The following is a 47978-nucleotide window of genomic DNA, read 5'->3' on the forward strand; positions in this document are numbered from 1 at the left end:
ACTCGACGGCCTTGGAGCAGTCGGGGGCGGTGCCCACGCCGACCACGAGTACCTGGTGATCGCAGCCATGGCCGAGCGGGCCAACCTTGTTGCCGGACTGGTGAACGCGATTCGGAACGGACAGACAGAAGAACGAGAGCACGCGCGACCTGTGAGCGATCACGCGAGGTCGCGATCTGCGATCACCGAGATGCGCGTTCGGTGATCGGGCCGGGTGCCGGCGGTGCGGTCGGCGGCGGCAGCACCGAGCGCAGGGCCCGTGTCATCGAGGCGTGCATCGCGCTCGCCAACGCGTCGTCGACCGCCGGCTACCGGCCCGGGCTGCGACCAGCCACCGCAGGGACACCCGACCCGGCCGATGCCCCCGACCCGCCCGCGTGATCTCTCAGTACCGCGGCAGGTGCCGGGCGAAGAACGAGCGTACGTGGCGGCGCACCGTGGGCACCGATACTGCGGGGTCGAGCGTGCCGACCAACGCACGCCGCGCGTCGGCCGTCATCAGCCCGGCCGCCCGCAACTGGGGCACCATGGCGGCGTAGTCGGTGAACACCCAATGTGCGGCGCGGTCGATCTGCCGTCGGCGGGTCCACCCGTGCGGATGGGCGAGCATGGCCGACCAGGAAGACTCCAGCTCCTTCTTCGCCCCCTCGTTGCCGATGAACCCGTCGGTTCCCAGCAGGAGCAGCGGCCGGTCCACCCCGTAGCGGGCGACCGGGTACAGCTCCCCCTCCTGACCGGGCCGGCGGGGCGGATGGCCCAGATAGCCCTCCAGGTTGACCGCCGCAGCGATCCGGCGGTCCTCGTACATCGCCTGGGCCACGGCGGTGCCCCCGGCGGAGTGGCCGTAGCAGCCCACCCGCCGCAGATCCAGGGCACGCCCGAGGTGCTCCGGCAGTGCGCGCCCCGCCGCATCCGGATTGCGGCCGGCAGCCAGGGCCGCCAGTTGGTCGAGGACGAAGCCCAGGTCCGCGATCCTGGTGTCGATCATGGTGCGGGCCAGCTGCGGATCCTTGCGGGGGTCGTCCCGGAACACCGTGGTGCGATAGGGACGGTTCCGGTACGCCGTGGTGTTGGGGAACTCGACCTCGCCGGCGTCGCCGGGGTGATCGACGGTCACCACCACATGTCCGTGGCTCGCCAGTTCCTCGGCGAGCCCGGTGCCCAGGGTGCGCGGGTCGCCGCCGCCCGGGCTGTAGAGGAGCACCGGTCGCCGTACGGCCTGCGCGGGCGCGCCCATGTGCGCATGGGACGCGGTAGCCGCCCAGTTCACACCGGACCGGGGCAGGCCGTGGATGCGGACGTCGATGTCGTTGAACATCGCCGCGGTGGTCTCGGTCATCTGCGGTGCGACCGGGTAGTTGCGGACGGTACGGGCCGGATAGAACACCGTGACCACGACCTCCCGTACGGGGATCGCGGGATCCCACGGGTCGCACCGGAAGCGGTCGACCAGACAGAGGGTGGCGACGCCGATGCGGTGCGGGCCGGTCGGCGCGGGCAGCCGTACGGTGACACCGTCCGCGGGCCGAGCCTGGGCCCGTGTCTGGCCCCGTGCGACACCCTCGCCGCCCATGAGGAGCAACCCGGCTGCCAGCGCGGCCGACTTGACGACGGTCCGGCGGTCCGTACCGGCCGCACCAGGGGTGAAGGAAGAAGAGAACATGGTGGGCATGCTGTCGTTCGGCGGGGAACGCGGGCGATGGTTGAGGTCCAGACCGAAACGATGGCGGACTGCCGCCGGGGAGAGTAGTGATACGGATCCATTTCACGGCCACCGACTTCGTCCGGGTCCGGTTCGGGCCCCGGCCGGCCCCTTTACAGGAGCTGAACGTGGCCCTCATGAGGATGTGCCGCCCCGACGGCGAACTGCTCTTCGGTCGCTGGCGACAGCGGCTGCTCCGGACCCTGCCGGCCGCAGCCGACCCGCTGGCGGACCTGGTTCCCGGCACGGAGGCCCCCAAGTTCATCGACGTGTTCAGCGACGACCTGACAGAAGGACTGGACACCGTACGAGCCTCCCAACCGGCCCTGGTCCGCTCCGAGATCGAGCGGGTCTACGCCCGGCACCCCGGCCCTTCCCCGCAGTGGATCCGTGGTCTGCACCGGGGCGATGACGATGCCTGGCAACTCCTGCGCCGCGCACAACAGGCGGCCTTCGAGACCGTGCTGCGCCCCGTATGGCCCCTGGTACAGGACCTGCACCAGGCAGAGTTCACCCGCTACGCGCTGACCGTGGCCGAGCACGGCACCGCCGCCGCCCTCACCGCTCTCGTCCCCGGAAGCCGCCTGCACGAGGACGTCTGGGAGTTGGAGGCGCCCTGGGAATCGGACCTCACGCCGGGCGGCCGCGGCCTGGTGCTCCAACCCACCTTCCACTGGACCGGCCACCCTCTCATCGCCGATCTGCCCGACGGTCCCGTGTTCCTGACCTACCCAGCCGGTCCGGGTCTGCCACTCGCACCGGACGCGTCGGGCGGGGCGGACGACGCGCTGGCCCGAATGCTCGGCCGGACCCGCCTCGACGCTCTGTTGCTGCTCGTCGAGGAGCACACCACCAGCGGCCTCGCCCGCCGACTGGCCGTCAGCAATGCCACCGCCTCCGCCCATGCCGCCGCGCTGCGCGGCGCGGGACTGATCACCACGGTCCGCGCCGGCCGGGCGGTGCTGCACCAGCGCACCGCCCTGGGGAGCCTGCTGGTCCGTCGGCACAGCGGGACGGACACCCGGTGACCGTCCGCTTCTCCGCCGAGCGCCCCGCCGAACAGGCGCCAGGGTGCGTCCCGGGGAGCTGGGCCCTGCGTGAGCCGACGCCGTTACGGACACGGGTGCTCCTCGCCCTTCGGCCCCCACCTCTTGCGTTCATCGCCGCGTGCCACCGTGCCGCACAGCAGCTCGGTCGCCGGCTCGTCGCTGCTGCCCCGCAGCACCGCAAGCAGCTTGTCCTCCGTCAGCCGTCCCCCGCCCGCCGCGCCGTGCGCGTCGATACGGCCGGTGGCGCCGTCGAAGCCCCCGCCGCCCAGGCCCTGGTAGAGCACGCCTTGCAGCAGCCCGCGGTCGAGGCGGTCGTCATGCCCGCCGGTGGTGCGCCAGGCCTGGTCGATGCCTTCGGCGAGGTAGCGCAACGCGTCCCAGGCGAGCGCGACATGACCGTCCTCGCGTATCGCCTTCGTCCTGGCGCTGTGGTCGCCGCCGTACGCACGGTCGTATGCGGCGAGGAAGGCCGCGGCCTCCGGGCTCCGTGCCGCCAGCGTGGGGGCGTAGCCGTGCGAGACGTAGAAGAGGGTGAGGCCCTTGAAGTCGTCCCAGGGGCGCTGCTCGTCCGTCAGCGTGTTGGTGACGTCGTCCCCGCCGAGCACGGTGATCCTCGGGCAGTCGCCGGAGATACGGGCGATCTCGGCCAGGAACAGCTGGAACTGGCTGGCCCGCGCCGACCACACCACAGCCGTCCGCGGCTCCTCACGCACGGCACGGCAGACCTCGCGGGCCAGGTCCTCCACGGTCGGCACGGGCCGCCCACCGAGCGCACCCGGCACCGGTCCCGGTTCCGGTGCGTCGGCGGGGGTGTAGAGGAGCACGTCGGTGCGCCCCGGCCCGTACGAGGCACGGAAGGACGCGGCAAGGCTGTTGCTGTAGGCGTCGGTGGCGTCGGCGACGAGACTCACCCGGCGCGCCTTCTGCCCGCCCGTGGTCATCCCGGCGCTCGAAGCGAACGCTGCCATCAGCTCGGCGGCCCGCGCATCGGTGGCGGCCGTCTGGTAGTAGTGCTCGCCCTGGCGAAGGAGTTCATCGGCGGTGCCCGAGGTGCCGACCATCGGGATGCCGGCCTTGTCGAGGGTGCGTATCGCGTCGTACGTATTGCGGCGGCTCTGCCCGAAACCGACGACGCCCGCGATGGACGGATCGCTCGCGGCGAGCTGTGCGATCCGGTCGGCGACGGCGGGTGCGTCCTTGAAGCGGTCACCCGCGTTGGCGGCGAGCACCCGCAGCGGGACGCGCTCTCCGGAACGCAGCGCCTGGGCGTTGATGTGCTGCTGTGCCAGCGCGATGCCGCGCAGCTCCGCCAACGTGCCACCGCGCACCGGGTCTTCGGCGTTCTTGCCGCCGGTGAGCGGGCCGAAGTAGACGACGGTGCGACGACCGGGCCGCGGGTCGTCGTCGGGCCGGCCCGCGAGCTCCTTGTCGACCTCCTCGTTCTGCCGCTCGATCTGCTGGAGCACGGCCCGTACGGCCTGCTCACTGGGCTCCTTGCCGAAGCCGGCCGCGCCTTCGGCGACGCCGACGCACTGCCCGTCGGTGCCGAGGAAGGTGGAGCCCTGGCAGGGGTCGTCCTTTTCGCGGTTCGCGATGTCCGGTACGAGGACGAGGCCGGCGGCGAGTGCGAGTGCGAGCGTTCCGACGCCGAGCACTCCGGCCACCTCGGCGCCGGGACCCCAGCGCGGCGACGGCGTCACCAGCGTGGGCCAGCGGCCCAGCCAGTACACCGCCGCCTGGTCGTCCTCGGGACCCTCGGCCACCGGCACGACGATGCCGGTCGGCTGACCCGGCGTCATCCCGCGCCGCTCGATGTTGATCAGCTCGGCGCCGGCGTGGGCGAGGCCCGATGCGTCGATGTCGGGGATGCGTGAGGCCAGCGAGCGCACGCCGCCCGCCACCGCGAACACCGACGTACAGCGCAAGTCCTCCATGGCGGAGCGGAGTTCACGCAAGAAGCGCTGGACGCGCGAGTCGGCCGGCCCCGCCTCGTCGAAGAGAAGCACGAAGCGGGAGGTGCGTCGTCTCCGCCAGGGATTGAAGAGACGGGCCCGGCACGCCTGGTCGAGGTCGGCGAGCAGGGCGTGCATGAGCACCCGGTCCATGCGCTCCGGCTCACTGGCCGGCTCGCCGTGTACGAGGTCGAGCGCGGAGCGGAAGAAGTCGGTGGGCGGGCTGCCGTGCTGACGGCGCACCCACTCGGCGTACCAGCTGCGGCTGCGGGCCCGCCCGAGCATGCGGCGGTTGGCGCGCCAACCGTAGATGGCGCGCGGCAGCCGCTGGAAGAGTGGGCCTGCGATGAAGTTCCACAGCAGCTCGAGCAGCGTGCCGCCGCTGGCCTGATCGCGGCCGCCGAGCCACCACAGGGTCTGGGCGGTACGGGACCAGTTGCGGTGCTCCGTGTAGCAGTGGTTGCGCAGCTCGGCGTGGCGGCGCTCCATGAGTCCCTCGATGGCGGGCGCGGTGACGACGGAGCGCAGCAACCGGTAGCTGTGCAGCCGCAGTTCACCGGTGCCGGGTGGCATGGTCTCGGCAAGCTGAAGAGTCAGATGCTCGAAGAGCTCGAGCGGCGGCGGCTCGGTCCCGTCCGGGATCTGCGGGATGTACGCGTGCGGGGCGAGGACCTCGCTGCGGCCGCGCATCCGTGAGCGGAGCCCCGTGACGATCCGGCGTCCCGCATTGCCGCCGCCCGGCTCACTGAGCAGGACGACCGGCACTCTGCTGCGGCTGCGCCGCGGCTGTACCACCAGTTTGTCGAACGCGTCGATGAAGCGCTCGACACCCGGATAGGCCGGAATGCGGCTTTGTGGATCCCCTGCAGTCATGAGTAGGCCCCCCCTTGTTCCCCCTGAGAAGCAAGGTTTATTCCCATGGACTGCCATATGCAAGCGTGGAGTTGGATCACATGGCAGGCACAATCCTGCCGGGGACGTCCCCGCCCTCGGACCGGCGTCCGGACCCCCGGCCCGTGGGGCCGTTCCCGGCACGGGCTCCCGGGGTGCGGCTTTCCGGGGCGGGGTCGTAGGTCACCACGACGCCGCGCTCTAAGGGGTGCGAGCACCGGGTCGCGACGGGCTGCCGGGGCGCGGATAGACCTTGGACTGCTTGACGCTTCCGAACGCGAAGCTGGATTCGATCGACGTGATGCCGGGAATGGCGTGGATCTGCGTGCGCACCAGCGTCTCGTACGCCTCCAGGCTTTCGATGACGACTCTGAGCAGGTAGTCGCTGCTGCCCGCCATCAGGTAGCAGTCCTGGATGTGCTCGATGAGGCCGACGTGCTGCTCGAACACATTGACGGCTTCGGCGGTGTGGCGTTCCAGGCGGACCCGTACGAACACGGTGATCGGGAGGCCGAAGGCGACTTGGTCCACCATGGCCGTGTAGCCGCTGATCAGGCCCGACTCCTCCAGGCGGCGTACCCGGCGCAGACAGGGCGACGGGGAGAGCCGGACACGGTCGGCCAGGTCCTGGTTGGACAGGCGCCCGTCCGCCTGCAACTCGTGGATGATCTGGAGATCCACAGCGTCCATCGTCACTCCTTGGCAGATTCTGCCTCCAGGCTAGGTCGAGAGGGCAGAACTAGCAATCGGCTGCCCCACTGATCGCTCTAACCTTGCTCACAAGAACCAGGGTGGGTAGTCGGTGCCGCCCGAGCAGGTCATGGGCGGGAGGAATCTTCGGTGGTCACGGTGAAAGCGTCGGGGGCAGCGCCGCCCGCCGGGGTGGAGAGCACCTCCCGGAGCGCCTCCCAGAGCACCTCCCCGGCGTTCCGTGCCGCCGGACACGGACGGCTCTCTCCGCAGACGGCGGGGATGCTGGCACTGCTGCTGACCGTGACGATCTGGGCCGCGTTCGCCCTGAGCGCCCGAGCTCTCAGCGACTCCACCCTGCTGCCCGCCGACGCGGCCCTGCTGCGGTTCGGCGTGCCCCTCGTCGTCCTGGCGCCCGCCCTGTGGCGGCGCCGGCGCCGGCTGGCCGCCGTGCGGCCGGGTCCCGCAGCCAAGATCGTCTGCGGTGCCGGGGTGCCGTTCTTTCTCGCGGCGATGTACGGCGGGTCGCTGACGTCGGCCGCATTCGTCGGTGCGATCGTCCCCGGGATGGTCCCGCTGTTCGTCTCAGCCCTCATGGTTGCGGGCGGCCGCGGTGCTCCGCGCGGAACGCAGAGGGCCGGGCTGGTGCTGATCGTGGCCGGCGTCGTCGCGCTGGTCTGGCGCTACACCGCCGCGCTGGACCAGGACGTTCTGCTCGGTTCGGGCACGCTGCTCGTCGCCAGCGGGCTGTGGGCCCTGTACACCGTGGGGCTGCGGGAAGTGGACCTCGACCCCGTCGGGTCCATCGGGCTGCTGTGCCTGCCGTCGTTCGCCGTGATCGCGATCCTGGCCCTGACCGATGTCCTGCCCACCGGTCTCGCCCGGGCGGCCGGCGGCGACATCGCGCTGTTCCTCGTCGTGCAGGGCCTGGGTGTCGGCCTGTGTGCCGGTCTGCTGTACGCGTTCGCGATCCGCCGGCTGGGACCGGAGCGCAGCTCGGTCTTCGGCAGCCTCAGCCCGGTCGCCGTCGTCCTGCTCGCCATCCCCCTCCTGCACGAGTCGCCGACCCTGTCCGTCCTCGTCGGCGTCCCCCTCATCACCTCCGGCGTGGTCCTCGCCAACCGACGCCCCCGACACAAGGTTCCCGCTGATGCTTGAGCTCCTGCCCTCCCCGCCCGTCGACCCGCTGTGGGACCTTGCCGCCGAGTACGCCGCCGACACGCGTCCCGAGCGCCTCGACCTCGTCCTCGGCGTCTACCGCGACCACACCGGGACCACCCCCGTCATGGCGGCGGTCCGGAAGGCCGAGCTGCACCTGGCGGAACGTTCCGCCTCCAAGGAGTACCGCGGACTCTCGGGCAACACCGCCTTCAACCGCGCCATGCTGTCCATGGTCCTGGGCACCGAAGCCCTGACCGCACGCGCCACGGCCGTCCAGACCGTGGCGGGCACCGGAGCACTGCGACTGCTGGCCGACCTGGTGCGCCAGACCCACCCGGGCGCGACGGTGTGGATCAGTGACCCCGCCTACGTCAACCACCGGCCCATCCTGGAAGCCGCCGGCCTGAAGGTCCGGACATACGGCCGACTCGACTCCGAAGGGCTCCCCGACACCACGGGCATGCTCGACGACCTGCGTGCCGCCGGAAGCAAAGACGTCGTCCTGCTCCAGGGCTGCTGCCACAACCCCACGGGAGTCGACCCCTCCTTCGAGACATGGGAGGCGCTGGCCGAGCTCGCCGCGACCAACGGCTGGGTTCCCTTCGTCGACCTGGCGTACCACGGGCTCGGTGACGGCCTCGAGGCCGACCTGAGGGCCACCCGGATGCTGGCCGACCGGCTCCCGGAGATGCTCATCGCCGTCAGCTGTTCCAAGAACTTCGGCCTCTACAGCGACCGCACCGGCTGTGCGGTCGTCCTCGGATCGTCGCGGCAGGCGCTGCGGCACGTGGAAACGGCACTGCAGAACGCCGCACGGACGCTGTACTCGATGCCACCGGAGCACGGCGCCGCCGTCGTCACCACCATCCTCGAGGACGTGCAACTGCGGGCCGCTTGGCGGGCCGAACTCGACGTCATGCGCAACCGGATAACGGCCAACCGGTCGGATCTGGTCGCACACCTCGGTGCGCTGGGCTGCGGCACCCAGGCGGAGGCGCTCGCGCGACAGAAGGGCATGTTCTCGATGCTGCCGCTCACGCCGGACCACATGCGCCGGCTGCGCCGGCAGTTCGCCATCTACGGCACGGCCTCGGGGCGCATCAACATCGCCGGCATCTCGGCGCACCGGATCCCGTTCCTGGCACAGGGCATCGCCGCGGTCCTCGGCACCGTCGACACGGCTCGCGCCGTCCCGTTCGTCTGACGGTGCGCAGCGCCCCGAGCCCGAGCCCGAGCCCGAGCCCGAGCCCGAGCCCGAGCCCGAGCCCGAGCCCGAGCCCGAGCCCGAGCCCGAGCCCGAGCCCGCGCCCGAGCACACGCAGGTGAAGCGGCCTCGGAGCGGTGAGGACGGGCGAAAGGGAATCCCCAGCCGGGTAGGCGCCCCAGTGCGCGCCCCTCGACGACCGGCCGACCGAACACAGGGGACCGTGGCAGGATCCGCGGGCATGATGATCGAACGAATCGAACAAGCGGATCGGCCCGTCGCCCTGGTCAGCGGGTCCACGTCGGGGATCGGGGAGGCCGTCGCGCGAAGGCTGGCGGCGGACGGGATGCGGGTCGTCGTGCACTCGCGGCGCAGTGTGGAGGCCGGGGAGGCGCTGGCGGCGGAGCTCGGCGGCGCATACGTGCGGGCGGATCTGGCGGTGGAGGAGGAAGCCCGGGGGCTGGTCGAGGCCGCGCTCGGCCGGTACGGGCGGCTGGACGTGCTGGTGAACAACGCGGGCATCAGTTGGCCGATCCCGCACGACGACCTGGCCGCGGCGACACCGGCGGACTGGCGGCAACTGCTGGAGGTCAACCTGATCGCGCCATGGGTGCTGTGCACGGCGGCACTTCCGGCGCTGCGCCGATCCCCCGTGGGAGGCAGCATCGTGAACGTCACCAGCCACGCCGGGGTGCGCCCCAAGGGCTCATCGGTGCCGTACGCGGCGAGCAAGGCCGCGCTCAATCACGTGACCCGGCTGCTCGCGGCCGCGCTCGGGCCCGAGGTGCGGGTCAACGCGGTGGCGCCGGGGCTGGTGGACACGCCGATGACGAAGGACTGGGCGCAGGCGCACGAGCTGTGGCGGGACCGCGCGCCCATGCACCGCCCGGCCCAGCCCGCCGACGTGGCGGACCTGGTGGCGTCAGTGATCGCCAGCACCTATCTCACCGGTGAGGTCATCGTGCTGGACGGCGGGCTGAATCTGACCTGAGAAGCCATCCGCTGACAACTGAAGTCCCGGGGCGCGACCCCGCGTCACGGCAACGAGCGTGTGAGCCATACGACTTCGCCGCTGTCGTCCGTGGAAATGTGATCCCGCTCGAACCCGAGCTTCTCAAGAACACGGAACGACGGTGTGTTCCATGTGCCGACGGTCGACCAGAGCCGCTTCCGCCCGGTCGCTATTGCGGCATCGAGCACCGCGCCGGCCGCCTCGGTGGCGTAGCCACGCCCATGTGCACGCTGGAACAACTCATACGCGATTTCAGGCTCCTCTACGGTGGAGCGGCCGATGATCAACCCGCAATAGCCGATGAAGTCGCCTTCGTCACGGCGCTGGATGGGCAGCAGGGCGATCCCTGTCGTCGCCGTTGCGGTGAGCTGCGTCGCGATGAGCGTCCGGGTGTGCTCAACCGTGGGCGTCCCGTTGCCACGTTCGGAGTGGAGGGCGCGGAGCTCAGCGGCGTCCGACTCGGCCCACGGCCGCAGTGTCAGCCGCTCGGTCTCAAGGTGGAACGACATCGTCTCGTACGTAGACATGCCCCTACTCTGCCCCGTGGATCATCACGAACTACAGCTGGAGTATTGACCTTCGCAGCATTGCCCCATGGCCGACGACAGACCAACTACGGAGATCTGCCGGGCAGCCGTGGTGCAGCCCGGTTTGATGCGACAGCTGAGGCCGAGCTTGCGCTCGACGTGTCGGCCAGTGCACCGCGAGCCGGCGTCAATGGATCGAGGAGAGGATGGGTTATGGCCCTTCCGGGTTCTCTAAGCTGCCGAGGATGACTGAGCTCCGACAACAGGAACCGGGGGACTGAGGTGGACGGGGGGATGCCGCGCCCGCATGACGCTGGGAACTCTGCGCAGTTCGTGGCAGTGATGCGGCAATTACGGCAGTGGGCGCATCTGAGCTATCGCGAGTTGGAACGCCGGGCGGGGGCGGCCGGCGACGTTCTTCCACGTGCCACGCTCGCTGGCGTACTGAGCCGGCAGGAGCTGCCGCGCGAGGAGTTGCTGGCTGCATTCGTCCGAGCTTGTGGCGGTGACGAGCCCACGGTCGAGGCCTGGGTCGGAGTCCGCAAACGCCTGGCTGTCGAGCTCGAGCAGTACGCCTTCGATGTCGTGTCAGCCGAAGATGCGGCGCCGGTGGGATCGCCTGACGCGCAGCGCCTGGATCCAGGCCCGGAGCAGCGAAGCGGCCTGGACGAAGGCTCACGGAAGGGCGCCGCCTCCCATAGCGAAGCCGCTGAGGCGGACGTCGCTGGTGTGGCGGACGAAGCGGAGAATCCTGCTGTTCCTGCTGTTCCTGCTGTTCCTGCAGAAGGGCAGAAGGTCGCGGTGCCTCCACCCGCGTTTGAGCCATCGCCGGTGGCTGTGCCGGCGACTGGCGCCAACGCGGGTTCCCTGTCCACGAGCCTGGCGCAGGGGAATCCCTCTGCTGCGCCCCGGACGGCGCGGCCCGCACCTGCGGGGCCGCAGGGGGCTCTGCGTCGTCTTCGGCGGCCGAGCCTGGTGATCGCGGCCAGTGCGGTGATCGTGCTCCTCACCGCAGCTGTCACAGGGATCCTGCTTCCCCGCGACGACTCTGGCGGGCCGCAAGTGCCCCGGACGGGCGCTCCGGCAGCCACTGTGTCTCCGTCGAGAGAGTCTGGTCGTCCCTCGGGCGGTGCCACGTCCAGCGCTGCCGTCACCAAGCCGGTCAAGGACGGGCCTGCGTCGAGCGGGACGGTGGATGCCCCGTCGGTGACCCCGTCCAAGAAGCCAACCGTTCCCAGGAAGCCGGAGCCAGGGCGGACCCCGCAGCAACCGGGTCCGACCGTGTATGAACCACCGCCCACGTACGAACCACCGCCGTCCTTCACCACGCCGCCTGTGTCGGGTGGTGGCGACTCATTCCCGGAGGAGACGTGCTGGGACGTCACCAACGACTGTGTGTGATCGGCGCATCGGCCGGTTCTACGCGCTGATGTGGCGGTAGGCAACGACTTGTGAGGACGGCGGCAACGGCGCAATGGTGACGGTGCTGCCGGGGCGGGGTGCGTGGACGACTTTGCCGTTGCCGTTGCCGATGCAGAGCTGGACGTGTCCGCCGGGCCCGGCACGTAGCCCGGCCCTCCTCACGTCGCGCGGCGCGGCCTCCTCAGACACGAGGCAGGGTGTGGGACCGGCCATGACCAGCGCATCCCGAGCTCCGACAGTTCCTCCACCCGCTGCCAGCTCATCACCGCCGGCCGCAGCACTCTCTCACCCGGCGGCAGCAGATGCACCGCACCTATGGAGGCTCCGGTCTCCCGCACGACTGGGACAGAGCGGGGTCCAGCGGCTCCGGACCGGAGCCTGCCGCCGGGGTGGCGGCGGCAGCGTTGTGACGGCGGCTGCTGGACCCCAGTGGCGGATGCGATAAGCCTCCAGTCGCTTGAGTCGGTCCAAAGACTTGAACTATTCCAGAAAACCCGTACCGTCGAAGGAGAGATTGCAACCTCCACCGAAGGCTCGCCCTCATGGACCGCACCATCCCCACGGACGCGGCTGCCCCTGCCTCTCAGCGCTGCGCTCCGCCCGCACACCCCGCCGCGCCACTGGCGGTGACCTGCGAGGAATCGTTCGTGGGCGGGCCCTGGCCTCTGCCGTGGTCGTCGACCGCGTGCGCTCTGGCGAGGACCGCTATACGCGACGTACTCCCTCGCTGGGGTCTCGGCGAGCTCGTCCCGACCGCCGAGCTGCTGGTGAGCGAGCTGGTGTGCAACGCATTGCGTCATGCCGTCGGCCCACTGCGCCTCACCCTTGAGCGGCTGTCCGATGTGCGCTGCCTGGTCAGCGACGGCTCCTCGGAACCTCCCTGCCCGACTGATGCCGGCCCCGAGGACGAGGACGGCCGCGGCCTGGCACTCGTGGACATGCTGGCCGCACGGTGGGGCTGTGAGCGCGGGCCCGAGGGGAAGAGCGTGTGGTTCGAGCTCTCCGCCGACGCGGACACACCTGACCTGGACGGAATGGACGGAATGTACGGAATGGACGCCCTGGACGCCCTGGACGGCCAGGGCGGATCATGGACGGGGAAGACCGGCCTGGATGGCCTGGACACCTTGAAGGGCGACGGGAAGACCAGGGCAGCATGACAACCGCGACGACCGGCGAGGAACCCATGGCGCTGGCCGCGGCACGGCTGCGCACGTCGGGCATGCGCGTGACCGCCCAGCGCATGGCCCTGCTGATGGCTGTCTACGAGTCGCCCGGCCACCTGGACGCCGAAACCCTGCGCGAGCGCGCTCAGCGGGTCACGGGCCGCCTGTCTTTGCAGGCCACCTACAATGTGCTGCGCGCCCTCACGGACGCCGGATTGGTGCGGTGCACGCACATCCCCGGTCACCCGGCGCGCTACGAGATCGAGCGCCACGACAACCACCACCACTTTGTGTGCCGCCGCTGCGGTGCCATCCGTGACGTCGAATGCACGGTGGGCGCGGCTCCATGCATGGAGCCGCAGTTGCCGGAGGAGTACGACACCCAGGAGGCCGCGGTGACCTTCTGGGGTATGTGCCCCGACTGCGGGACCGTCGCCCGGGCATAGCCGTCGCCCGTCCCGGCCATCCGTCACCTCGCCCTCCAGGCACCCGCCCCCGTGGTCGCCCGGATGCTCGGCCACCACGACGACAGCACCGCCCAGCTCGCCGCTGAGGCCGGAGGGACCTGGCAGCACCAATCCCCTACGGGCCCCGAGGGGGTTTTCCCCCCTTGCGGCCCGGGGGGTCGCTCCATGTCCCAGCGGAGCGGTCGACGGGCATGATCCATCCATGACTTTACGGCGAACAAGTATCCGGATTCTGGCTGGTGCGGCGGTCCTCGGCAGTGTGTCCGCCCTGCTGGCTCCGGTCTCGGCGGCGGCCGGCTCCGACAGCGAGCGGGCACAAGGCGGTGCCGTCGTCTCCGTCGAGCAAGCGGCCGACCTCACAGCGGAGGAAGTGGCCGGGGAACTCCGGGGAAAGATCGACTCGTCCCAGGTCCGCTACGGCGTGACCGCCTATCGGGTCACCTACCGCACCACTGACAGCGAGGGCGCCCCCACGACCGCGAGCCAGCTCGTCGTCCTGCCCAAGAACGGGGCCCGCCACCTGTCCACCGTCTCCTGGCTGCACGGCACCACCGTCTACCGCAAGGACGTCGCCTCGGAGAATCCGAAGTCGAACGACCGGCTCGTCGCCCTGCTGTTCGCCTCGACCGGGCGGGCCGTTTCGGCGCCCGACTACGTGGGCCTCGGCTCGGGCGAAGGCTTCCACCCCTACGGTGACCCTCGGGCCACCGTCGCGGCCTCGGTGGACGGCCTGCGCGCGGCCCGGACCTTCGCCCACCGGAACGGCCGGGAGCTGAAGCGGAAAGTTCAGGTCAGCGGGTTCTCGCAGGGCGGCCCCGCGACCATGCTGGTAGGCCGGGCGCTTCAGCAGGACGGCGCCGACCGCTACTTCAGGCTGGGGGCACTCGCCCCGGTCAGCGGCCCCTACAACCTCTCGGCCTTCGAAGCCGCCGCCGCCGACGACAAGATCGCCAAATCCGGCATCTACCTCGCCTACTTCGTCACCGCCTGGAACAAGATGTACGGCCTTTACACGTCACCCGGCGACGTCTTCCGCTCCCCCTACGACAGCAAGGTGGAGGGTCTCTTCGATGGTCATCACACCGTCGGGCAGATCGTCAGCGAACTCCCGGCGGCCTCCAAGGACCTGTTCACCGAGGACTTCCTGAACAAGATCCGCAAGCCCGACGGTGTCCTGAAGGACAAGCTGCGCCCGGTGGACAACACGTGCGACTGGCGGCCGAACGTACCGGTGGAGATCTTCCACGGCCGGGGCGACAAGGACGTCGACTTCAGTCACGCGGTGTACTGTGCCGACCAGTTGACGAGGAACGGCGCCGCACGCCGGCTGACCGATGTCGGCGACTACGACCACAACGGATCGGTGCGGCACGCCCTGCCCCGGATCGTCAGGTTCTTCGACGAGTCTGAGAAGACCGACTGAAGCGCGCCACCGGCAACGGCTGGTCCGCGTTGCACACCCACCACCTGGAACTGCTCGGCGTGGGACGCTGGAACATGGCGGTGTCCCCTGATGCGGCGGCTGCTTCCCGGCGATCGGCCTCCACCCACGTCGGTGAGGCACTCACCACAGACCGGCAGCCGGTCCGACTCCTGCGCGTGCAAGCCGAGCTGCACATGCGGCTTCAGCGAGTCCTCGGTCACCTGTGCGAGCCGGCGCACGGCTGGGTGGACAGCGCAGATGCCACCGGATGGCCGCCGCGAGGTGCAACTGCCTCGCCGCGCGCTGGACCAGCAGCGGTCACTCGGCGTGGGCCCACAGGACCTGAGCCGGAACCGCGACGTGGGGAACGAGTCTCCTGGTGGAGTTGTGATCTGGGTATGGGGCCCAGGCTGCAGTTGAGTACGTCCGCTCATTCCCGCAGGCCGCTCGCCGCCGACGATGTAGCTCAACATCGTTGAGACCGGGAGACCAACATGCTCAGCTGTATCGCCGGTGCTCTGGTGCCCGCGGTGGGACGCCTCTCGGTGAGCGCCGACGACGGTACCGAACTGGCGCCGGGCAGTATCCTCGCCGCGAACCACACCTCGCTCGCCGACCCCGCCGTCGTGCTCGCTGCTCTGCACCGCCTCGGTGTCGAGCCGGTCGTCATGGCTGCCGCCGGCCTGTGGCGTGTCCCGCTCCTGGGACACACTCTGACCCGCGGAGGACACGTCCCGGTGTTCCGCGGGACCCGGCGGGCTGCGGACGCCCTCGACCTCGCCGCAGCGGCCCTGGAGAGGGGTCGGCTGGTCCTCATCTACGCCGAGGGCGGCCTCCCGCGCCGCAAGGACGCCGCCGAGGCGGCTCCCAGTACCTTCCGCAGTGGCCTGTCCCGGCTCGCTCTCCGCACCGGCGCGCCTGTCGTTCCTGTAGGGCAGGCCGGGGCACGCCGGGTCATCTCGGGGAATGCTGCCAAGCAGATCGCGGGCCTGGCCACCGCGCCACTGCGCCGCCCGAATCTGCACGTCCACGTGGGAGTTCCGCTCGAGCTGACGGGTGACGGTGCCATGCGGACTGCTCAGGCCCGCACGGCAGTGACGGCCGCGTGGAGGACAGCGGCTGCCCACCTCGGCGAAGCCGCCGCGCTCGCTGCGTAGTTCGCGTCGAGTTCGAGGACGTTGCTGCACTTCTGGCTGCGCCGCGGCGTCGACGGCTTCCGGATCGACGTCGCCGGCGGCCTTGCGAAGCTCTGCCGAACCACCCTCCTCCCTGCGCCGTGCTTGGGGGCGTCAGGGCGCTTGAGCGCCATGTGGCAGGGAAGTCGGGAGTGTTGACATGGGCAAGTGGCATGGCGCCTCGATCGCGGTGACGGCTGTTGCTCTCCTCGCGACGACCGCGTGTGGAGGCGGGAAGAAGGCGGCAAGAGCGATGCCGCGCAGCCGGCGGGCGCCGGGGCCAAGCCCGCCGAGCCATAGCCAAAGATGTTGCTCGGTGTGACTGCGACCATGGATGATCGCGGCCGTGACAATCATCTTCGCCGTCATCACCGGCGCGATCTTCGCCTGGCTGGGCGGCATCTTCCTGGCGCCTGCGCGTCGTAAGAGCTGGGTCCGCAATCGATTCGTCCCCGAAGAGTACGGACTCGTGCCCCGGGACCAGTTGGACCCCCAGCGGGCAGGGCCGCCCGTACCCCCCTATCGGTTCAAGGAAATGCAGGCCGTCGCGGACGCGGCCTGGGAAGGGGACTGGCGCCCGGCGGCCGCGTATGTGGAGGCCGCGGGCGAGGACTGGGACGAGCGGTGGTCCCGGATGGAGCTGCTGCAGCAGATCGCCGACGAAGCGGACGCCTGGCTGGACAACTGGCGCGCGGTCCAGCCGGAGAACTGCGACGCCGCCACCCTGTACGCCCAGATGCTCCTCCACAGCGCCTGGGCGATCCGTGGCACCGAGTACGCACACAAGGTCCCGGATGAGCGGATGAAGCGATTCCGGGAGCTGCTCCCCGCCTCGATCACCGCTGCGAAGCAGGCCGCCGAACTCGATCCGCTGAACCCCGGTCCGTGGGTCGTCATGGTCACCGCCGCCCGCGGAGTGCAGTACTCGGGAGCCCAGTTCCGACCGCTGTGGGAAGGGCTCGTGGCGCGTGCCCCCTACCACTACGCCGGTCATTGGCAGGCCCTGCAGTACTGGTGCGCGAAGTGGTTCGGCTCCGACGAGCTGATGCTGGAGTTCGCCGAGCGTGCCGTACGGTACGCCCCGGCCGGAAGCCCGCTCGCCGGCATGCATCTGCACGCGCTGGACGAGCTCGAGAAGGGTTCCTCGGCCATACCCTCCTCCCGCAAGGCCAAGGAACTGCTCGAAACCGTTGCCGACTCCCTGAACCAGGTGCCCGGCGACGACGAACGCCTGCCCCGGCTGCGCCACAAGCTGGCGTACCACCTCGGCAAGGCCGGACTCCACGAGGCGGCACTGGAGCAGTTCCGCCGTATCGGCCCCTGGTGCGGCGCGGCGCCCTGGAACAAGGAGGCGGACCCGGTTGCCGCGTTCGAACTGGCCCGGGGCACCGCAGCGAAGAAGGCCAAGGGGAACCGCCCGACGACGTCAGGGGAGTGAGGGCGGTCCCGTCGCTTCTGACTCGTGACTCCGGACTCGTGACTCCTGACTCGTGACTCTGGACTCGTGACTCCGGACTCCTGGCCGGGAGCAACCTGCCTCCGATTGCGACCGGGACGGCCAGGCATGTCGATGTGACGGGCGTCACCATGGCTTGCGCTACGTGGGCGAGGGCGGCCGGATGTACGTTCCCCGTCAATGACTGAGGATCTTGTGTACGCAGGAGTCGCCGGGCAGGCCGCAGCCGTCCGTGCCGGTGATGTGTCAGCCCGTCAGCTCACCGAGCTGCTGCTCGCCCGCATCGAGAACCACGACGGCGCCCTCAACGCGTTCACCGTGGTCATGGCCGAAGAGGCGCTGGCCGAGGCCGCTCGGCGGGATGCCACACCAGTGGGCGAGCGGGGTCCGCTGCACGGGGTGCCGGTCGCCATCAAGGAGGAGAACGACGTCTCCGGTCACGTGACGACGTTCGGTACCGCCGCCAACACCCGGCCCGCGGCAGCGGACAGTGAGGTGGTGCGCAGACTGCGTGCCGCGGGTGCGGTCGTCATCGGCAAGACGAACATGCCGGAGTTCGGCCTGTTCCCGTTCACCGAGTCGTCGGCGCACGGCGCCACGCGCAACCCGTGGTCGCTGGAGCACTCACCGGGTGGTTCCAGCGGTGGCTCCGCGGTGGCGGTCGCGGCCGGTCTCGTTCCGGCCGCCATCGGCGGAGACGGCGGCGGCTCGATCCGGATTCCGGCCGCCTGCTGCGGACTGTTCGGGCTGAAGCCCACACGCGGGCGCGTCTCCACCTCCCCGCACCCGCACCTGTGGTGGGGGCTGGGCGTGATCGGTCCGCTGACGCGCTCGGTGCTGGACTGCGCCCTCGTCCACGACGCGATCCGGGGTTCCACGGCCGGGGACATGTTCCGCGCCGCCGAGCCGGCCACCTCGTTCGCGGCGGCCGCCGCGAGCGGACCCGGGCGGCTGAGGATCGGCTGGTCGACCAAGCCGGTCGCCCGTGGAGTGCGGCCGGCGGCCGAAGTGGTTCGGGCCGTCACGGATACGGCGGCGCTGCTCGCAGAGCTGGGCCATCACGTCGAGGAGATCGATCCTCACTACCCGGACCCGACGGCGGCGTTCGTGCCCCAGTGGTTCGCCGGGTTGCGCACCGAGGCCTTCGCGATGGACGACTACAAGCGGCTCGAGCGGCGGACCCGTGAGACGGTGCGCCTCGGTACCTGGGCCCGGCCGGGGGTCACGCGGTGGGGCATCGCGCAGGGCGAGAAGGTCGCAGCCAAGGCGAACCGGGTCTTCGATCGGATCGACGTGCTGCTCACCCCGACGATCGCGCGCCTGCCGCCCAGGACAGGGCAGCTGAGCGGCACCGGCACGGTCCGGGCCGTGCTGCGGGCGATGCCGATGATCGCGTACTGCGCGCTGTGGAACGTCACCGGCAACCCCGCGGCCTCGGTCCCGGCCGGGTTCACCAACTCCGGCCTGCCTCTCGCCGTACAGTTGGTCGGCCGCCGGGACGACGAGACGACACTGCTGTCACTGGCCGCTCAACTCGAGACCGCTCGCCCCTGGGCCGGAGACACCCCGCTGAGATCCTCCTCGTAGGAGCACTTGCCCGGGTTGGGCTCCGCGCGAGCTACCCGAGGGGGTGCGGGGGGCCCAGGTACGGGAACTCGGGCAGCAGGTCGGTATGCGGGCCGATGTGGTCCTCGGTGATCTTGCCGCCCGTGACCATGGCGAGGCGGGCGTCGGTCACGTCGTCCGTGAGGGTGCGGCCGTTGGGGTAGGCGATGGGCCGTTCGCGGTCGTAGTCGAGGATGTCGGGCAGCACGGTGCGCAGCGCCCGCTCGGCGCCCGCCCTGTCGTAGCCGCCGGTTCGGGCGAGGACCGCGGACCACGGTTCGAGGTATGTTGCCCAGTCGTCGGCGGGTTCGCCCGCGTTGTAGGAGTCCTTGACCTCGTTGGCGTTGAAGTACGCGGTGAGGGAGGGGTGGGCGCCGCGATCGACCGAGAGCAGCTCGCCGTTCTTGCGCACGCTGACGCGAGCCCACACGCCGATGGGGTCGTCGCCCAGGTCGGAGTCCGGCACCTCCAGGACGATGCCGAAGACGTTCTTGTCGGCGCCGAAGTCGTTGCCCGTCCATGTGAAGTCGTTGACGATGCCGTCGAGGTCCGCGAAGAACGGGTCGCTGCGCAGGCCGGCGGAGAACCGGTGCTCGCCGGACACGACGGGCAACGGCTCGGCCCCGAAGGCGACGGGGACCTCGGTGAAGAGGACCTCCCCGGCGGCCTCGTGATCGCGCGCCGCATCGCCGACAGCCCGCAGGACGGTCGCGGTCTGCTCACCGTCGAGTGGCTCGGAGAAGACAAAGCTGTACGCCACGTCGGCCCTGTGGTCGCTGTCGGTGTCCACGTTGATCCGGTAGACCGCGTCCGGGTGGAAAGCGTCGCCCTGGCTGGGGGCGAACGGATTCACGTTCATGATCAGGACGGTGCGACGGCCGCCCGGGGCCGGGAAGACGAAGAGATCCGTCAGGTCGAGGCGCGCGTCCCCTTTCGGGGAACGGAGGTCGGGCCCGCTGAGATGGTGCGACATGTCTCTCCCGGGTGGTCGTACGAAGGAATGCGGCAGCATCCCCAGTCGACCGCGTCCCGGCCCGGGGCGCGGCACGACAAGCCCACAGGCAGTAACCGGTTCACCCGTGGGAGGCGGGGAACCGGTTCAACAAGGCGTGCCAGGCGCGTCGCCGCTCTGCGAGCAGGTGGTCGATGGTATGGCGGCGGGCCGACCGCCCGGAGAGTCGTCACGCGTTCGGCGGAAGCGGGCTCGGCATTCGTCCGGGCGGGCGAGCACGCCGCAGATCTCCTCGCGGGTGGCCGCGTCCCCGGCCACGTACGGACCGGGCACGGTGGCGGGGCAGTCGTCGCCGGTGATGCGGGTTGCGCCGGTGCCGCGCACCGCTCACACGGCACCGCTCACTCGGCTCGCTCACACGGCACCGCTCACTCGGCACCGCTCACATAGCACCGCTCACACGGCCCGCCTCTCGTCGGCGGCCGCCCCGGTGAACCGGTTGGCGGGCCGGGGCAGGCCGTAGTGCTCACGCAGGGTGCGTCCGGTGTACTCGGTACGGAACAGCCCCCGGTGCTGCAGCTCCGGTACCACCTGGTCCACGAAGTGCGTGAGCCCGCTGGGCAGCAGCGGCGGCATGATGTTGAAGCCGTCCGCGGCGCCCTGGGTGAACCACTCCTCCAGCTGGTCGGCGATCTGCTCCGCAGTTCCGGCGAAGACGCGGTGCCCCCGCCCGCCGCCGAGCCGGGCGATCAGCTCCCGCAGGGTGAGGCCGTCGCGGCGGGCGAGCTCGGCGACCAGGGTGAAGCGGCTCTTGTTGCCGTTGATGTCCCGTTCCTCGGGCAGCTCGGGCAGCGGGCCGTCCAGCGGCAGACCGCTCAGGTCCGCACCGAGCATTCCGGACAGCTGAGCGAGGCCGTACTCGGGGATCTGCAGCTCGGTCAGCTCCGCCTCCAGGGCGCGGGCCTCTGCCTCGGTGGAGCCGATCACGGGGCAGATCCCGGGCAGGATCTTCAGCTCGTCCTCGGCCCGGCCGTACCGGGCCAGCCGGGACTTGAGGTCCTTGTAGAAGGCCTGGCCGTCGGCGAGGGTCTGCTGGGCGGTGAAGACGGCCTCGGCGTACTGCGCGGCGAACTCCTTGCCGTCCTCGGAGGATCCCGCCTGCACCAGCAGGGGATGGCCCTGGGGAGAGCGCGGCACGTTCAGCGGCCCACGCACCCCGAAGTACTCGCCCCGGTGGTCGATCTGCCGCACCCTGTCGGTGTCGGCGTAGATGCCGTGCGTCCGGTCGAGCACGATGGCGTCGTCGTCCCAGCTGTCCCACAGCTTGGTGGCCACCTCGACGAACTCGCGTGCCCGCTGATAGCGCAGGCCGTGCTCCAGGTGCTCGTCCTGGCCGAAGTTGCGTGCTTCGTCGACGCTGCCCGAGGTGACGATGTTCCAGCCCGCCCGGCCGCCGCTGAGATGGTCCAGGGACGCGAACTTGCGCGCGGTGTGGAAGGGCTCGTTGTAGGTGGTGCTGACGGTGGCGATCAGGCCGACGTGCTCGGTCACGGCGGCCAGCGCGGACAGCAGGGTGAGCGGTTCGAAGCCGCCGAGCGCGTTGTGCCGGATCTTGCCCCACAGGGCGAGTCCGTCGGCGAAGAAGACCGAGTCGAGTTTGCCGCGATCGGCGATCTGTGCGAGTTCCTGGAAGTAGCGCAGGTCGGTGACCCGTTCTGGCTGGGTACGAGGGTGGCGCCAGGCGGCATCGTGGTGGCCGGCGTTCATCAGGAAGGCGTTGAGGTGCAGTTGGCGTGGGCCGGAGGTGGTCATGGCAGTCCCGGGTGAGAGGGGGTGGGAGAGAGTGAGAAGAGCAGAACGAATGAGGCCGGGCGGGGCCGGTGTGTGCGTCGACGTATCCGCCAGAACCGCTCGGCGTCAGCCGGAAGCCGGCACGCGCCACGAGCTGAGCCGCCGTTCGACGGCCACCAGCAGCTGGTTGAAGATCACGCCGATGGCGGAGATCGTGATGATGCCCGCATACATCTGCGGAATCGCGAAGTTGTACTGCGATGCGTTGATCAGATAGCCGAGCCCTGCCTTCGCGCCGATCATCTCGGCGGCAACCAGCACCAGGATGGACACCGCTCCGGCCAGCCGGATGCCGGTGAAGATCGCCGGAACCGAGGACGGCAGGATCACCTTCTGGAACAGCCGCGGCGCGGACAGATTCACCGACTTCGCCAGCTTCACCAGGGTGGGGTCCGCGTTGCGTACCGCGCTGATGGTGTTGAGCAGGATCGGCCAGGTGCATGCGTACACCACGATGGAGATCTTGGAGGTCTCCCCGATCCCCAGCAGCAGCACGAAGACCGGCAGCAGGGCCAGCGCCGCGGTGTTGCGGAACACCTCCAGCAGTGGTCCGAGCAGATCCGCAACCGGCCGGTACCAGCCGATCAGCAGTCCCAGCGGTACGGCGACGGCGACGGCGAGACCGAATCCGCTGAGCGAGCGCACCAGACTGGCACCTGTGTTGTCGGCGAGCTGTCCGTCGATCAGCAACTCCCACCAGGCGAGCGCCACTTCGCTGAACGGCGGAAGGAATGTCCCGTCGACCAGACCCAGCCGGGGTGCGGCCTCCCACACCACCAGCAGTGCCACGATCGCGGCCGACTTCGTGGCAGCGGTGAGCAGCAGTCGGGCCGGCCGGCGCAATGGCCGGTGCAGCGGACGGCGGATCCGGTCGGTGGCCCGTCCCGGTCGGCGCCCGGCCCCGCCGGGCGTAGCCGTGGATGCGGCCGACGGCTCCGGGGCGGCGGCCTGCGTGGACTTCTCCGGAGTGGTCTTCTCCGGAGTGGTCTTCTCCGGCGTGACGGTGACGGTGGCGGCGGTGGTGTCGGTGGCAATGTCGCGACCCACCGCCGTACTCGTGTCGGCTGCGGGACTCATACGGCAGCACTCTCCTTCTCCAACTGCTGGGCCCTGGCGACCTCGTCGTGCAGCAGCTCCCAGATGCGGTGCCGGTACTGCGCGAACTCCGGGCTCGACCGCAGATCGTCCGTCGCCGCACGGGAGGCGAACGAGATGGGCACGACTTCCTTGACGCGCCCCGGCCGGGAGGTCAGCACCGCAACCCGCTGTCCCAGGTAGACGGCCTCCTCGATGCCATGGGTGATGAACACGATCGTCTTGCCGGTGCGCTGCCAGATCCGCAGCAGCTCGTCCTGCAGGGACTCCCGGGTCTGTGCGTCCAGAGCCGCGAAGGGTTCGTCCATCAGCAGCACGTCGGGGTCGTACGCGAGGCTGCGGGCGATGGCGACCCGCTGACGCATACCGCCCGACAGCTCGTGCGGATGCCGGTCCTCGAAACCGGACAGGCCCACCAGGTCCAGATGAGCCCTCGCCCGCTCCGCCCGCTCCCTGCGGGGCACCCCGGTCGCCTCAAGACCGAACTCGACATTGCCCAGGGCCGTGCGCCATGGCAGCAGCGCGTACTGCTGGAAGACGATGCCCCGGTCGACGCCGGGTCCGGTGACCGGTTCGCCGTCCAGCAGGATCTGCCCGGCCGTGACCGGTGTCAGGCCGCCCAGCAGATCCAGCAGCGTCGATTTGCCGCAGCCGCTGGGACCGACGACGACCACGAACTCGCCTGCCTCGATGCGCAGGTCGATGCCGTCGAGCGCGGTGAACTCGGTGGTCCGCCGTGTGCCCGTGAGGTGCTTCGTACGGTCCTTCGCACGGCCCGTGGTAGGGCCCGTGGTACGGCCCTTCGAGCGGCCTTTCGTGCGGTCCTTGACGGGAAACGTCTTGCGCACCTGCTCGAACACGATCTTCGGTGTGTTGGGTTCGGTCATGAGCTCAGCTCCCGCTTCCCTTGCCGTACGCGTTGAACTCGTTGGTGTAGAGGTCGGATGCCTTGATCCGGTCCCCGTTGACGTCGCCGCGCTCGCCCAGCCAGTCGATCCACAGCTGGAACTGCTTGTCGGTGATCCGGCCTCCCGTCTCGGCGACGCCGAAGGACTTCCAGTGCTTCAGGGCGGCGGTGTCCTCGTTGCGGCCCCGCTTCTTCACGATCTCGGTCATCCGGGCCACGACGTCCTCGCGCGGAGTGGTGCGGGCCCACTCGATCGCCTTCGCCCCCGCGGTGACGAACGTCCTGGCCGTATCGGGATTGCGCTTGATGAAGCGGTCCGTCATGACGTACGTCCCGGCGCTGAAGGAGCCGAGCAGCTGATGGTCGGTGAACAGCGGGCGGATGCCCCCGGTCGCCAGTGCCTTGTCGCGCAGGATGCCGCCCAGGACGGCGACATCGATCTGCCGCCGGCGCAGTGACTGTTCGGTGTTGACGGGCGGGACCACCAGGGATTCCACCTTGTCGATGTCTCCTTGGGCCAGTCCGTTGCGCTGGAGATAGATGTCGAGCATCGCCTCGGAATGCGCCCCGAGCGTGTTCATCCCGACCTTCTTGCCGAGCAGATCACGGGCCGATCGGATCGGGCTGTCCGCGAGCACGTAGTAGCCGCTGTAGGCGTACTGGTCGGAGCCGTAGTAGCTGATCACGGCCTTGATGGGGGCCTTGCCCGCGGCCAGTTTGACGACCGCGCCGTTGAACGCCCCGCCGAAGTCGGTCTGGCCGGTGGCGGCCGACTGGATGTCCTGCGGGCCGCTGATCGTGTTGCCGATCCACTGGAGCTTCACGTCCCCGAGGAAGCCGAGGTCCTCGGCCAGTTCCGGCAGCGTGACCTGGCCTGCCCATCCCTGGTACTTCAGGGTCTTCGTCCGTGCCGAGCCGGAGGCGCCCCCGGCGGTCGCCCGGCCGCAGCTCACCGCGGCCGCCGAGATACCGAGCAGGGTGAGGAACCGGCGTCGGGATGTCGCTGTCAACGTGGGCATGGTGGATCCCTTTTCGCGATGGGCTGGGCTGGGCGGGGCGGGTAGCGGCGGGGTGTTGTGCCGCGCTAGGAGGCGGCGCTGAGAACAGAGGCAGTGCTGAGGGCAGAGGCGGTGCTGGAGACGGAGGCGGTGCTGGGGACGGAGGCGGCGGGCAGCGCGTCGACGAAGTCGTCGACCGCCCGGAACAGTTCCCCTTCCGTGTCGGGCTGGAGCCGGACACCGCCGCCGGGCCGGCGCTCGATCGCCGTGTCCAGCAGAAACCGGCCGGCGACGACATGCCGCGCGCCGAGCGCGGACAGCACCGGGCGCAGGGCGTAGTCGATGGTCAGGACCTGGGCGAGACTGCCGCCGGTCGCGATGGGCAGCACCGTCTTGCCTGCCAGACCCGCCTGCGGCAGCAGATCGAGGAACGACTTCAACAGGCCCGTGTAGGAGGCCTTGTACACGGGGGTGGCGATGATGAGACCGTCGGCGGCCTGCACCTCGTGCAGCGCCCGGCGCAGCGCCGCATGGTCGGTCCGGCCGGCCAGCAGCTCCGCCGGCGGAAGGTCCCGTACGGCCAGATGGCCTGCGTCGAGACCGGCCCGGGACAGCCGCCGGACGATGTGGTCCAGCACCAGGGCGGTACGTGAGGTGGCGGAGGGGCTTGCGGATATGGCGAGCAGTGTGGACAATACGGTCTCGTTGAAAGGGTGTTCGTTCGGTACGTGGGCGCGTCGAGGGAGCGCCGGAGCGCCGGGACCGTCTCGCGGGTGTCAGCCGCCGGCCGACGCGCCCGACGCGATGCCGAAAGCCGGGTCCGGCACGCTCTCCGGTTCCAGCAACTGCGAGGAACGGCCGTCCACCCCGACCGGAACATCGCCGTCGATGGTCACGCGCCGCAGCTTGCGCTCGTGGCCGTCGGAGTCGTCCACGCCGTAGTGCTGGGTGGCGCGGTTGTCCCAGATGGCGACGTCGCCCTCCTGCCACTGCCAGCGCACGGTGTTCTCCGGGCGCTCGACGTGCGACTGGAAGAGGTCCAGGAGAGCCCGTGAGTCCGCGCCGGAGAGACCGGTGATGCGCTGTACGAAGTTGCCGAGGAGCAGGCCGCGTTCACCCGTCTCGGGGTGGACCCGGACGACCGGGTGCTCGGTGCGGAACGTGGTCGAGGTGAAGACCTCGTGGTACTGGGCGATCGCCTCCGGCAGCGCGTCGGGGCGCAGCGCCACGTAGTCGTAGTCGTTGGAGTGCACGGCGCGCAGACTCTCGGCGAGCGTGCGCAGCGGCGTGGGAAGGTCCTCGTACGCGGCGACCGTGTTCGCCCACAGGGTGTCCCCGCCGTAGGGCGGGATGGTCACGGCCCGCAGGATGGAGAACGCGGGGTAGGCGGGCACGAACGTGACGTCGGTGTGCCACTGATTGGCCCGGCCGCCGTGGTCGGAGTCGATCCCCAGGGAGTAACGCCCGTCGGCGGACGGCACGGTGGGGTGGGCGACCGGCGTTCCCAGCAGCCGGGCGAAGCCCTCGTGGCTCTCCTCGTCGAGGTGGTCCTGACCGCGGAAGAAGACGACCTTGTGTGCGAGCAGCGCCTCGCGAACGGCCGCCACGGTCCCGGCCGGGAGGTCCGGGCCGAGACGGACCCCGGAGATCACGGCGCCGAGCCGGCCGCCGGCCTTCCGTACGACGAGCTCCTCGGCGGTGCGGACGTCGGTGGTGGTCGCTGAAGTCACGGTGTGCTCCTTTCTCACCGCCTTCCGTGACGGCCTGTCGGCGCGATGCCGGGGGGCGACAGGAAGGCGGCTGCTGATTCGTTTCGCAGGGGAAGGAATGTGATGTACGAGCGGCCCGGCAGCACTGGGCAGGGAGAGGGCCGGACCGACGGGGCGCGATGCTCAGGCGCGGGGCATGGCCGTACAGCGGCTCGTACACGCCTGCGGCGCAGTGCGCCGGCACGGGTCGTGGAGCCGCACAACGGGAATGCTCGTCGTGGACATGGCTCGGAGCGTGGCAGCGGCCCACCGAACCGGTCAAGGGCGGGGGGAGGCCTGTCGGGTGGGTCGCCACCGGTTGAATCGGAGCCGGTACGGCACTCCGTACGGCGGCGTCCCGGGGTCCGCCGCACTCGCTCTGAACTGCGGCTTCTCCTGCCGACAGGGCTGCGCGCGCAGGTGTGCGACGGCCCCGCCGGAAGCCCGCGTACCGGCCCCGACGATTTCACGCCACCGCAACGCCCCAGCCATGACCGGAAATGTGGCGTCCGACGCGGTCGCCTTGGGGCGCGGCGGTGGGCGGCAGGGCCGGCCGCTTCTTCGCCCCTGAGACCGAGCCTTCGCCTCTGAGCCTTCGACCCGGACCCCGAGCCTTTGCCACTGTGCCTTCGCCCCTGAGTCTTCGACCCGGGCCTGAGTCTTCGACCCGGGCCTGAGTCTTCGACCCGGACCCCGAGCCTTCGACGCACCGCTGGAACCGGGCAGGACCGACCGGCACCCGTCGTGCCCGACGGGTGCCGCCGGACAGCTCTCAGCGCCGCGGGATCGACGGAGCCGCCGGGGCCGGTCCCAGGGTGGTCGTGCCGGGGGCTGCCCGGTGCCCCAGTCCTGTGCGGTACGCGTCCAGCGCGGCATCGGTGCGCCCGCCGCGCCGCAGCAGGTCGCCCAGCAGACGGCACAGGTCGGCGAGGTCGCCGCTGGCCCCGCTGCGCTCCAGCAGGGCCAGCGCCAGGACGTAGTGCTCCTCGGCGGCTTCGGCCTGCCCCCGCTCCTCGGCGATGAGCCCGAGCAGCCGGTGCGCGCCGCCCGCATGCACCGCCCCGTGCCGGTCGCCCAGCTCCAGGAGTGCCGAGAGCAGGCCGGCCGCCTCGTCGAGCCGCCCGAGGCGTCGCAGCACGTCGGCCAGCTCCACCTCCACCTGGGCGGTGTAGAGCACGGCGCGCTTGGCCGTCAGCATGTCCCGGGCGGTGCGCAACTCCTTTTCGGCGAGGGTGAGTTCGCCGTTCTGTGCGTGGACGTAGCCGCGCATCCAGTGACAGTGCGCGAGATCGGTCCGCAGCCGCAGCTGCCGGTAAATCGCCTGGGCCTTGGCGAGCGAGGCATCGGCGTCGGCCGTGCGCCCTTCGGCGAGGAACGTACGGGCCACCTGCCGATGCATACCCGCCACCAGCGCCGGGTCGTCGACCTGAGGTGCCAGGGCCAGGGCGAGCTCGGCGGCGTGCGCGGCGCGGGCATGGGCGCCCATGTCGATGTACGGGCCGATCACGGCGGCGTACAGCAGTACCAGCGCCTCGGGGTCGGCCAGACCGCTCGCGCCGAGCTCGTCGATGGTGGACTCGAGGAGATAGCAGGCGTAGCGCAGCTCCCCGGCCAGGAGGTGGGCGATGGCGCGGCCCCGGATCGCGCGGGCCCGGCGGGGCAGCGGTTCACCGGCCAGGAGTTGTTGTGCCGCCTCGAAGTGCCGTCCTGCGTTGGCCAGTTCACCCGTCTCCAGTGCGCATTCGCCCAGTCCGAGCAGCGCTTCGGCCTGCTCGGGAGCGAGGTCGAGATGTTCCGCGTCGGTGAGGAGCCGGCGGTAGCGGACGGCAGCCTCGTCGGCGGAGCCGGTGGCGAGCTGCTGCTGAGCGTCGGTGAGGGCGAGCCGCAGCTCGGTGGCCAGATGGGCGGGGCGGCCGGTGGACAGCTCTTCGAAGGATGTGCCGAGCCGCTCCGCGAGGAAGCGCAGCGCGGTCTCGGAGGGCCGGACCTTGCCGGACTCCAGTGTCGAGATGTACGCGGGGGTGTAGGAAGGTTCGGCCAACTGTCGCTGCGTCAGCCCGCGTTCGTTGCGCAGGCGTTGCACCCGAAGGCCGATCTCGGCCGGTTCGTCCATGGGAACCCCCTGTTTCTTGAACTCCCCAGTATTCAGGGGCAGTAGGGATTGCGCACCTTCCGTGCCTCCACCTAGGTTAAGCAATCCGTTCAGCATGCTTATGTATCCGCTTAACTTGCTTGGCAGGGGGAGAATTCCATGCGTTCAGCTCGGCGCGGAGCCATGGCGGTGGCAGGCACGGCCGCTGCCCTCACAGTCGTACTGGCCGGCGCACCCGGCAGCGCGTCCGCCGGTCCCGTGGCACCCGCCGGACCGGCGACCGCGGCCGAGGCGGGGCCGGCATCCGGGGTCGAGGTCGAGATTCCCGGGCCGGAGCACGGTGCAGCCGCCGGATCCGGCCACACGCATGTACCGCAGGAGGGCCGGAACCAGCCGTCCTCGCGGCTTTCGGCGGCCGAGGAGGCCGCTGACGGCGAGGTCACCAAACTGATCGACAACGGCTCCACCGACGACCGGCTGGACATCGTCGTCGTCGGGGACGGCTACACCACCGCCGAACTGGCCCAGTTCCACACCGACGCCAAGAAGAAGTGGGCCGAGCTCGCGGCCGTCGAGCCGTACACGACGTACCAGAGCCTCTTCAACGTCTGGGCCGTCGACGCCGTCTCGAACCAGTCCGGCGTCTCGGGCGACCCCGGTCCGGACGTCGTCCGGGACACGGCCCTGGGCTCGTACTTCTGGTGCGACGACATCGAGCGGCTGCTGTGCATCGACCAGGACAAGGTCGACGCGTACGTGGCGAAGGCACCGGAGGCCGACCTGGTGCTCGTACTCGCCAACAGCGCCAAGTACGGCGGCGCGGGCTACAACGAGCCGAGCGAGACCCTCGGCTACGAAGGGATCTCGACCGCCTCGGCGGCCAACGAGAAGTCCGGCCAGGTCGCCATCCACGAGACGGGCCACTCGCTGGGCAAACTCGCCGACGAGTACTACTACCCGGACTACCCGGGCTACGAGGAGTACACGGGCCCCGAGCCCGCCGATTCCAACATCTCCGTACTGGCGGCCGAGGACATGGCAGGGCAGCGGGCCAAGTGGCACCGCTGGCTCGGCGAGGAGTCGCCCGACGGCGGCACGGTCGGCACGTACGAGGGCGGGGGCTACTACGTGAAGGGGCTGTACCGGCCCACCGACAACTCCCTGATGCGTTCCCTCGGCCAGCCCTTCAATCTGCCCGGTGTCGAGGCGATGATCGCAGGCTTCCACCGGCACGCGAGGCTCGTCACCGCGGTCACCCCGACGAGTCGCACCCTCCGGCCGGAAGACACCGCGAAGGCCGCCGTACCCCGGCTGACGGGCGCGGACGGGCGTCAGCTCAGGATCCGCTGGTATCTGGACGGCAAGGAGTTGAAGCCCTTCGCCGGCCGTACCCGGGTACGGGTGTCGGACCTGCTCCTGCGGCTGCTCGACCTGCGCACGCACACGTTGTCGGTCACCGTCGAGGACCGTACGCCCTCAGTGCGGGATCCGAAAATCGCCGGGACGCTGAAGTCCACCGTGAGCTGGAAGGTCCGGCTCTGAGGCGTCGGCCTGAACAACGAGGTGAGATCGTCACATGGCTGCGCCATCGCGCGGCCGCCCTGGTGGTGGCCGCTCAACGCCCATGCAGGCAGGGGCGTACGACATGGCCTTGCGCCGTCCCGGTCGGACGGTCGAGTACCGGCAGGACCGAGCAGACCCGGCCCTGACCCCTTCCCCGCCCCGACCGAAGTCGGCGCCCCGCTAGGGTCGTCCACACCACGGCGATCATCGTCATAGGGGGAGATGCGGGGCATGGGTACCGACTCGACAACCGGGCGGCAACCTGTCGGTGCGGGTGCGGGTGCGGGTGCGGGTGCGGGAGCGGGCAGGATGTGCCGGACGGCGGCGGCGGCTCTGCCGGAGGGGCTGTCACATGGTCCGAGCCGGCGGTTCCTCAGCGAGCAGGGGCTGCCCGAGGCTGCCGCCGACCTCGACTTCGGCGTCCTGCGCAGCGGCCGACTGGAGCCCCTCACCAAGGGAGAGAGCGGCGACGTGGTCGCAGACGGGCGGCTGCTGGTCCTCGGTGAGACCGACTACTGCGGTAGCCGTGTCGTGCTCGACGGCGTGACCGGCGAGGTGTACCTGGCCGATCGATCCGGAAGTACGCACCCCGAGCGGCCCGGAGAGATCCGCCGCGACCTCCTCGCGTCCGACCTGACCGCCCTGTCGGGGCTGCTCGCCGCGGCCGAGGCGGTGTCAGGCGCGGTGCCGCAGGACGACGCGTACGGCAGCCGCCGAGGGCCCGCTGCCGTCGCCGAGGTGATCGAGGCCGCGGAGCGACGCATGCGCGCCGCCGACCCGCAGCTGTTCGCCACCGACACCCCTCCCGCGCACTGGGGGACCTCCGTGCTGGTGCGTTCCCTGTCGTGGGGTGCCCGGCCCGGTCTGCCCGACGGTCTTGCGTACGAGTTCGGCCCGGACCTCGTGGAGGAGGTCGCCGCACTCGACGGCGAGGGCCGCGTGCGCCGCTACCGACCGGAGGAACTCCCGGCCCAGCTCACCCATGGGCCGACCCGGCGGCTGCTCACCGAGCTCGGACTGCCGCTCGATTGTGAGCTCTTCGGCGCCTTCGACGAGCCGCTGCGCACCATGGCGGAACACCCGGACGCCTTCGGCGGCACAGCAGAGCCGGACGGACAGGAGTCGGACGCGGGCCGTGCGTACCAGCGCGACTACATTGCGATCGGATGGTGGCCCCATGATCTCGTGATCGCGCTCGACGGCGCCACCGGCCGGCTGGAGCTGCCGGAGTGGTACGGCGAGGGCGAGCCCGCGGCCTATCTCAATCGCGACCTGTCGGCACTGCTGTACGCCTGGTGGGTCTACGAGCGGATGCGCGCCGAATGGCGACGCTGGGACTGCGGGATCAACTGCGAGACCTGGCGCGTGTACGACCCGCTCACCCTGCTGCACACGCGTGTCGACGAGCTGGTGGAGGCCGTCGACCCGGAAGCGTTCCGGACCTCACGCCACTCCTGGCGCATGCTCGCCGAGGACCCGTACACCGGCGGGCTGCTCTCCCAATAGCCCGGAAAGCAGGGGCATACGGAGGCATGCGGGGGAGGGGGATCGGTGTGCCGGACCCCTGTCGGCATGTCGGCATGTCGGCATGCCGGGCAGTTGGGGCCGGGCCGTCGGCCCGGCCTCCGTATCCAGCGGCGGATCCGTACCGGAGGCGAGGTGCTCGTCAGTGTGTCCGGGGCTGTGTCGAAGGCTCGGCGCACGCGTTGGCGCGCCACTATGGGTCCTGCATCGGTGGCACTCCACCGGATGACGCCACAGAGGCATGCCGGACGACCCGGCCCGGCCGACGAAGGAGTCCGGACGTGCGGGAACTGGAGATCATCGAGGCGCCGTCCGTGCTCGGGCTGCGGCCGTCCGGCGTCCAGGACCTGCCGACGGCTCTCCTCGATGCCGGTCTGCCGGCGCACCTCGGGGCGCGACGGGCGGACCGGGTCGAAGCGCCGGCGTACGACCCGGCGCGGGACCGTGACACCGGGATCCTCAACCCCGTCGGTATCGCGCGGTACTCCGTCGGACTCGCCGACGCGGTCGGCGGTGTCCTCGACCGTGGCTGCTTTCCCGTGGTCCTCGGGGGCGACTGCAGCATCCTGCTCGGAAACCTCCTCGCCCTGCGACGCCGCGGTCGCTACGGCTTGCTGTTCCTCGACGGCCACACCGACTTCTACCAGCCGTCGGCGGAACCGACCGGCGAGGCGGCGTCGATGGAACTCGCCCTGGCCACGGGCCGCGGCCCCCGGCTGCTCACCGACCTCGAAGGCCGCGGGCCCCTGCTCCGGGACGAGGATGTCGTCGCCTTCGGCTTCCGCGACTCCGCCGAGTCCACGCAGGCAGGGATGCAACCCCTCCCGCCACAGCTGCACGCGATCGACCTCGACGGCGTGCGTGCGGCCGGTGCTGCTGAGGCAGCCCGCGAGGCGGTCGGCCGACTCGCCGCCGGCAAACGCGCCGGGTACTGGGTCCACCTCGACGTCGACGTCCTGGACGACGCGATCATGCCCGCCGTCGACTACCGCCTCCCTGGTGGGCTGACCTGGCAGGAACTGGAGAGCGTGCTGCGGACGGCGCTGGCCGACGAACGGGCCGTCGGCCTCGACGTCACCATCTTCAACCCCCGGCTCGACCCCGATGGGAGCATTGCGGCCCGCCTCACCGAGTGCCTGCGCCGAGGGCTGTCGGCGCGGCCCGACCGCAGCAGGTGAACCGGACCCCGGCCCGCCGTCGGCCTGGCGCCTGAGAGTTGACGATCGGCTACCGGCGCTCCGGGGCTCCGGTGCTCCTGAGCTGCGGCGCTCCGGGGCCCGGCAGAGGGCGTGACAGCGATGGCGTGGTCACGCCATGGATCGCAGTCTGCGTGGCCAGGCGAGTCCGGCCGAAAGAACCAGGCTTGTCCGGCCGGGAGGGGTGGCAATGTGAGGCCATGGACTTCACCGCTCACTTCCGTCGCGAGACCCTGGCGTTCGAGGCCGCCGCCCGTGAGGCGGCCCACTTCGACGATGCGCCGTTGGTCCCGTCCTGCCCCGGCTGGTCGATGTCCGACCTGATCGCGCACCTCGGCGGCGTGCACCTCTATGTGAACCACATCCTCAGGGATCTGCTCCGGCAGCCGCCGGACCTCGCGGACGTCTTCGCCGGCCTGCCCGCGGACCGTAAGGGCTGGCCGACGCCGGAAAGCACGCCACCGCATCGAGGACCGGTGCCGGAGAGCCTGATCGACGCCTACGCGAAGGGGGCAGCCACGCTGGAGTCGCACTTCAGGAACAGCCCTCCTGACGCGGCCGTGTGGACGTGGTCGCGCGAGCAGACCGTCGGATTCTGGCTGCGGATGCAGACCATCGAGGCCGCGGTGCACCGCTGGGACGCCGAGGCCGCACTCGGAGTGCCCCAGCCGGTCGACACCGAGCTCGCGGAGTACGCCGTACGTCAGAACTTCGAGGTCATGGCACCGGCACGGCGCTCCAGGAAGCAGGCCCCGGCCGGAACGGGCGAGCGCTACCGCTTCCGCCGGACCGACGGCACGGGCCGGTGGACGGTGCACCTCGACGGCGACGACGTACGGCTCGACGCCGACGACGACGGACCCTGCGACGTCGAGCTGTCCGGCACGGCGTCGGACCTGATGCTGTTCCTCTGGCACCGGATTCCCGCGGACCGCCTCGACGAGGTGACGGGAGACCGGGGCGTGCTCGACCGCTACTTCACCCTCGTGCCGCCCGAGTGACGTGTCGGCCGGTCGTGGCGGGAAGCCGAGGATCATCCCGAGCCCTGGCCCCAGCCCAGCCGCGGCACGATGACTTTGCGCCGGGCCCGGAGTCCAGCCCTTGACCGTACATTTTGAGAGGGTGGATACATGGCCGATCTGCGCGACACTCTGGAGAGGCACGTCAGCAAAGGCCTGGTGCCGGAAGCGGTGGGCCTGGTGCCGGGAGCGGTGGGCCTGGTGGCCCGCGGTGACCGGATCGAGGTGGCGGCCGTGGGATCCGTCGACGTCGAGGGCACCGCCCCGATGGCCAGGGACTCGATCTTCCGTATCGCCTCGATCACCAAACCCGTCGTCGCCGCGGCGGTCATGATGCTGGTCGAGGACGGCCGGATCGCGCTGGACGACCCGGTCGGGCCGTGGCTGCCGGAGCTGGCGTCACCGAGCGTCGTCCGTACGCCGGCCGCACCGGTCGACGACGTGATCCCGGCGGTCCGGCCGATCACCGTGTTCCATCTGCTCGGCTCCCGCGCCGGGTACGGCTTCCCGTCCGACTTCTCACTGCCCGCGGTCGCGCCGCTGTTCAGTGAGCTGAAGCAGGGACCTCCGCAGCCGCAGACCGTCCCCGCGCCGGACGAGTGGATGGCGAGGCTGTCCCGCATTCCACTGCTGCACCAGCCGGGCGACGGCTGGTTGTACAACATCAGCTCCGACCTCCAGGGAGTGCTGATCGCCAGGGTCACGGGACGACCACTGCCGGAATTCCTGTCCGAGCGGATCTTCGAGCCGCTCGGGATGTCCGACACCGCGTTCGCGGTACCGGCCGCCAAGCTCGACCGGTTCACCGGCTACTACCGGACCGGTACCGAGGGCGGACTCGAACTGGTCGACGCCGCCAACGGCCAGTGGAGCAGGCCGCCGGCGTTCCCGAGCGGCGCCGGTGGGCTGGTCTCGACCGTCGACGACTGGCTCGCCTTCGGCCGGATGCTGCTCGCCGAAGGGACGGTCGGCGGCCACCGGCTGCTCACGCCCGAGTCGGTGCGGCAGATGACCACCAATCACCTGAGTTCGTCCGAGCGCGAGTCGGCCGGCTTGTTCCTGGAGGGGATGGGCTGGGGTTTCGGCGGGGCGGTCGATGTCGAGGCCGTCCAGCCGTGGAGCGTGCCGGGACGCTACGGCTGGGTCGGCGGCACCGGAACGACAGCGCACATCACACCCTCCACCGGGACGGTCACCATCATGCTCAGCCAGCTGCAGATGGGCGGGCCCAGTTTCCCTGAACTGATGCGGGACTTCTGGCGGTACGCGGCCGGCGTCTGAGGCACGGCCGAAGTCCCTTCACGGGCCCGCGTCACGGGCGCGCTCTTCCTTCCGCAGTCGGCTGTGGCGGGGTGGGTGTCGCAGACAATCGGGCCAGGGCCGCAGCCCAACGGAGGGTGCGTATGCGTGCGCCCGCCCCCGACGGGGGCCCTACGCACCCATCACCTGCACTGTTGCCGACCTGGCCAGGATCGCCGGCGTGCGTTGGCCATCGAGGAATGCTTCCAGACCGGCGGCCGGGATCGCCGACAAGCGAACCCGGCCCTACCGGCCACAGACCAACGGGAAGCCTCCCCAACCCGACAGGGCAATGCATCCAGGCCCGGCCGGCTCGTGGGCCGGCTCATTCGTGAGCGAGTACGAAGCGGAACTCCTCGGCGGTGGCCATCAGGGCGTCCCCCGTGAAGCGGAGCGCGGTCAGGGAGCGTTCGGCGGCTTCCGTGTCGCCGCCCGCGCAGGCGTCCGTGACGACAACGGGGACGTAGCCCAGGTCCGCCGCATGGCGGACGGTGGGCTCGATGCCGATCTCCATGGCGACGCCGATGACGGCGACCGTGGTGATTCCGCAGTCGCGCAGAACGGTGTCGAGCCAGGTGCCCTCGAACGCCGACATGGTGATCTTGTCGACCACGGCCTCACGATCAGTGGGTTGCAACTCGGGGATGATCTGCGTCTGCGCGGCACCCGGCGGGAAGGGGGAGACCACGTCGGCTGCTCGCTCGGCCCGTTGCCAGGCGCGCCACATGCGCAATTGGGAGGCGCCCATCAGCTCAGGGGGAAGCGTCACGTGGCGCAGGAAGAAGGTGCGGACTCCGGCGGCCCGGGCGGCCCCGACCACCTCGACCGCCCGGCGGACGACACGGTCACGCTCGCCGATCTGCTCCAGGATGCCGGTCTGCATGTCGTAGACCAGCAGCGCCATGCGCCGCGGGTCGCACGCCTCCTCCAGCGAACGCGGAACGGCAAGCCCAAATCGTTCATCCATGGGCGTGACGCTACCCCCGCGCACTGCGCCGCGAATCCATTACGCGCGCAGCGACGCGGGGGCGCGTCGGCAGACGGTGCGGGCCACCCCGGGGGAGCCCACGCGGCCGCCACCACCCCGAGCACCGCCTTTTCGGGTCACGACTGCGCGTTCAGCCGACGGCGGCGCCGAACCACTTGGGCAGCCGGCTGAGCAGATCCTGCTGATCTTCACCGGCCCACGCCACGTGGCCGTCCGGCCGCAGCAGTACCGCGGGCACGTCCAGTTCCTCGCTGACGTCGACGACGTGGTCGACCCGATCCGCCCAGCCCTCCACCGAGAGCCGGCCGGTCTGGTCGAGCAGCAGTCCGCGTCCGCCGTGCATCAGTTCGTAGAGGCGACCCTGCTTCAGTTTCACGTCCCGCAGCCGCCGGCCGAGCAGTTCGTGGCCCTCGCCGAAGTCGTAGCTGACCCCGACCGCGGTGATCATCTCGGTCACGTAGCGGTTCACCTCCTCGAAGTCCATCAGCTTCGAGAACAGCTCCCGCAGCGCGGTCGCACCCGGATCGGTCCCCAACAGCGTGATCTGCGCGCGGGTGTTGTCCAGCACGCGGGCGCCCACCGGGTGCCGTTCGGCGTGGTAGCTGTCCAGCAGTCCCTCCGGCGCCCAGCCGTTGACCGCGGCGGCCAGCTTCCAGCCGAGGTTGAACGCGTCCTGCACGCCGAGGTTGAGCCCCTGCCCGCCGGTCGGCGGGTGGATGTGCGCCGCGTCGCCGGCCAGCAGCACCCGGCCGACCCGGTAGCGCTCGGCCTGCCGGGTGGCGTCGCCGAACCGGGAGAGCCAGCGCGGCGAGTGCGCGCCGAAGTCGGTGCCGGCGGTGGCCCGCAGCTGCTGCTTGAACTCCTCCAGGGTCGGCGTGGCCGCGCGGTCCTCGGCCACCCCGTCGGCGGGCACGACGACGCGGTACATGCCGTCCCCGCTGGGGGTGGCGCCGAACCGCAGCTGCGTCCTGCGGACTTCGGCGATGACGGCGGCGATCGTGTCCGGATCCTCGGTCAGCTCCATTTCGCCCAGCAGCGTCTCGACCTTGGCGGCCTCGCCGGGGAAACCGACGCCGAGCAGCTTGCGCACTGCACTGCGGCCGCCGTCGCACCCGACGAGGTAGCGCGAGCGCAGGTGCGTGCCTCCCCCTCCCCCGGCGGCTACGCCCCCATTGCCGGGGGGACCTCCACTGGCTACGCCCTCATTGGCGGGGGTGCCCCCACTCGCCAGCTCGACGGTCACCCCGTCCTCGTCCTGGCTGAGCCCCACCACTTCGCAGCCGCGCCTGATCTCGGTACCGAGTTCGACGGCGCGCTCGTTGAGCAGCCGCTCGGTGACCGGCTGCGGGGTGGCGACGCCGTAGGGGTGCGCCGTGTCCAGCCGGTCGGGCCACGGCTTGGCGATACCGCCGAAGAGCCCGCCGACCTGGAACTTCTCACTGACCGCGAGGAACCGGTCCAGCAGGCCGCGCTGGTCCATCATCTCGACGCTGCGCGCGTGCAGGCCCTGCCCGCGGGACTGCTCGGTCGGCTCGGTCAACTTCTCCAGCACGACCACGTGTACGCCGTGCAGCCGCAACTCGCCGGCCAGCATCAGCCCGGTCGGTCCGCCGCCGACCACGATCACGTCAATCATCAACACGCCCATTCAACGAGATTGGATTTCGGCCGGCCGCTCCGCGCAGTCCGGCGGCGCGCACGCCCCGTACACCCGCACCTCCGCGCCGAGTGCGGTGATTCTGCGGCATGACCGGGGTCTTGCCGCAAGGCCCCCGGGGCGCTATACGTTGAGAGTGGCAGGGAGTGGGTGACCTCCTTGCCTTTGTGTTTTGTCGTCCGCCGTGGACGGACGAACTCCTCCCGGATCGGTTGCGCGCCGCGTAGGGCGATATTCGTGCCGTTCTTCGCCATCGCCATCGCCATCGCCATCGCCGGCGAGGGGCGGGAGGCGGGCGCAATCCGGACCATCTGATGACGGAGAACGTGGCGGCGGGGGAGCTGAGGCTCTCGGCGGAGGAGATGGCGCTGGTCAACGCCTGAGGAGCGTCTTCCCGCCCACGGCCCGTCGTCCGGATCTTGACGGGACGTCCAGAAGACCGGCCCTGGGGGCGCGAAGTTTCCCGTGGGTTGGCCGGAGGTGCATTGATCGCACGGGGGTGCACCTGCGAGCGTGGAGCGAAACGTGTCGAGCGGACGCCGAGCGGATGGCCGCCGGACATGGTCCGACTCCGAGGGGGCTGGTCGAGGGTGCAACACGAGCACTGGATCTACGCACTGCTCGTGCTGGTCACCGTGGTACCGATGGTGCCGAACTCGGCTCTGGTGGCGGGCGCGGGTGCGCTGGCCGCCGTGGGGACCCTCAGCCTCCCGTTCCTGCTGGTGATCCTGCTGGCCAGCACGGTCCTCGGCGATCTCTGCGTCTTCTGGGCGGCGTGCCGCTCACGCCCGCGGGCACTGCGCCGTCTCACGCGGACCACGGGACGGCGGACGATGCTGGAGACGGTCTCCGGGCAGTTCCGGCAGTACGGCGTGCCGGCAGTGATCGCGGTGCGGTTCCTGCCCGGAGGACGGGGGCTGGGCGGGCTGGCCGCGGGCATCATCGGATTCCCGTTCCGGCGGTTCCTGCTGGGCGCCACCGTCGCCGAGGCGGTGTTCGTCTTCTCCACCGTCGGACTCGGATACCTCAGCGGCCGGTACACCACACACCCGCTGGCCCCGCTGCTCATCGGTCCCTGCGTGTCCCTCCTGGTCGCCGGCTTGGCGCTGGTGGCCCAGCAGACCGGCCGAAGCAGGCGCGGCGCCTGGTCATGAGTCGTGGCATCGGTGCCTCCGGCGCCGTCCGGATCCGGCCCCGGATCGGGTCTTCCGTGTGATCCCACGCATAGGAGCCACGTCACGTCCTAAGGACGGTAGTAGCCGGCCAGGCCGCAGGCAAAGTGCAGAAATGTCCCTTTTTAAGATCATTCCAGGCATTTCTATGTAGCTGGTTAGTACGTCACATCTTTGCGCCCATCGTCAGGCGCCGCTAACCATGGCTGACGTCCGGGGAGCACGAGCCGGCCCGGCGGGTCCCACTCGCATCGGCCGTGCTGCTCACGCCGAACCGAACCTCGGTCGGCCTCCCCATGTAGTCCACCATTGGAGAACGCATGACCGCCTACGCCCAGACCAGCACCAGCCGCATCGCCCGATTCCGCAAGCTCTCCGTCGCAGGCATCGCCACCGCGGGTGCCGCAGCAGCGGCTCTCACGCTGGCCCCCTCGCCCGCCCACGCCGCCGAGCCGGTTTCGGTGAGCGTCGCGGCGGCGAAGGCGAAGGCGGAGGCGGCCAAGAAGGCCGAGACGGCCAAGCAGACCGAGAAGTCGTACTCCGACAACCTCGACGGCTGGATCAAGCAGGCCCTGGACATCATGAAGTCCGAGGGCATCCCCGGCAGCTACGAGGGCCTCCACCGCAACATCATGCGTGAGTCCAGCGGTAACCCGAACGCTCAGAACAACTGGGACGTCAACGCGCAGAACGGCACGCCCTCCAAGGGTCTGCTCCAGGTCATCCAGCCGACCTTCGACGCCTACCACGTCAAGGGCACCAAGCACGACCTGACCGACCCGGTCGCCAACATCACCGCGGCCGCCAACTACGCCGCCGACCGGTACGGCTCCATCGACAACGTCGACTCGGCCTACTGATCCGCCGGCGGACGACGGGGCCCCGCGGCGGCGGGGCTACGGGTCTACGGGTGAAGCACGACCTTCGTGTAGCCCTCGATCCGCTTGTCGAACTTGTCGTATGCCGACGGCGCCTGGGCCAGGGGAAGTTCGTGCGAGACGACGAAACTCGGCTTGGCCCGACCCTCGATGATCATGTCGCGCAGGTACCGGTTGTAGCGCTTCACGTTGCACTGACCGGTACCCATCTTCAGGCCCTTCTCGAAGAGCTTGCCGATCGAGACGAGCAGCATGCCGTGCTTGGCCTGCTCGTCAGGGCCGCCCGGGTCGGCCGGTACGTAGAGGCCGGGCACGCCGAGCATTCCGGTGGCCCGGACCGTGCCGACGAGCGAGTTCAGGACGGTGGCCGGTTCCTCCCGGTCCGTTCCGCGCGCCATCGCCTGGTAGCCGACGGCGTCCACGCCCTTGTCCGTGCCGACGCCCTTGGTCTGTTCCTTGATCTGTTCCACGGGGTCGCCCTCGGCGAAGTTGACCGGCACCGCGCCGATCTCCCGGGCCTTCTCCAGCCGCTCGGGGACCCGGTCCACGACGAACACCTTGCTCGCGCCGCGTAGCAGGGCCGAGTAGGCGGCCATGAGCCCGACCGGCCCGCCGCCGTACACCGCGACGCTCTCGCCCGGGCGGACCTGGGCGAGTTCACAGCCGTGGTAGCCGGTGGGGAAGATGTCGGCGAGCAGCATGAAGTCGCTCTCGCGCTCCTTTCCCGGCGGCAGCTTCAGGCAGTTGAAGTCTGCGTAGGGCACGCGAAGGTACTCCGCCTGGCCGCCCGTCCACGGGCCCATGGCGACATAGCCGTAAGCGCCGCCCGCAAATCCCGGATTGACGGTCTGACAGAATCCGGTGAATCCCTCGACGCAGTTGGTGCAGAACCCGCAGGCGACATTGAAGGGCATGACCACGCGGTCGCCCTCCTTGAGCGCGGTGACGCCCTGGCCCAGTTCCTCGATGACTCCCATGTTCTCGTGGCCGAAGACTATGCCGGGCTCCGCCGCCGTGCGGCCTTCGTACATGTGGAGGTCGGAGCCGCAGATCGCCGTGGAGGTTATCCGTACGATCACGTCGTTCGGGTGCTGGATCGTGGGCTTGTCGACGTCTTCGACTGCGACGGTGAACGGTCCCTTGTACATGACGGCCTTCATTGCTGCCTCCTCCGCTCGGTAATGCACCGGCGATTTGCCTGGCCGTTCTCTTTCGTGACCTAACTCTCATGATTCTCCGCCCTGAAAGATGGGACAAGCCGGTAATCTCGGGAGGAATAAGCGCCCTGGTGAGGTATATCCGCCCCGGTATCGCACCGAGAAATGGAAGGGAGGGCGACACGTGGCAGCACATCGGCTCGGGACCCTGCTCGTCCCAGTGCTCGGCCTGTCCGGCACCACGTACCACCCCGGAACCACGGTGACTGTCCGTGGTCGCGGCGCGACCGTCGATGCCTTTGTCGACGGCGACTGGCTCCCCCTGTCGTGGTGGGAATTCTCCGACGGCCTCCGCGAGGACATCGCCGACCGCTGACCCCGCGGCCCATCGCCCTCGCGGCGGCAGCGCCCCGATGCGACGGTGAAGGAGTAATCACTCCAGCGGTCGGACAAGGCGGTGGGGTCGGTGGAAGCGCCACTGGTCGTAGGAATCGACGGTTCCGAGTCCAGCCTCGAAGCGGTGGACTGGGCCGTGGACGAGGCGGCGCGCCACGGGCTTCCGCTACGCCTTGTGTACGCGTCCAGGTGGGAGCGGTACGAGGGCGCCACAGTGGCGGACGGTTCCGACCGTCCGTCGGAGCAGGTCCTCATCGACACGCTCGTCGCCGACGCTGTCGAACGCGCCCACCGCCGCAACCCCGACGTCGAGACCGGCACCGATGTCCTCGCCGAGGACACCGTGACCGGGCTGGTGAACGAGAGCCGTCACGCCGCGATGCTGGTCACCGGATCGCGTGGCCGCGGAGCACTCGCGGGCCTGCTCCTGGGATCGGTGTCACTGGGTGTCGCGGCGCGCGCACACTGCCCGGTGGTCGTGCTGCGCGGGGACAAGGCAGGACGGGAAGGCACTCACCGACGCATCCTGCTCGGAGTGGGCGACGAGAGTGAAGGAACGGGCGCCGCCCTGTTCGCCTGCCGCGAGGCCGCAGCGCGCGGATGCGAACTCGACGCGGTCCGGGCCTGGCACCGTCCGGTGCACGAGACCGTCGACCACGCGGAGCCGGTCGACGAACCCGGCATGTACTACAGGGAAAGAGCGGCCACCCAGATCGACGCGGCGGTCGCCGAGGGCCTGAAGGAACACCCCGGACTCACCCTGCTCCGCTCCACCGTCGAAGGCCCGGCTCACAAGGTACTGGTGCAGCGCAGTGCCGCGGCGGACCTGATCGTCGTCGGTGCGCGGTACCGGCACGGCCACTTCGGACTCCAGCTCGGCAAAGTGGTGCACGCGGTGCTCCACCACAGCGAGTGCCCTGTCGCTGTGGTGCCGGAGTGGCCATCCGACTCCGGACGGAGCGAGACCGCTGCCGCAACGGAGACCCCTCCGGAACCGGGACCGCTGCCACCCATCGGGTGACCGGGCAGTTCATTCGGGGCACACGCAAGGGAGCAGGACCCCAGCGGTGGTAGGGCATCCGTGGAGCGAGCCCCGCAACGGAGCGCGGCTCGCTCCTTACGGAGGAATTCATGATCCAGTTCAAGCGCCGCGCCCGGCCGACGCCGAGCCGTGAGGAGCTCCAGGGGCTGGACGCCCACTGGCGGGCGGCGAACTACCTCGCCGTCGGCCAGATCTATCTGATGAGCAACGGGCTCCTGAAGGAGCCGCTGCGGCCGGAGCACGTCAAGCCGCGGCTGCTGGGGCACTGGGGTACCTCGCCCGGACTCAATCTGGTCCACACGCATCTCAACCGTGTCATCAAGGCGCGCGAACTGTCGGCCCTGTGTGTCTGGGGTCCCGGCCACGGCGGTCCCGCCGTGCTGGCCAACTCCTGGCTGGAGGGCAGTTACAGCGAGATCTATCCGGACGTCAGCCGGGATGCGGCCGGCCTGGACCGGCTCTTCCGGCAGTTCTCGTTCCCCGGCGGGGTGCCGAGCCATGTCGCACCGGAGACCCCCGGCTCCATCCATGAGGGCGGTGAGCTGGGCTACGCCCTGGCCCATGCCTACGGCGCCGCCCTGGACAACCCCGGGCTGCTGGTCGCCTGCGTCATCGGCGACGGCGAGGCCGAGACGGGCCCGCTGGCGGCCTCCTGGCACTCGAACAAGTTCCTCGACCCCGTCCACGACGGCGCGGTGCTGCCGGTCCTCCACCTGAACGGATACAAGATCGCGAACCCGGCGGTGCTGGCCCGGCTCCCGCAGGCAGAACTCGACGATCTGCTGCGCGGATACGGTCACGAACCCCTGCACGTCATCGGCGACAAGCCGATGGAGGTGCACGTGGCCATGGCCGTGGCCATGGACGAGGCACTGGACCGCATCGCCGGCATCCAGGAGTCCGCCCGTAACGGCAGAGCGGGCGAGCGGCCCCGCTGGCCGGTGATCGTCCTGCGCACCCCGAAGGGCTGGACCGGCCCGGCCGAGGTCGACGGCGAACCGGTCGAGGGCACATGGCGCGCTCATCAGGTACCGCTCGCCGCGGTCCGCGACAACCCCGCGCATCTGGCCCAGCTGGAGCGGTGGCTGCGGTCGTACCGTCCGGAAGAGCTGTTCGACGAGGCAGGCCGGCCACGGCCGCAGGTGCTCGACTGCGTCCCGGACGGCGATCGCAGGCTCGGCGCCACCCCGCACGCCAACGGCGGCCTGCTCGTGCGCGACCTGCCCGTCGCGCCCCTGGAGCGCTTCGCCGTGCCGGTATCCAAGCCCGGAGCGGACCGGCACGAACCCACCCGGGTGCTGGGCGACCTGCTCGCGCAGCTGATGCGGGACTCCGCGGACCGCCGGGACTTCCGGCTGGTCGGGCCGGACGAGACCGCGTCCAACCGCCTGGAGGCGGTCTTCGACGTCACCGGAAAGGCCTGGCAGGCCGAGGTCGTCCCCACCGACGAGCACCTGACGCACGACGGCCGCGTCATGGAGATCCTCTCCGAGCACTGCTGCCAGGGCTGGCTCGAGGGCTATCTCCTCACCGGCCGGCACGGACTGTTCTCGTGCTACGAGGCCTTCGCCCACATCGTCGACTCCATGGTCAACCAGCACATCAAATGGCTCAGGACCGCACGGCAACTGCCCTGGCGCGCCCCCGTCGCCTCCCTCAACTACCTGCTGACCTCGCACGTCTGGCGCCAGGACCACAACGGCTTCTCCCACCAGGACCCCGGCTTCGTCGACCACGTCCTCAACAAGAGCCCCGAAGTGGTCCGGGTCTATCTGCCCCCGGATGCCAACACCCTGCTGTCCGTCGCCGACCATGCGCTGCGCAGTCGCGACTACGTGAACGTGATCGTCGCCGGGAAACAGCCCTGCTTCGACTGGCTCGCGCTGGACGAGGCACGCGTCCACTGCGCCCGCGGCGCCGGAGCCTGGGAATGGGCCGGTACCGAAACGGGGGAGCGGGCGCCCGACGTCGTGCTGGCCTGCGCGGGGGACGTACCGACGCAGGAGGTCCTTGCCGCGGCCGGCCTGTTGCGTCAATACATCCCGGATCTCGCGGTCCGGGTCGTCAACGTCGTCGACATGACCCGGCTGATGCCGCAGGAGGAGCATCCGCACGGGATGACGGACTTCGAGTACGACACCCTCTTCACCCGCGACAAGCCCGTGATCTTCGCCTACCACGGCTACCCCTGGCTGGTGCACCGCCTCGCCTACCGCCGCGCGGGGCACCCGAATATGCACGTCCGCGGATACCGGGAGCGGGGGACGACCACGACGCCGTTCGACATGGTCGTCCGCAACGACCTCGACCGCTATCGCCTGGTCATGGACGTCATCGACCGCGTTCCCGGACTGGGGGTCCGGACGGTCGCCGTGCGCCAGGCGATGGCCGACGCCCGTACCCGGCACCATGCGTGGATCCGTGAGCACGGTGTCGACATGCCGGAGGTCACCGACTGGACCTGGAACGGCTGAGACCTCCGGCAGGCCGACACCGGCTCACGGATCGCCGCGAGGAGTGAACAGCACGGCGTGATGGCGCGTATTGACGGTGGGGCCCTGACTTCCGGGGCCCCGTACAGCTGGTGACACAGCGTCAGAGTCAGTACGACCTTGGGGCCGCGGATGAGGCACGCACGACGCAACCTTCAGCGGATCGCCCGGCTGGCGGCCGTCGGCGGGCTGGTCTGGGGCTCGCTGATGGTCTCCGACGCCATGGCGGGCGAACCGGCCGCACCGGAAACCCGAGCGGGCACCCCGCCGGCCGGCGATCCGGCCGGGACTCTCGTCTCACGGCTCGGCGAGTCCCGTACCGCAGGCAGTTGGACGGGCGCCGACGGCCGTCCGGTGGTCGCGGTGACCGACAGGGGCGCGGCAGCGGAGGTCGAGCGGGCCGGAGCGGAAGCCAAGGTCGTGCGCCACAGCATGAACCAGCTCCGCTCGGCCACCGAGGCCCTGCGCTCGGCACCACTCGTGACCGGGACCGCGTGGGCGGTGGACTACGCGTCCAACGAGGTCGTGGTGCACGCCGACAGAACTGTCTCCGCCGCCGACTGGTCGCGCATGTCCGACCTCGCCGAGAGCATCGGCGGATTCGTACGCATGGAGCGGACCCAAGGCGCCTTCACCACCAGGCTGAACGGGGGTGCCTCGATGCTCGCGGGCAACATCCGCTGCACCGCGGGCTTCAACGTGACCGACGGCCGGGACACCTTCATCCTGACCGCCGGGCACTGCGGCCCCGTCGGCACCGCCTGGTTCGGGGACCGCGAGCAGGATGAGCAGCTCGGCACCACCGTTGCCTCCAGCTTCCCGGGCGACGACTTCTCTCTTGTGCGGTACGCGAACGGCGCATCCCCCGAGCGCCCCGACATCGTGGAAATCGGCGAGGGCCGAGGGGTACGGATCACCGGCGCGGCCGATCCCGTCGTCGGACAGCAGGTCTTCCGCAGCGGCAGCACGACGGGGTTCCGCTCCGGGCGGGTGACCGCGTTGAACGCCACGGTGAACTACCCCGAAGGAACGGTCACCGGTCTGATAGAGACCACGGTCTGCGCGGAACCAGGAGACAGCGGGGGCCCGCTGTTCGCGCAGGGGCTGGCGCTCGGTGTCACCTCGGGGGGCAACGGGGACTGCACGACCGGAGGCGTCACGTACTTCCAGCCGGCGACCAAGGCGATGGCGGCGCTCCGGATGAGCCCGGCAGCCGGGCCGGGCGCTGCCGGCGCGGACCGTGGCGGCGCGGGCGGCCAGGTGCCGGGCTCCCCGACGGATCCGTCCTCGTCCGCCGCCGGATCCGTCCCACCGGGAACGCCGGGAGCCGCCGCACCGCCGGGAGCGGCCGCACAGCCGGGAGGCGTGAGCGGACCGGGGATCGTCACCGACATCGCCGCCGGCCTCGGACCTCTCGGCGCCGTCGGTCCGGGGCTCGGGGTCATCGGCGCGAGTCTGGTGCTGCTGGTCGTCAGCCGATGGATCCAGTCGGCCCAGGGCCGCAGGGACTACCGCAACGCCTACGCCCAGACCTGGGCCTGAACCCGGAAGGAGCCCGTCACCGGGGCGGGCTCCCCAACCGGGAGACAGACGGGCCGGTTCAGAAACACCGCCGACGACGGCCCGGACCCACGCCATCCGGGCCCGCGGGAATTCCAGGTGACCGGCGCCCGCCGGTCTCTCTACGCTCGGCGCCATGAACCCCATGGATCTGCTCAACGTCGTCGATGTCGAGGCGACCTGCTGGGAGGGACAGCCGCCGCCCGGATCGGTCAGCGAGATCATCGAGATCGGGCTGACCGTGGTCGACCTGCGGGCGGGCGAGCGGATCGCCCGGCATCGCATTCTCGTACGGCCCGTACGGTCCACGGTCGGCGCGTTCTGCACCGAACTGACCGGCCTCACCCAGGCCGAGGTGGACACGGGCGTCGAATTCGCCGAGGCCTGCCGGATCCTGGCCGCCGAGCACGGTGCCGGGGCGCGCCCGTGGGCCAGTTGGGGCGACTACGACCGCAATCAGTTCACCCGCCAGTGCCGGGCAACGGGCACCCCGTACCCCTTCGGCCGTCGGCACATCAACGTCAAGGCCGCCTTCACCGAAGCCCACCGCCTGCGCAAGCGCCCCGGCATGGCCGAGGCCCTCAGGATCGCCGGCCTCCCGCTGGAGGGCCGTCACCACAGCGGTGAGGACGACGCCTGGAACATCGCGGCACTGGTGCTGTCGCTGGAGGACCGGGACGGCCGGCCGGCGTAGCCGGATGGGGTCGTCGGACCCGGCTGCCTCGATGACCGCGGGCGGGCGGCGCTGCTTCAGGACGCCCTGCCGGGGTCAGGACGCCCGGTCGGGCTGCGGGCGCAGACCGTCGAGGATGATGCCGAGATAGCGGCGCCAGTCGACGACGCCGGCCTGTACGACATGGCAGAGGCCGATGTAGAGCGGCGACATGTCGGCCACGGTGAGATCCGCACGCACCGAACCCTCGGCCTGGGCGCGCTTGAGCACCTGGTCGGTGAGTTCGTTGAGTTCGGCGATCGCCTTCTCGTCGAACGAGCTGCCGCCGATCATCGCCGTGACGGTCTCGGCGTAACCCCGGTCCTGTTCCTGCATGGTGCCGCAGAACTCCAGTGAGCGGGTGAGGCCGTGCCAGGCGTCGGGATCGGGAAGCACCTCGGTCCGCAGAAAGTCCACGGTCTGCTGGAAGCGGTGCTCCACGATCGCTTCGGCCAGTGACTCCTTGGTCGGGAAGTGGCGATAGACGGTCCCGACGCCGACTCCCGCGCGGCGGGCGATGTCGCCCATCTGTGCCTCCCGGCCCGACTCGGAGAAAGCGGCGCGGGCCGCGTCGAGCACCTTGAGCCGGTTGCGGGCGGCATCGGAACGCAGCTTGCCGCCGGCGGGCGTGCCGGCGGGGGGTGGAGTGTTTGACAAGGGGAACCGCGCCTCCGTATCGTCGTGTCGGAATCGGCCATCCGATTGCGCGTTGCACTTTAAACCACACGAGCGGGTACCACCCAAGGCCCCGCCGCCCGATTCGGCGGTATCGCCCGAC

Annotated in this window: 41 protein-coding genes and 1 pseudogene; 25 read left to right on the top strand and 17 right to left on the bottom strand. The window is 70.4% G+C overall.

The genetic code is table 11. From position 1 onward, the window contains the following. Together ACWGI8_RS03500 and ACWGI8_RS03505 are read left to right on the top strand one after the other, a co-directional pair. Window positions 1-205, top strand: a pseudogene (locus tag ACWGI8_RS03500) (hypothetical protein); the annotation flags it as partial. Then, window positions 202-381, top strand: coding sequence for a hypothetical protein (locus ACWGI8_RS03505; protein WP_453658278.1), 180 nt, complete (start codon window positions 202-204; stop codon window positions 379-381). The pseudogene ACWGI8_RS03500 and the gene ACWGI8_RS03505, both read left to right, overlap by 4 nt. Before the next feature lie 4 nt (window positions 382-385). Here the strand turns inward: ACWGI8_RS03505 and ACWGI8_RS03510 are convergent, their stop codons facing one another. Then, on the bottom strand, window positions 386-1663 hold the full coding sequence (locus ACWGI8_RS03510) for an alpha/beta hydrolase (RefSeq protein ID WP_453658280.1): 1278 nt from the start codon (window positions 1661-1663) through the stop codon (window positions 386-388). An 86-nt stretch (window positions 1664-1749) separates the two neighbouring features. Here ACWGI8_RS03510 and ACWGI8_RS03515 point away from each other — a divergent pair, with 86 nt between their 5' ends. After that, entirely contained in the window at window positions 1750-2730 is a 981-nt protein-coding gene (locus tag ACWGI8_RS03515) for an ArsR family transcriptional regulator (RefSeq protein ID WP_453658282.1), read from the top strand. 83 nt (window positions 2731-2813) lie between these two features. Here the strand turns inward: ACWGI8_RS03515 and ACWGI8_RS03520 are convergent, their stop codons facing one another. Beyond that, entirely contained in the window at window positions 2814-5576 is a 2763-nt protein-coding gene (locus ACWGI8_RS03520; RefSeq protein WP_453658284.1) for an ABC transporter substrate-binding protein, read from the bottom strand. Window positions 5577-5795: 219 nt separating this feature from the next. Next, window positions 5796-6284, bottom strand: coding sequence for an Lrp/AsnC family transcriptional regulator (locus ACWGI8_RS03525; protein WP_453658286.1), 489 nt, complete (start codon window positions 6282-6284; stop codon window positions 5796-5798). 150 nt (window positions 6285-6434) lie between these two features. Between ACWGI8_RS03525 and ACWGI8_RS03530 the strand changes: the two genes are divergently transcribed. From ACWGI8_RS03530 to ACWGI8_RS03540, 3 genes are all read left to right on the top strand, one after another. After that, on the top strand, window positions 6435-7442 hold the full coding sequence (locus tag ACWGI8_RS03530) for a DMT family transporter (protein ID WP_453658288.1): 1008 nt from the start codon (window positions 6435-6437) through the stop codon (window positions 7440-7442). Further along, window positions 7435-8649, top strand: coding sequence for an amino acid aminotransferase (locus ACWGI8_RS03535; RefSeq protein WP_453658290.1), 1215 nt, complete (start codon window positions 7435-7437; stop codon window positions 8647-8649). Before ACWGI8_RS03530 ends, ACWGI8_RS03535 begins: the two co-directional genes overlap by 8 nt. A 241-nt stretch (window positions 8650-8890) precedes the next feature. Continuing rightward, the gene (locus ACWGI8_RS03540; RefSeq protein ID WP_453658292.1) at window positions 8891-9640 is read left to right on the top strand and encodes an SDR family NAD(P)-dependent oxidoreductase; all 750 of its coding nucleotides are present in this window, start codon (window positions 8891-8893) and stop codon (window positions 9638-9640) included. Between the two features lie 44 nt (window positions 9641-9684). Here ACWGI8_RS03540 and ACWGI8_RS03545 read toward each other — a convergent pair whose 3' ends face one another. Continuing rightward, entirely contained in the window at window positions 9685-10188 is a 504-nt protein-coding gene (locus ACWGI8_RS03545) for a GNAT family N-acetyltransferase (protein ID WP_453658294.1), read from the bottom strand. 294 nt (window positions 10189-10482) lie between these two features. On the opposite strand from ACWGI8_RS03545, the gene ACWGI8_RS03550 reads away from it, so the two are divergent. After that, window positions 10483-11589 (top strand): helix-turn-helix domain-containing protein, encoded by a 1107-nt coding sequence (locus ACWGI8_RS03550; RefSeq protein WP_453658296.1) that lies wholly within the window; start codon window positions 10483-10485, stop codon window positions 11587-11589. A gap of 18 nt (window positions 11590-11607) precedes the next feature. Here ACWGI8_RS03550 and ACWGI8_RS03555 read toward each other — a convergent pair whose 3' ends face one another. Continuing rightward, window positions 11608-11799 (bottom strand): hypothetical protein, encoded by a 192-nt coding sequence (locus ACWGI8_RS03555; protein WP_453658298.1) that lies wholly within the window; start codon window positions 11797-11799, stop codon window positions 11608-11610. 353 nt (window positions 11800-12152) lie between these two features. On the opposite strand from ACWGI8_RS03555, the gene ACWGI8_RS03560 reads away from it, so the two are divergent. The 6 genes from ACWGI8_RS03560 (at window position 12153) to ACWGI8_RS03585 (ending at window position 18884) form a co-directional block, all read left to right on the top strand. Then, window positions 12153-12770 (top strand): ATP-binding protein, encoded by a 618-nt coding sequence (locus ACWGI8_RS03560; protein ID WP_453658300.1) that lies wholly within the window; start codon window positions 12153-12155, stop codon window positions 12768-12770. Next, window positions 12767-13222: a Fur family transcriptional regulator gene (locus ACWGI8_RS03565; RefSeq protein WP_453658302.1), complete on the top strand. Its 456-nt coding sequence runs from the start codon at window positions 12767-12769 to the stop codon at window positions 13220-13222. The genes ACWGI8_RS03560 and ACWGI8_RS03565 overlap by 4 nt, the downstream gene beginning before the upstream one ends. A gap of 223 nt (window positions 13223-13445) precedes the next feature. Further along, window positions 13446-14666 (top strand): lipase family protein, encoded by a 1221-nt coding sequence (locus ACWGI8_RS03570; RefSeq protein WP_453658304.1) that lies wholly within the window; start codon window positions 13446-13448, stop codon window positions 14664-14666. Window positions 14667-15160: 494 nt separating this feature from the next. Beyond that, window positions 15161-15823, top strand: a complete 663-nt coding sequence (locus ACWGI8_RS03575; RefSeq protein ID WP_453658306.1) for a lysophospholipid acyltransferase family protein — start codon at window positions 15161-15163, stop codon at window positions 15821-15823. A 364-nt stretch (window positions 15824-16187) separates the two neighbouring features. Further along, window positions 16188-17279 (top strand): hypothetical protein, encoded by a 1092-nt coding sequence (locus ACWGI8_RS03580; protein WP_453658308.1) that lies wholly within the window; start codon window positions 16188-16190, stop codon window positions 17277-17279. Window positions 17280-17477: 198 nt separating this feature from the next. Beyond that, window positions 17478-18884, top strand: coding sequence for an amidase (locus ACWGI8_RS03585; protein WP_453658310.1), 1407 nt, complete (start codon window positions 17478-17480; stop codon window positions 18882-18884). A 31-nt stretch (window positions 18885-18915) separates the two neighbouring features. Here ACWGI8_RS03585 and ACWGI8_RS03590 read toward each other — a convergent pair whose 3' ends face one another. The 8 genes from ACWGI8_RS03590 to ACWGI8_RS03625 all read right to left on the bottom strand — a co-directional run bounded on the left by ACWGI8_RS03590 (window position 18916) and on the right by ACWGI8_RS03625 (window position 28566). Continuing rightward, window positions 18916-19875, bottom strand: a complete 960-nt coding sequence (locus tag ACWGI8_RS03590) for a DUF4331 family protein (protein ID WP_453658312.1) — start codon at window positions 19873-19875, stop codon at window positions 18916-18918. 435 nt (window positions 19876-20310) lie between these two features. After that, complete coding sequence (locus tag ACWGI8_RS03595) at window positions 20311-21666, bottom strand: LLM class flavin-dependent oxidoreductase (RefSeq protein ID WP_453658314.1); 1356 nt, start codon at window positions 21664-21666, stop codon at window positions 20311-20313. Window positions 21667-21771: 105 nt separating this feature from the next. Continuing rightward, window positions 21772-22782, bottom strand: a complete 1011-nt coding sequence (locus tag ACWGI8_RS03600; RefSeq protein ID WP_453658316.1) for an ABC transporter permease — start codon at window positions 22780-22782, stop codon at window positions 21772-21774. Then, window positions 22779-23687: an ABC transporter ATP-binding protein gene (locus ACWGI8_RS03605; protein ID WP_453658318.1), complete on the bottom strand. Its 909-nt coding sequence runs from the start codon at window positions 23685-23687 to the stop codon at window positions 22779-22781. Before ACWGI8_RS03605 ends, ACWGI8_RS03600 begins: the two co-directional genes overlap by 4 nt. A 4-nt stretch (window positions 23688-23691) precedes the next feature. Beyond that, entirely contained in the window at window positions 23692-24726 is a 1035-nt protein-coding gene (locus tag ACWGI8_RS03610) for an ABC transporter substrate-binding protein (RefSeq protein ID WP_453658320.1), read from the bottom strand. A 65-nt stretch (window positions 24727-24791) separates the two neighbouring features. Then, window positions 24792-25400: an NADPH-dependent FMN reductase gene (ssuE, locus tag ACWGI8_RS03615; RefSeq protein ID WP_453658322.1), complete on the bottom strand. Its 609-nt coding sequence runs from the start codon at window positions 25398-25400 to the stop codon at window positions 24792-24794. A gap of 81 nt (window positions 25401-25481) precedes the next feature. Continuing rightward, on the bottom strand, window positions 25482-26435 hold the full coding sequence (locus tag ACWGI8_RS03620; RefSeq protein WP_453658324.1) for a TauD/TfdA dioxygenase family protein: 954 nt from the start codon (window positions 26433-26435) through the stop codon (window positions 25482-25484). Between the two features lie 790 nt (window positions 26436-27225). Continuing rightward, on the bottom strand, window positions 27226-28566 hold the full coding sequence (locus ACWGI8_RS03625; protein ID WP_453658326.1) for a helix-turn-helix domain-containing protein: 1341 nt from the start codon (window positions 28564-28566) through the stop codon (window positions 27226-27228). A 138-nt stretch (window positions 28567-28704) separates the two neighbouring features. On the opposite strand from ACWGI8_RS03625, the gene ACWGI8_RS03630 reads away from it, so the two are divergent. From ACWGI8_RS03630 to ACWGI8_RS03650, 5 genes are all read left to right on the top strand, one after another. Continuing rightward, window positions 28705-30087, top strand: coding sequence for a M64 family metallopeptidase (locus ACWGI8_RS03630; RefSeq protein WP_453658328.1), 1383 nt, complete (start codon window positions 28705-28707; stop codon window positions 30085-30087). A 252-nt stretch (window positions 30088-30339) separates the two neighbouring features. Then, a complete protein-coding gene (locus ACWGI8_RS03635) occupies window positions 30340-31614 on the top strand; it encodes an SUKH-4 family immunity protein (protein WP_453658330.1) in 1275 nt (424 codons plus the stop codon). A 299-nt stretch (window positions 31615-31913) separates the two neighbouring features. Next, window positions 31914-32810 carry an arginase family protein gene (locus ACWGI8_RS03640; protein WP_453658332.1) on the top strand — a complete coding sequence of 299 codons (897 nt, stop codon included), beginning with the start codon at window positions 31914-31916 and terminating at the stop codon, window positions 32808-32810. A 218-nt stretch (window positions 32811-33028) separates the two neighbouring features. Next, window positions 33029-33829, top strand: coding sequence for a maleylpyruvate isomerase family mycothiol-dependent enzyme (locus ACWGI8_RS03645; protein WP_453658334.1), 801 nt, complete (start codon window positions 33029-33031; stop codon window positions 33827-33829). Window positions 33830-33958: 129 nt separating this feature from the next. Then, complete coding sequence (locus ACWGI8_RS03650) at window positions 33959-35128, top strand: serine hydrolase domain-containing protein (RefSeq protein ID WP_453658336.1); 1170 nt, start codon at window positions 33959-33961, stop codon at window positions 35126-35128. A gap of 343 nt (window positions 35129-35471) precedes the next feature. On the opposite strand, the gene ACWGI8_RS03655 is transcribed toward ACWGI8_RS03650, so the two are convergent. After that, window positions 35472-36113: a cysteine hydrolase gene (locus tag ACWGI8_RS03655; RefSeq protein ID WP_453658338.1), complete on the bottom strand. Its 642-nt coding sequence runs from the start codon at window positions 36111-36113 to the stop codon at window positions 35472-35474. Window positions 36114-36264: 151 nt separating this feature from the next. After that, window positions 36265-37770 carry an FAD-dependent monooxygenase gene (locus tag ACWGI8_RS03660; RefSeq protein ID WP_453658340.1) on the bottom strand — a complete coding sequence of 502 codons (1506 nt, stop codon included), beginning with the start codon at window positions 37768-37770 and terminating at the stop codon, window positions 36265-36267. A 611-nt stretch (window positions 37771-38381) separates the two neighbouring features. Here ACWGI8_RS03660 and ACWGI8_RS03665 point away from each other — a divergent pair. Together ACWGI8_RS03665 and ACWGI8_RS03670 are read left to right on the top strand one after the other, a co-directional pair. Beyond that, window positions 38382-38945, top strand: a complete 564-nt coding sequence (locus ACWGI8_RS03665) for a DedA family protein (protein WP_453658342.1) — start codon at window positions 38382-38384, stop codon at window positions 38943-38945. A gap of 338 nt (window positions 38946-39283) precedes the next feature. Next, window positions 39284-39823: a transglycosylase SLT domain-containing protein gene (locus tag ACWGI8_RS03670; protein WP_453658344.1), complete on the top strand. Its 540-nt coding sequence runs from the start codon at window positions 39284-39286 to the stop codon at window positions 39821-39823. 44 nt (window positions 39824-39867) lie between these two features. On the opposite strand, the gene ACWGI8_RS03675 is transcribed toward ACWGI8_RS03670, so the two are convergent. Next, window positions 39868-41001: a glutathione-independent formaldehyde dehydrogenase gene (locus tag ACWGI8_RS03675; RefSeq protein ID WP_453658346.1), complete on the bottom strand. Its 1134-nt coding sequence runs from the start codon at window positions 40999-41001 to the stop codon at window positions 39868-39870. Window positions 41002-41182: 181 nt separating this feature from the next. On the opposite strand from ACWGI8_RS03675, the gene ACWGI8_RS03680 reads away from it, so the two are divergent. From ACWGI8_RS03680 to ACWGI8_RS03700, 5 genes are all read left to right on the top strand, one after another. Beyond that, window positions 41183-41374, top strand: a complete 192-nt coding sequence (locus tag ACWGI8_RS03680) for a hypothetical protein (protein WP_453658348.1) — start codon at window positions 41183-41185, stop codon at window positions 41372-41374. 90 nt (window positions 41375-41464) lie between these two features. Continuing rightward, entirely contained in the window at window positions 41465-42415 is a 951-nt protein-coding gene (locus tag ACWGI8_RS03685) for a universal stress protein (RefSeq protein ID WP_453658350.1), read from the top strand. Window positions 42416-42525: 110 nt separating this feature from the next. Then, on the top strand, window positions 42526-44910 hold the full coding sequence (locus ACWGI8_RS03690; protein WP_453658352.1) for a phosphoketolase family protein: 2385 nt from the start codon (window positions 42526-42528) through the stop codon (window positions 44908-44910). 150 nt (window positions 44911-45060) lie between these two features. Next, on the top strand, window positions 45061-46470 hold the full coding sequence (locus ACWGI8_RS03695) for a S1 family peptidase (RefSeq protein ID WP_453658354.1): 1410 nt from the start codon (window positions 45061-45063) through the stop codon (window positions 46468-46470). Between the two features lie 154 nt (window positions 46471-46624). Continuing rightward, window positions 46625-47182, top strand: coding sequence for an exonuclease domain-containing protein (locus tag ACWGI8_RS03700; RefSeq protein WP_453658356.1), 558 nt, complete (start codon window positions 46625-46627; stop codon window positions 47180-47182). 75 nt (window positions 47183-47257) lie between these two features. Here the strand turns inward: ACWGI8_RS03700 and ACWGI8_RS03705 are convergent, their stop codons facing one another. After that, window positions 47258-47857 carry a TetR/AcrR family transcriptional regulator gene (locus ACWGI8_RS03705; protein ID WP_453658358.1) on the bottom strand — a complete coding sequence of 200 codons (600 nt, stop codon included), beginning with the start codon at window positions 47855-47857 and terminating at the stop codon, window positions 47258-47260. Between the last annotated feature and the right edge of the window lie 121 nt (window positions 47858-47978).

The sequence above is a fragment of the Streptomyces sp. NPDC054841 genome (genome assembly GCF_053611045.1).

Excerpts from the sequence above, each read along its gene's own strand:
- ACWGI8_RS03690 (WP_453658352.1), top strand. The coding sequence starts at position 42,526 with ATGATCCAGTTCAAGCGCCGCGCCCGGCCGACGCCGAGCCGTGAGGAG.
- ACWGI8_RS03660 (WP_453658340.1), bottom strand. The coding sequence starts at position 37,770 with ATGATTGACGTGATCGTGGTCGGCGGCGGACCGACCGGGCTGATGCTG.
- ACWGI8_RS03565 (WP_453658302.1), top strand. The coding sequence starts at position 12,767 with ATGACAACCGCGACGACCGGCGAGGAACCCATGGCGCTGGCCGCGGCA.
- ACWGI8_RS03645 (WP_453658334.1), top strand. The coding sequence starts at position 33,029 with ATGGACTTCACCGCTCACTTCCGTCGCGAGACCCTGGCGTTCGAGGCC.
- ACWGI8_RS03605 (WP_453658318.1), bottom strand. The coding sequence starts at position 23,687 with ATGACCGAACCCAACACACCGAAGATCGTGTTCGAGCAGGTGCGCAAG.
- ACWGI8_RS03670 (WP_453658344.1), top strand. The coding sequence starts at position 39,284 with ATGACCGCCTACGCCCAGACCAGCACCAGCCGCATCGCCCGATTCCGC.
- ACWGI8_RS03700 (WP_453658356.1), top strand. The coding sequence starts at position 46,625 with ATGAACCCCATGGATCTGCTCAACGTCGTCGATGTCGAGGCGACCTGC.
- ACWGI8_RS03525 (WP_453658286.1), bottom strand. The coding sequence starts at position 6,284 with ATGGACGCTGTGGATCTCCAGATCATCCACGAGTTGCAGGCGGACGGG.
- ACWGI8_RS03560 (WP_453658300.1), top strand. The coding sequence starts at position 12,153 with ATGGACCGCACCATCCCCACGGACGCGGCTGCCCCTGCCTCTCAGCGC.
- ACWGI8_RS03630 (WP_453658328.1), top strand. The coding sequence starts at position 28,705 with ATGCGTTCAGCTCGGCGCGGAGCCATGGCGGTGGCAGGCACGGCCGCT.
- ACWGI8_RS03600 (WP_453658316.1), bottom strand. The coding sequence starts at position 22,782 with ATGAGTCCCGCAGCCGACACGAGTACGGCGGTGGGTCGCGACATTGCC.
- ACWGI8_RS03695 (WP_453658354.1), top strand. The coding sequence starts at position 45,061 with ATGAGGCACGCACGACGCAACCTTCAGCGGATCGCCCGGCTGGCGGCC.
- ACWGI8_RS03550 (WP_453658296.1), top strand. The coding sequence starts at position 10,483 with ATGCCGCGCCCGCATGACGCTGGGAACTCTGCGCAGTTCGTGGCAGTG.
- ACWGI8_RS03675 (WP_453658346.1), bottom strand. The coding sequence starts at position 41,001 with ATGAAGGCCGTCATGTACAAGGGACCGTTCACCGTCGCAGTCGAAGAC.
- ACWGI8_RS03585 (WP_453658310.1), top strand. The coding sequence starts at position 17,478 with ATGACTGAGGATCTTGTGTACGCAGGAGTCGCCGGGCAGGCCGCAGCC.
- ACWGI8_RS03575 (WP_453658306.1), top strand. The coding sequence starts at position 15,161 with ATGCTCAGCTGTATCGCCGGTGCTCTGGTGCCCGCGGTGGGACGCCTC.
- ACWGI8_RS03545 (WP_453658294.1), bottom strand. The coding sequence starts at position 10,188 with ATGTCTACGTACGAGACGATGTCGTTCCACCTTGAGACCGAGCGGCTG.
- ACWGI8_RS03510 (WP_453658280.1), bottom strand. The coding sequence starts at position 1,663 with ATGTTCTCTTCTTCCTTCACCCCTGGTGCGGCCGGTACGGACCGCCGG.
- ACWGI8_RS03520 (WP_453658284.1), bottom strand. The coding sequence starts at position 5,576 with ATGACTGCAGGGGATCCACAAAGCCGCATTCCGGCCTATCCGGGTGTC.
- ACWGI8_RS03570 (WP_453658304.1), top strand. The coding sequence starts at position 13,446 with ATGACTTTACGGCGAACAAGTATCCGGATTCTGGCTGGTGCGGCGGTC.
- ACWGI8_RS03590 (WP_453658312.1), bottom strand. The coding sequence starts at position 19,875 with ATGTCGCACCATCTCAGCGGGCCCGACCTCCGTTCCCCGAAAGGGGAC.
- ACWGI8_RS03610 (WP_453658320.1), bottom strand. The coding sequence starts at position 24,726 with ATGCCCACGTTGACAGCGACATCCCGACGCCGGTTCCTCACCCTGCTC.
- ACWGI8_RS03540 (WP_453658292.1), top strand. The coding sequence starts at position 8,891 with ATGATGATCGAACGAATCGAACAAGCGGATCGGCCCGTCGCCCTGGTC.
- ACWGI8_RS03595 (WP_453658314.1), bottom strand. The coding sequence starts at position 21,666 with ATGACCACCTCCGGCCCACGCCAACTGCACCTCAACGCCTTCCTGATG.
- ACWGI8_RS03655 (WP_453658338.1), bottom strand. The coding sequence starts at position 36,113 with ATGGATGAACGATTTGGGCTTGCCGTTCCGCGTTCGCTGGAGGAGGCG.
- ACWGI8_RS03650 (WP_453658336.1), top strand. The coding sequence starts at position 33,959 with ATGGCCGATCTGCGCGACACTCTGGAGAGGCACGTCAGCAAAGGCCTG.
- ACWGI8_RS03625 (WP_453658326.1), bottom strand. The coding sequence starts at position 28,566 with ATGGACGAACCGGCCGAGATCGGCCTTCGGGTGCAACGCCTGCGCAAC.
- ACWGI8_RS03535 (WP_453658290.1), top strand. The coding sequence starts at position 7,435 with ATGCTTGAGCTCCTGCCCTCCCCGCCCGTCGACCCGCTGTGGGACCTT.
- ACWGI8_RS03635 (WP_453658330.1), top strand. The coding sequence starts at position 30,340 with ATGGGTACCGACTCGACAACCGGGCGGCAACCTGTCGGTGCGGGTGCG.